Raw genomic sequence first — 57,671 nt, forward strand, 5'->3', positions numbered from 1 at the left:
TTCTGAGGTTTCCTATCCCCTCATTCCCCCCCCCCCCCCGGGGGCCCCCCCCCCCGGGCCCCCCCCCCCCTCTCCGTCTCCCGCGGCGTCAGGCCATGCTGACTTCCCAGCTGCTGCAGTTGCGGATCGTGTCCGTGCTGTTCTCCAGGCTGCCCTTCCAGTCGCCGACGCAGGCCCGGAAGTTGACGGTGGTGTGCTCGTACAGGTCCATGTTCACGTCGCGGGTGGTGCCTTCGCCGTCCCGGTTGAAGTACGTGAACGTGTGGTACCGGTCCTCCGACTGGTCCCACCACCGGAAGATCGCGACGGCCGAGTGACCGTCCGCCACGGTGTCCTTGACGAGCAGGTGCTCGCCGTCCGCGTGCCAGGTCACGCGCGAGCCCTCGGGGAAGGACTCGGTGCTCTTGTCCAGGTCGTTCGCGGAGGCGACCCCCGCCTGAGCGGTGGCCAGCGCGGCGACGCCGAGCAACGTCGCCAGGCCCCGCCTGATGGTCGTGCGCATGGGTGATACCCCGTTTCCTGCTGAAATCGCGCCCGTTATCGAACGCGTGGTCGAAACGGAGCCTAGGCTCGAACGGCCGGGCGGCGCACCCGATTTCGGCGATCAAGGAATGTGATCTCCGCCGCGCACACACGGGCGGGGCGCCCGGAGACCGGGCGCCCCCGACCTCGCCGCGCTCACGCCCTGTTCAGCTCGAACCAGACCACCTTGCCGGTGCTCAGCCGCGTCGCGCCCCAGCGCCGGGCCAGCTTGTTGACGAGGTACAGCCCGCGGCCGCCCTCGTCCGTGGCCCGCGCCTGGCACAGCCGCGGCAACTGGGGCACGTCGTCGCCGACCTCGCAGCGCAGCACGTCCGTACGCAGCAGACGCAGCGTCACCGGACGGGAGGCGTAGCGCACGGCGTTCGTGACCACCTCGCTGACCAGCAGCTCCACCGAGTCCGTCAGCTCCTCCAGGCCCCACCGGGCCAGCGCGCGCCGCGCCAGCCGGCGGGCCTGGCCGGGCGTCGCGTCCTCCGGCTCCAGCGTCCAGTACGCCACATCGCTCGGCGCGATCCCGTCGAAACGGGCCGCGAGCAGCGCGATGTCGTCGTCCCGGTCACCCGGGCCGAGCATGTCCAGCACCTCGTCGCACAGCGCCTCGAGCGGCGGCGGATGGTCCGGGCCGGTCAGCCGCGCGGTCGCGGCCAGCTTCTCGCGGAGCTGCTCTATCCCGGTCCACACGTCCCGCAGCCGGGACTCCACCAGACCGTCGGTGTACAGCAGCAGCGTGGCCCCGGCCGGCGCGTCCAGCTCCACCGCCTCGAAGTCCACCCCGCCCACACCGATCGGCGCGCCCGGCGGCACCCGCAGCACCTCCGCCCGGCCGCCCAGATGCAGCAGCACGGGCGGCGGATGGCCCGCGTTGGCGATCGTGATGCGATGCGTGACCGGGTCGTACACCGCGTACAGACAGGTCGCCATGCGGTCCGTGCCCAGCCGCTGCGCCTGCTCGTCCAGGTGGTGCAGCACCTCCTGCGGAGGCAGGTCGAGACCGGCCAGCGTCTGCGCCGTCGTGCGCAGCTGACCCATGATCGCCGCCGAGGTCATGGAGTGCCCCATGACATCACCGACCACGAGCGCCACCCGGCTGCCGGGCAGCGGGATCGCGTCGTACCAGTCGCCGCCCACCCGCGCCGTCTCCGCCGCCGGCAGGTAACGGGACGCCAGCCGCACCCCGGTCGGCCGGGGCAGCGTCTCCGGCAGCATGGTGCGCTGCAACTCGTCGGCGATGTAGGCCTCCCGGCCGTACAGCACCGCCTTGTCGATGCCCAGCGCGCTGTGCGTGGCGAGCTGCGCCGCCACCAGCAGATCGTCCGCCTCGAACGCCGGCCGCTCCGGACGCCGCAGGAACAGGGCGGCACCGATCACCCGGCGCCGGCCGCGCAGCGGCGCGAGGATCGCGTGCCGGCCGCCCGGCACCGCCGCCTCCCCGCCCTCGCCGAGCAGCTCGGGCAGCGCCGCCCGGGCCGCGGGCGCGTCGGCGAACACCGGCCGCACCCCGCGCAGCACCTCGTTCAGGGCACCGCCCGGCCGCACCTCGCACAGCTCGGTGGTCAGCGACGACAGCTCGGTGAGCGCCGAGGCCTCCGGCTCCGGCTCGGGGAACGGCGGCAGCGCCAGGCCCTCCGTGTCCCGCTCGTCCGGAATCCGGTCCGTGCGGCGCAGCCGCAGCACCACGGGCCCGGTCGGGCGCTCGTCACCCACCGGCAGCGGATCGCGCAGATAGACCAGGATCGCGTCGGAGAACGTCGGCACGGTGGCCCGGCACAGCCCCATCACGATCTCGTCCAGATCGAGGCCGCGCGCGATCCGCCGGGTCGCCGCGCCCACGAACCTGAGCCGGTCGCCGTCGCGTCGCATCGGCATCGGCCGCCCCGGTGGCAGTCCCCGCCCGGTACGGCGGTCCTGGCCGCCGGGCCCCCGCTCCTGCTCGGCGCCCGGCTGCGGCGGAATGGCCTCCGGCGCGGGACGCGGGCGACCCGTGTCCGTCGGCGCGGTGGCGGGCTGGGAGTGCTCGGGGCCGTTTACTGGGGGCTCCTTCCCCTTGTTCCCCTTGCCGCGGGGAGTGGTCGCCCCCGGTGCGGAGGGCGGTCCGTCGGCCCGGGCCTGTGCCGGTAAGGCCGGACTGCCGAGCTGCTCCGGGGTACGCAGGAGCGCCCCGCGAGGCTCCGCGGGGTCGGCGCCCGACTGCGGGCGCTCGTAGGACGTGGGGTGCTCCGTCACGCGCGTCGAATCCATCCGTCCGGGGCTGCGCGCCGTGCGCGCACGTGGTCCCGCCGAAAGTCCGATACCCGGAATACATGCCCCAGGAACGGAATTCCCGCGTGGTCAGAGGTCGTGCCTGTGCGGCCGGGGAACCCTGCCCGGCCCGCCGGGGTGTTGCCCTCGTACCCCTCGCTCACTCCTGCCGCCCCTCGGTGACGTCTGGTCAGACCCGGCTGGTGCCCCGGTAGTTGCCTTGCGGTTTCTTGCGGAGGACGATCCTACGGTTGTGGGCCGGGGGCGCATCAAGGGTCTCATGAGGACACGTGCGCGGGGGTACGGTCCCAGTCCTCGGGGAGTGACGGTACCGCCCAGGACGGATCCGGGCGCCAGTGCTGCCAGCCCTCGGAGAACGGCGGCCCCCAGGAGTCGATCACCTCCACCGCGGCCCGGCCGGCCGCCCGCACGCGCTCGGCGGTCACCTCGTCCATCAGCCCGTCCCGCTGCGCCTGCGCGAACTCGTCCTCGTCCCGCCAGTGCCAACTGCGGTCCGGATGAACGGAGATGTCCAGGAAGTGGTCCTCGGAGTCGACCCCGCCCGACCAGCGGGCCAGCGGCTGCTCGAGGTTGACGTACCAGTTCTTGAACCGCCAGCCCGGCTCCCAGAACAGCCACACCGACCAGGGCTCGGCGGGCCGGGCCAGCTTCAGCACACCCGTGCCGAACCACCGGTCCCGCTGCACCGAACGCGGCCTGGTGTAGCGGGTCTCCAGCGGCTCCACGTGCACCGGCGTCCCGTCGGCGAGCACCGGCTTCACGCACTCGGTACCGGGCGCCATCCACACGGCGAGCAGTTCCGCGTCGTCCCGGACGACGGTGACGGGCCGCGCGATGTGGAAGCGCGCGCCGGCGTTCTCCCGGTACCGCCACAGGATCTGACTCCCGGGGGTCCAGTAGGTCGCAGGCCCCGCCGCCACTCGTCTCACCGCTTTGCTGTCCGCCATGAACAGATATTAGGTGTCGTACACATACGACGCTGCGGTACGCGTCACGGTTCTGCGCGGCAGTGGCCGGTTGTCACGGGCGTGTCATCCGCAGGACATCCAGCGCCTCGTCGAGCTGCTCCACCGTGAGCTCGCCGCGCTCCACGTATCCGCCCTCCAGCACGACCTCGCGGATGGTCCTGCGCTCGGCCAGCGACCTCTTCGCGACCTTCGCGGCCTCCTCGTAGCCGATGTACCTGTTCAGCGGCGTCACCACCGAGGGCGAGGACTCGGCGTACTCGCGGGCGCGTTCGCGGTCGGCGGTGACGCCGTCCACGGTCCGGTCGGCCAGCAGCCGGGAGACGTTCGCGAGCAGCCGGACGGACTCCAGCACGTTCTTGGCGATGACCGGGAGCATCACGTTCAGCTCGAAGTTCCCGGCGGCGCCGGCGGTGGTGATGGTCGCGTCGTTGCCGATCACCTGGGCGGCGACCATGAGCACGGCCTCGGGGACGACCGGGTTGACCTTGCCCGGCATGATCGAGGAGCCCGGCTGCAGATCGGGCAGCCGGATCTCGGCCAGCCCGGTGCGCGGCCCGGACGCCATCCAGCGCAGATCGTTCGCGATCTTCGTCAGCCCGACCGCGATGGTCCGGAGCTGCCCGCTCGTCTCCACGACCCCGTCCCGGGCGCCCTGCGCCTCGAAGTGGTCGCGGGCCTCGGTGAGCGGCAGCCCGGTGGACCGCGCGACCTCCTCGATGACCGCGGCGGAGAAGCCCGGCGGGGTGTTGATCCCGGTGCCCACCGCGGTACCGCCCAGTGGCAGCTCCGCCAGCCGGGGCAGCGAGGCCCGCAGCCGCTCCACGCCGTACCGCACCTGCGCCGCGTACCCGCCGAACTCCTGTCCCAGGGTCACCGGCGTCGCGTCCATCAGATGCGTCCGCCCGGCCTTGACGACGTCCGCGAACTCCTCGGACTTGCGGCCGAGGGCGGCGGCGAGGTGTTCCAGCGCCGGGATCAGGTCGTGGGTGACCGCGGCGGTGGCGGCGATGTGCAGGGACGAGGGGAAGACGTCGTTCGAGGACTGCGAGGCGTTGACGTGGTCGTTCGGGTGCACGTCCCGGCCGAGCCGCTCACCGGCCAGGGTGGCGATGACTTCGTTGGCGTTCATGTTGGACGAGGTCCCGGACCCGGTCTGGAACACGTCCACCGGGAAGTGCTCGTCCCACTTCCCCTCGGCGACCTCCCGGGCCGCCTCCTGGATCGCCTCCGCGACGTCCTCGTCCAGCACGCCGAGCCCGGCGTTCACCTTCGCCGCGGCGCCCTTGATCCGGGCCAGCGCCTCGATGTGCGCCCGCTCGATCCGCTGCCCGGACACCGGGAAGTTCTCGACGGCGCGCTGCGTCTGCGCCCGCCACTTGGCGTGGGCGGGCACCCGGACCTCGCCCATGGAGTCGTGCTCGATGCGGTATTCGTCGCTCATACCGCTTACAGCGATCGACGGCGCCGCGATGTTCCGCGGCCCGCCGCCGGCGGGCGGGCGCGGCGGGGCGGACCCCGCCGCGCCCGGTCCCCTACGCCAGACCGGGCCCGCGCACCGGGATCGACGTGAACGTCGGCGCGGGAGCGGGGTTCTGGAAGAAGTCGTTCCCCTTGTCGTCGACCACGACGAACGCCGGGAAGTCCTCGACCTCGATCTTCCAGACGGCCTCCATCCCCAGCTCCTCGTACTCCAGCACCTCGACCTTCTTGATGCAGTCCTGGGCGAGGCGGGCGGCCGGGCCGCCGATGGAGCCGAGGTAGAAGCCGCCGTGCGCGTCGCACGCGTCGGTGACCTGCTTGCTGCGGTTGCCCTTGGCCAGCATCACCTTGGAGCCGCCCGCCGCCTGGAACTGCTCGACGTAGGAGTCCATGCGGCCGGCCGTCGTCGGGCCGAAGGAGCCGGAGGCGTAGCCCTCCGGAGTCTTCGCCGGGCCCGCGTAGTACACCGGGTGGTCCTTCAGGTACTGCGGCATGTCCTCGCCCGCGTCCAGCCGCTCCTTGATCTTGGCGTGCGCGATGTCGCGGGCGACGACCAGCGGGCCGGTGAGCGACAGCCGCGTCTTGACCGGGTACTTGGTCAGCTCGGCGAGGATCTCGTCCATCGGCTGGTTCAGGTCGATGTTGACGACGTCCCCGTCCTGCTCCAGGTGCTCGTCCGTGGTCTCCGGCAGGAACCGCGCCGGGTCCGTCTCGAGCTGCTCCAGGAAGACACCCTCGGCGGTGATCTTGGCGACCGCCTGGCGGTCCGCCGAGCAGGAGACGGCGATCGCGACCGGGCAGGACGCGCCGTGCCGCGGCAGCCGCACCACGCGCACGTCGTGGCAGAAGTACTTGCCGCCGAACTGCGCGCCGATGCCGATCCGCTGGGTCAGCTCGAAGACCTTGTCCTCCAGCTCCTTGTCCCGGAAGCCGTGGCCGAGCGGCGAGCCCTCGGCCGGCATGTTGTCCAGGTAGTGCGCGGAGGCGTACTTGGCGGTCTTCAGCGCGTACTCGGCGCTCGTGCCGCCGACGACGATCGCCAGGTGGTACGGCGGGCAGGCCGCCGTGCCGAGCGAGCGGATCTTCTCCTCCAGGAACTTCATCATGGAGGCCTCGTTCAGGACGGCCTTGGTCTCCTGGTAGAGGAAGGACTTGTTGGCCGAGCCGCCGCCCTTGGCCATGAAGAGGAACTTGTAGGCGCCGCCGTCCGTCGCGTACAGCTCGATCTGCGCGGGGAGGTTGGAGCCGGTGTTCTTCTCCTCCCACATGGTGAGCGGAGCCATCTGCGAGTAGCGCAGGTTCAGCCTGGTGTAGGCGTCGTAGATGCCGTGGGAGAGGGCCTTCTCGTCCTCGCCCTCGGTGAGGACGTTCTGGCCGCGCTTGCCCATCACGATCGCGGTGCCGGTGTCCTGGCACATCGGGAGCACGCCGGCCGCCGCGATGTTCGCGTTCTTCAGCAGGTCCAGGGCGACGAACTTGTCGTTGCTCGAGGCCTCGGGGTCGTCGATGATGCGGCGCAGCTGGGCGAGGTGGGCCGGGCGCAGGTAGTGCTGGATGTCGTGGATGGCCTCCTCGGCGAGCTTGCGCAGCGCCTGCGGCTCCACCTTGAGGAACGTCCGCCCGTCCGGCCCCTCGACGGTGGACACGCCTTCCGAGGTCACCAGCCGGTACGGGGTGGTGTCCTCGCCCTGGGGAAGCAGATCGGTGTACGCGAACTCAGGCATCTCAGCCCATTCCTCACTCTGACGGACGGCTGCCCGCCGTCGTTGGCGGGCCCCACCAGCGTAGAACCTGCCGTCGGCGCGGAACCTGTGAGGTGAGGCTCAGTTCGACACGCCCGTGCTCGTCCACACCCCTGGTCGCGATCTATCGCGTTTCGGTACGCTGCCGCCGTGGACCTTCAGAAGCACGCCCCAGCCCAGGACGGGGCCCCGGCCCCCGCCGACCTGCGCGCATCGGACGCCGACCGTGACCGCGTCGCCGACATCCTCCGTGAGGCCCTGGCCGAGGGCCGGCTGACGGCGGACGAGCACGCCGAGCGCGTCGAGGGGGTGCTGCACGCGAAGACGGTCGGTGAGCTGGAGGTCTTCATCCGGGACCTGCCCGCGGCGCATCACGGGCCCGCGGCGCCGGCCTACGCGTCCGTACCGCCCCGCCCGGCCCCGGGCGCGATACCGGCCGAGGCGGACGCCAACGTGGTGGCCGTGTTCAGCAGTGCCATGCGGCGGGGCCGCTGGCGGGCGGGACGCCGGCTGCACGCCTACGCGGTGTTCGGCAGCGTCGAGATCGATCTGAGCGAGGCGGTCTTCGAGTACCAGCAGGTCGTCGTCAAGGCCGTCTCGGTCTTCGGTGACGTGCAGATCCGCGTCCCGGAGAACGTCTCGCTGCGCGGCACGGGCGGGGGCGTGCTGGGCAACTTCGAGGTGGCCCCGCTGGATTCGGCCGAGTCGGAGGCGCCCGTGATCTACGTCGACGGCTGGGCCGTGCTGGGCAACGTGGAGGCGCGGCCCAAGCGGGGCAAGCTCGTGGCGGACATCCTCGACCGCGTCCAGGACAAGGTCGACCGCAAGCTGCGCAAGCACCTGGACCGCTGACGGCCGCGACGCTTCCGCCGGCGGCCGGAAGGGCGTCGGCGGGGGCGCGGGGGCGTGAACAGGACGACGTGCGACGGCGGTTGGGAACGCTGTGCATAGGCGCGCGCACAGCGGGTAGGCCTTGCTGCATCGTGCTCGCTCGCGAAGCCGTCGTCAGGAGTAGACCGTGCTGCAACCGCCGCATTCGTCCCTGCAGGTAGCCGCCGTTCCGGCCCAGCGGGTGCCAGTGCGAGACAGGGATCAAGACGCCCCCTGGCACACCGAGGCGGTGTGCCGGCGTGATGAGGCCGGCCTGTTCTTCGCCCCGTCCAAGGAGCCGACGGCCGCCCGGCTGTCCCGCGAGGAAGCGGCCAAGCGCGTCTGCGCGCGCTGCCCCGTCATGGTGGAGTGCCGCGAGCACGCCCTGCTCCAGCCCGAGCCGTACGGCGTCTGGGGCGGCCTGACGGCCGCCGAGCGCCGCGTCGTGCTGGCGCGCCGGCGGAGGCGTGAGCTGGAGCTGAAGAAGGCGGCCCGGGCGACGACGGACCGCATAGCCGGCTAGCTGTACGAACGGGCGCCCTCTCCGCACAGAGGGCGCCCGTCGTTTTCCGGGGAAGCGGGGCTCACCCCGGGCAGGTCACTTCGCCCGGTCGAAGTCGATCGCGCTGTAGGCCCGCAGCTTGCTCAGTCGGTGCTCGGAGTCGATCCGCCGCACGGTGCCGGACCTCGACCGCATCACGATCGAGTCGGTGGTGGCGGTCTCCGACCGGTACCGCACGCCGCGCATCAGCTCGCCGTCGGTGATGCCGGTGGCGACGAAGAACACGTTCTCGCCGGTGACCAGGTCCTCCGTGGTCAGGACGCGGTCCAGGTCGTGCCCGGCGTCGACGGCCCGCGCCCGCTCCTCGTCGTCCTTGGGCCACAGCTTGCCCTGGATGGTGCCGCCCAGGCACTTCACGGCGCAGGCCGAGATGATGCCCTCCGGGGTGCCGCCGATGCCGAGCAGCAGGTCGATGCCGGTGCCCTCGCGCAGGGCGAGGATGGAGCCGGCGACGTCACCGTCGGAGATCAGCTTGATGCGCGCGCCGGTGTCGCGGATCTCCTTGATGATGCCTTCGTGCCGGGGACGGTCCAGGATGACGACGGTGACGTCCTCGGGCGTGCGGCGCTTGGCCTTGGCGACCCGGCGGATGTTGACCGACACGGGCGCGTTGATGTCCACGAAGTCGGCGGCCTCGGGGCCGGTGACCAGCTTGTCCATGTAGAACACGGCGGACGGGTCGAACATGGCCCCGCGCTCGGCGGCGGCGAGGACCGCGATCGCGTTGGGCATGCCCTTGGCGGTCAGGGTGGTGCCGTCGATCGGGTCGACGGCGATGTCCACCTCGGGACCGGTTCCGTCGCCCACGTGCTCTCCGTTGAAGAGCATCGGGGCCTCGTCCTTCTCGCCCTCACCGATGACGACGACGCCGTTCATCGAGACGGTCGAGACGAGGGTCCGCATGGCGCGCACCGCGGCACCGTCGGCGCCGTTCTTGTCACCGCGCCCGACCCAGCGGCCGGCGGCCATGGCGGCGGCTTCGGTGACCCGGACGAGCTCCAGGGCGAGGTTGCGGTCGGGTGCCTCGGAGGGCACATCGAGCTCGGACGGCAGATGATGATTCTCGGTCATCGGAGCGCACCTTTCTGATACGACGACGGCCGGATGAGGGTGTTGGTCCCGACTCTATCGTTGAGCAGACAAAATGAGCAGGGGACCCCACGTATGAGCGCTCCGGGCACCTGCGACGATAGAGGGCGTGGCAGGTTCCAACGGCAAGCAGAAGACGGTCCGGGACATGATCCTCTCCCTGGGCCTCATCGGGATCGCGGCGGCGGTCATCTACGTCTTCGTCCCGCACGACGATCACGCTCCCGACATCAGGCGGGTCGACTACCAGGTCGAGCTGGACACGGCCCGTCGTGCCGCGAGCTACCCGGTGGCCGCCCCCGAGGGCCTGCCCGGGTCCTGGAAGGCGACCTCGGTGCGCTTCCAGGGCGAGAACTCCGACCGGTGGCACCTCGGCTTCCAGGATCCCGAGGGTCAGTACGTGCAGGTCGAGCAGTCCACTCAGAAACGGTCCGACTTCATCGAGCAGGCAGGCCAGGGTTCGAAGGCGACGAAGCGGACCGAGCGGATCGGCGGCCGCACCTGGACCCGGTACACCGGCGGCCGCTACGACGCCCTGGTCCTGGAGGACACCCCCGGCTCCACCACGGTGGTGTCCGGCACGGCGCCCTTCGACCGGCTGACGAGGATGGCGGCCGCCCTGAAGATGGCCTGAGCGCCCTGCCGCGCACGTGAAGGGGCCCCCGGCGCGACGCCGGGGGCCCCTTCACGTGCTCGTGGGGGTCAGACGGTCGTGATGACGTCCTCGTACGCCAGGCGCGGCGAGCGCGGGTACCAGGCGTCCGGACCCGGACGGCCGATGTTGACGACCATCAGCGGGGTGTGGTCGTCGTCCAGGAACTCCTTGCGGACGCCCTCGAAGTCGAAGCCGGTCATCGGGCCCGCGGCGAGCCCCGCGGCGCGGACGCCGACGATGAAGTAGCCGGCCTGGAGGGCGGCGTTCATCGCGGCGGAGCCTTCGCGGACCGGGCGCTCGGCGAAGAAGACGTCCTTGGCCTGCGGGAAGGCCGGGAAGAGGGCCGGCAGCTCCTCGTGGAACTCGTTGTCCGCGGAGAGGATCGCGACCAGCGGGGCGGCGGCGGTCTTGGCCCGGTTGCCCTCGGACATGTGCTTCAGCAGGCGCTCACGGGCCTCGGGGGAGCGGACCAGGGTGACGCGCAGCGGGGTCTGGTTGAAGGCGGTCGGACCGTACTTGACCAGGTCGTAGATCGCCTGGACCTGCTCCTCGGTCACCGGCTCGTCGGTGAAGGTGTTCGCGGTGCGGGCCTCGCGGAACAGCAGGTCCTGGGCGGCGGGGTCAAGAACGAGAGACATGCGTGCCTTCCTCGGGTGCGCGTGCGGCCCGTGGTGCCGGACCGGCTGACGCTCACGAGACTACGGCAAAGTTCAACCTTCAACCAAATGGACGGAGCGGTGAGCCCCGGCACAGCGCCGGGCGCCGCCCCGCGCCCTATTCGGCGTCCTCCTCCTCGGCCTCCTCGGCCAGCGCCGCGTCCAGCCGGGCCCGCGCGCCCTCCAGCCAGCGCCGGCACACCTTGGCCAGCTCCTCGCCCCGCTCCCACAGCGCCAGGGACTCCTCGAGCGACGTACCGCCCGTCTCCAGACGCCGCACGACGTCGATCAACTCGTCCCGGGCCTGCTCGTACGACAGCGCCTCGTCCACCTTGCTGGTCATCCACCCACCCTAGACATCGACATCGGCATCGACACGGACACCGAACTCGCCCTCGGCGACCCGCGCCCGCAGCGTCTCGCCCCCGGTCACTTCCTGCGGGTCGCGCACCACATGGCCGTCCGCCCGCTGCAGCACCGCGTAGCCGCGCTTGAGGGTGGCGGCCGGGGAGAGGGCCACCACGCGCGCGTGCGTGTGCGTCAGCTCGGAGTCGGCACGGTCCAGGAGGTGGCCGAGGGTGCGCCGGCCGCGGTCCAGCAGCGACGCCACATGGTCGGCTCGCTCGTCGACCATCCGGTGCGGATCCTCCATAGAGGGCCGCGCCAGCGCGTGGGCCAGCCCCCGCTCCTCCCGCTCCACGGACGCCGACACGCACCGCCGGGCCCGGTCCCGCAGCATCCGCACCCGCTCGAACTCCTCGCCCACGTCCGGCACGACCTTCTTGGCGGCGTCGGTCGGGGTCGAGGCGCGCAGGTCGGCCACATGGTCCAGCAGCGGATTGTCCGGCTCGTGCCCGATGGCGGACACCACCGGCGTACGGCACTGGGCCACCGCGCGCACGAGCTGCTCGTCGGAGAAGGGCAGCAGGTCCTCCACGCTGCCGCCGCCCCGGGCCACGACGATGACGTCCACGCCGTCCAGCGCGTCCAGCTCCTTGACCGCCTGCACGACCTGCGGAACGGCGTGCACCCCCTGCACGGCCACGTTCCGCACTTCGAAGCGGACGGCCGGCCAGCGGTGGCGGGCGTTCTCCAGCACGTCCCGCTCCGCGGCGGAGGCCCGCCCGCAGACCAGCCCGATGAGCTGCGGCAGGAACGGCAGCGGTTTCTTCCGCTCGGGCGCGAACAGCCCCTCGGCCGCCAGCGCCTTCTTGAGCTGCTCCAGCCGGGCCAGCAGCTCACCGACGCCCACCGGCCGTATCTCGGCGGCCCGCAGCGAGAGCTGCCCACGCGGCGCGTACCACTCCGGCTTCGCCAGGACGACGACCCGGGCGCCCTCACCCACCACGTCGGCCACCGCGTCGAACACCTGCCGGTAGCACGTCACGCTGACGGAGACGTCGTGCGAGGGGTCCCGCAGGGTCAGGAAGACCACCCCGGCGCCCGGCCGCCGCGAGAGCTGCGTGATCTGCCCCTCGACCCACACCGCGCCCAGCCGGTCGATCCACCTGCCGATGAGCCGCGAGACCTCACCCACGGGCAGGGGCGTCTCGGGCGACGTGTTCACAGCCATGCGGCGAGCGTAACGGCGGGCACCGACAGAAGGCCCCGCCCGCGCGGCCGCCCGCGACGGAGCCGTGCGGGCGGCCGCGCGGGGACGCGATCCCGGAGCCCGTGAACACACCCTTACGATGGGTCCCATGACCGCTTCGTCTGGCCGCCGTGTCCTGCTCGCCGCCCCCCGGGGCTACTGCGCCGGTGTCGACCGCGCCGTGATCGCCGTCGAGAAGGCCCTGGAGCAGTACGGGGCCCCGATCTACGTCCGGCACGAGATCGTCCACAACAAGTACGTCGTGCAGACCCTGGAGAAGAAGGGCGCCGTCTTCGTCGAGCGGACGGAGGAGGTGCCGCCGGGCAACATCGTGATGTTCTCCGCGCACGGCGTCGCCCCGGTCGTGCACGAGGAGGCCGAGCGCGGCCGGCTGGCCACGATCGACGCGACCTGCCCGCTGGTCACCAAGGTCCACAAGGAGGCCGTGCGGTACGCCAACGAGGACTACGACATCCTCCTGATCGGGCACGAGGGCCACGAGGAGGTCATCGGCACCTCCGGCGAGGCCCCCGACCACATCCAGCTCGTCGACGGCCCCGAGGACGTCGCCAAGGTCGAGGTCCGCGACCCCTCGAAGGTCGTCTGGCTGTCCCAGACCACCCTCTCCGTGGACGAGACCATGGAGACCGTCGACGCCCTGAAGACGAAGTTCCCGGGCCTCGTCTCCCCGCCGAGCGACGACATCTGCTACGCCACGCAGAACCGCCAGCTCGCCGTGAAGCAGATGGGCGCGGAGGCCGAACTGGTCATCGTGGTCGGCTCGCGCAACTCCTCGAACTCCAAGCGGCTGGTCGAGGTCGCCAAGCTGGCCGGTGCCCGCGCCGCCTACCTGGTGGACTTCGCGGACGAGATCGACGAGGCCTGGCTGGAGGGCGTGACGACCGTCGGCGTCACCTCCGGCGCCTCGGTCCCCGAGGTGCTGGTCGAGCAGGTCCTGGAGTGGCTCGGCGGGCGCGGTTACGAAGACGTGGAGATCGTCAAGGCCGCCGAGGAGTCCATCACCTTCTCGCTGCCCAAGGAGCTGCGCCGCGACCTGCGCGACGAGGCGGCCACCCTGGTCGCCGAGCGCGGCGGGAGCGGCACCGCCGGGGCGTGACGTCCGCGCCCGGGCCTGACCGGCATCTGCGTGGCGTGACCGCCGGTCGCACGTCGTAACGTGGTGCCATGCAGATCTTCGGCGTGGACATCGGTGGATCCGGGATCAAGGGCGCCCCTGTGGACCTGGACAAGGGGGACCTGGCCCAGGAGCGCTGCAAGGTGCTCACCCCGCACCCGGCGACGCCCGACGGCGTCGCCGACGGGGTGAAGCAGGTCATCGACCACTTCGGCTGGACCGGCCCGGTGGGCCTCACCTTCCCCGGAGTGGTCACGGGCGGCGCCACGGTCCGGACGGCGGCCAACGTCGACAAGAGCTGGGTCGACACGGACGCGCGCGCGTTGTTCGGCGGCCGGCTGGGCGGCCTCCCGGTGACCGTGGTCAACGACGCGGACGCGGCGGGCGTCGCCGAGATGCAGTTCGGCGCCGGCCGGGACCGGCGGGGCACGGTCATCCTGCTCACCTTCGGCACCGGCATCGGCAGCGCCGTCTTCGTCGACGGCGTGCTGGTTCCCAACACCGAGCTGGGCCACCTCGAGCTGAACGGCCACGAGGCCGAGAAGCGGGCCTCCAGCAAGGCCAAGGAGGACCACGACCTGAGCTGGGAGCACTGGGCGCGCCGGGTCGGGAAGTACCTCGCCCACGTCGAGATGCTCTTCTCGCCCGAGCTGTTCATCGTCGGCGGCGGGGTCAGCCGCAAGGCGGACAAGTTCCTGCACCTCATCGAGGGCGTGCGGGCCGAGATCGTGCCGGCCCAGCTCCAGAACAACGCCGGCATCGTCGGGGCGGCGATGCACGCCGCGCAGGCCCAGGAGCGGCTCGGGGACTGACCCGGCGACGGAAACGGCGCCACGGGCCGGGGCCCGGGAGGAACGGCGCGGGACCCGCCGGTCAGCCCCGGCTCCGGCGGGCCCGTACCCACAGCACCCGCCGTACCAGCACGATCACCCCCGCGAGCAGCGTCCCCCCGTACAGCCAGCCCGCCTGCGTGGCGAGCCCGGTGACGAGCCCCATCAGCCGCCCGAGCAGGCCGCCGCTGCCGTCCGCGACGGGGAACAGGCCCGCCGCGAAGGCGATCGGCACGACGACCGGGGCGGTGAGCACGTCACCGCCGCGGACCCACAGCGCGGTCAGCACGCACACCGGCAGGAACAGCACGCCGTAAAGCGTCAGGGACGCACCGAACAGGAGCTGGTCCAGCAGACCGAGCAGCAGCATCACCGCCGCGCAGAACAGCCCCCCGCCGAGCCCGGTGAGCCGCAGCCCCGCCGGCTGCCCGTCCGACGGCCCGGTACCCGCCGGCCGTCCGTCCGCGGGCCGCGCCCCGCGCGGCACCGGCCGACGTGCCTGCGGCGGTAGCGCCGCGGGCGGTGTGCCGCGGCGCCGTCCGTTGTTCGGGGGTCGGCTTCTGCGTTGCTCCATTGGACCAACCTAGGTCTGCTTATGTGCTCAATCGGCCCTCAGACACGCCGGTGGGCGCAGCCCGGCCGGACGCCCCGCGCTCCCGCGAACCCGCCATCGCGGACGCCGTAGACTGGTGGATCGGCCAGTGTCTCTGGCCCCTGGCAGCCCCTGGCCCCTCTCATCTACGGGAAGTCGCAACGTGTCGCTCACGATCGGAATCGTCGGTCTGCCCAATGTCGGCAAGTCGACCCTGTTCAACGCCCTGACCAAGAACGACGTGCTGGCGGCCAACTACCCGTTCGCCACGATCGAGCCGAACGTCGGCGTCGTCGGTGTGCCCGACGGCCGTCTCGCCAAGCTGGCGTCGATCTTCAAGTCGGAGCGTATCCTCCCGGCCACGGTCGACTTCGTCGACATCGCCGGCATCGTGCGCGGCGCCTCCGAGGGCGAGGGCCTGGGCAACAAGTTCCTCGCGAACATCCGCGAGTCCGACGCGATCTGCCAGGTCATCCGCGCCTTCAAGGACGAGAACGTCGTCCACGTCGACGGCAAGGTCTCGCCGAAGGACGACATCGAGACGATCAACACCGAGCTGATCCTCGCCGACCTCCAGACCATCGAGAAGGTCCTGCCCCGGCTCCAGAAGGAGTCGCGGATCAAGAAGGACATCGCTCCCAAGGTCAAGGCCGTCGAGGAGGCCAAGGAGATCCTGGAGAAGGGCGACACGCTCTTCGCGCACGGCATCGTCCAGGGCACCGAGCGCAACGAGCTCCTGCACGACCTGCACCTGCTCACCACCAAGCCGTTCCTCTACGTCTTCAACGTCGACGAGGACGAGCTGGTCGACGAGGACTTCAAGAACGAGCAGCGCGCCCTGGTCGCACCCGCCGAGGCGATCTTCCTCAACGCCAAGCTGGAGCAGGACCTCGCCGAGCTGGACGAGGAGGACGCGCTGGAGCTCCTGGAGTCGGTCGGCGCCGAGGAGCCCGGCCTCGCCACCCTCGCGCGCGTCGGCTTCAACACGCTCGGTCTGCAGACCTACCTCACGGCCGGCCCCAAGGAGTCCCGCGCCTGGACGATCAAGAAGGGCGCCACGGCCCCCGAGGCGGCCGGTGTGATCCACACCGACTTCCAGAAGGGCTTCATCAAGGCCGAGGTCATCTCCTTCGGCGACCTGGTCGAGACGGGCTCGGTCGCCGAGGCCCGCGCCAAGGGCAAGGCCCGCATGGAGGGCAAGGACTACGTGATGCAGGACGGCGACGTGGTGGAGTTCCGCTTCAACGTCTGATTCCACGGGGACAAACGGCCTGACCTGCGAGAGAGCAGGTCAGGCCGTTGTGCGGTCCGCAGTTTTCCGCAGCCCCCCGTCGTCGATCGTGCGGACGACGCGGTGGTCGCCGACCCGAGGGCGGCGGCGCTCAGGCTGGGATACCGGGCACGAAGCGGTCCCGATGCGATGGTTCATGGAGCGGCACCATGGTGAGGCCTCGGCCTTTACGCGCATAGACCGCCTTCGGTCAGCCGGTGCGACCGGTCACGAAGTGCCGGGAAAGTCCGCCGACTCGGGTGTGCGAGGATCCTGGCGCGTCACTTCGGCGAAAGCTCCGGCCGCACCGGCGCCGCCCGCCGAGTTGAACATCACCGGAAACGACGTAGATTCGTAGGTGGACCGCCCGCGGACCGACCGGCGACCGGCTCGATCGGGAGTCCGCCTGGAAGAGATTCCCGTGGGGTCCGGTCCGTCCCACAAGATTCCGGTCGTTCCTCCCCGCTCGTCCGAGTCGCCGACGGGACGAGCGGCGTTCGTCGCCGTGGTGGGAGGAAGCCGCACCGAGGTACGTGGGCCGCGCCGTGGCAGCGGCAGGTGACGGTGCGCTCATGTCCGCGAGGATGATCATGAAGACGCAGAAACCACAACGTCATGCGCCCGCCTGATGGTCACGGCGGTGCGGCGCGGCGGGCTCAACTCCGCCACGCCCGAGCCGACTTCCGTACCGGCTGGCGTTTCCGGACGGGTCGGCCACGCGTCACGAGCGGCCCACTCGAACGGGGTCGCGTGGCCGTCGCCCGGCTCCGGTTCCCGCTCGTCCTGCTCCGGTTCCCGCTCGTCCTGCCGGCCGCGCTGCTGGGGGAGTGGGTGGTCCACCGCGACTTGGGCCAGGCCCGGCGCCAGGACGCCCGGGGCTCGCCCGCCGATCGACGAACCGGACCGGTCGCCGTGGGGATCGTCCCTGACGCGTTTCTCGGTGCAGCGCTCGGCACGACCACCGCACTTGGCGAACCCCACCCGAACCGGGCTTTACGCTCATGGCGCTTCGCCCACGTGCCGCCGCTGTGAGCGGTGGCTCTCGCCGGGGGCGCCCGCCGTCACCTCAAGGCCTGTCCCATCGTGCGCCGCGTCGGGGCCTGAACCCGGTCGTACCGCCAGGCGAGCGCCGTCAGTTTGTCCTCGGTACCGGTGCCGGGCTGGGGAGTCTCCAGGATCACCCGCCGGCCGGACCGGTCGTCGACGACGAGCGCGGTCTCCTCCAGCATCATGCGTCCGACCAACGGGTGGCCGACCTCGCGGCTGGTGACGCGCTGCTTTCCTATTTCGTGCTCCCGCCACAAGGCGCGGAATTCAGGGCTGCTTTTGCTCAGTTCCCGGACAAGTGCGGTGAACCACGGCTCGTGCACGTAAAGTCCGGTCGCCGAGCGGAAATCGGCGAGTATCGAGCGGGCGCTCGGTTCCCAGTTCTGTATCAATTCGCGCATGTGGTCACTGAAGAAGAGCCACAGCAAATGGCGGTGTGCCGGGATTGCCGCGGCCGGATCGCCGTACACGTCGGTGCGGGCCCGGTTCCAGGCGAGAATGTCGAACCGGGGGCCGAGGGCGAATGCGGGGTGGGGGAGTTGGCTGTCCAGGATGCGCTGGAGCGTCGGCGGCACCCCGTTCGCGGGGGCGGTCGCGCTGGAACGGGGGTCCCCGCTCCCCAGAGTCAGGAGGTAGTCGTGTTCTTCGCCGTTGAGGCGAAGGGCGTCGGCGAGAGAGTTGAGTACCTGGTCGGAGACCCGGATCTTGCGGGCCTGTTCGAGCTGGGAGTACCAGCACGAGCTGATGCCCGCCAAGTCCGCGACATCTTCCCTTCGCAGGCCGGGTGTTCGTCGCGAGGGGCGTCGGGGAAGGCCGACTTCTTCCGGCTGGAGGGCCAGCCGTCGTGTTCTGAGGAAGTCCGCGAGCTCCGCTCGCCGTGGGTCGTCGTTCATCCGGCGTTCCCCCTGCTGGACGACTGGTGCGGGTGCTTTTCTAGCCAAATACCCCTGCTCCTAGGATAGTCGGTTTCCGTGTTCCGCGCGTCCGAAGTGCCTGCCGGTGGCGGTTTCCGGGAGTCCGGCCGGGGTGCCTCGGTGTCCATGCGGGTGACCCCCCTCAAGCGCTCTGTTCGCAGGCGTTGTTGGGTCCATTCGCATCGCCGTACCGCTGGTCGGGGCTTTTGCGGACGGCTGTTGCCGATAACCCCGAGTCCTAGGATGAGCGGTTTCTTGTTGGGTGCTGTGGTGCGTGTGATCCTGCTGTCGAAGGCGGCGTTCGTCCGTCGCGTGGTGCTGATCGCAGCGCCTGCCACGAGAGACGCCTGTCTTTCGTTCCGCGGGTCGAAGGGAGAAAGGTCATGCGTGGCAAGCGGTACCTCACCCGGCTCAGCCCGGCGCTCATCGCTGCTGCTCTCGCGTTCCCGGCGGGCTTCGCCGGAGAAGCGGTCGGCGCCACACCTCCAGCCGCTGTGGTGGCATCGGCGCACCAGAAGGCGCCAACGACCACGGACCGCTCCCCGGATCGCCCGTGCAAGCAGCGTTCGTGCAAGCAGGTAGTGCGGCCGGCGAGGGTGCAGAAGCAGCAGCAGCAACAGCAGCAACAGCAGCAGCAACAGCAGCAGCAACAGCAGCAGCAGCAGCAGCAGCAACAGCAACAACAGCAGCAACAACAGCAGCAGCAACAGCAGCAGCAGCCGGGCCAACAGCAGCAGCAGCAGCAACAGCAGCAACAGCAGCAGCAGCAACAACAGCAGCAGCAGCAGCAACAGCAGCAGCAACAGCAGCAGCAACAGCAACAGCAGCAGCAACAGCAGCAACAGCAGCAACAGCAACAGCAGCAGCAACAGCAGCAGCAACAGCAGCAGCAGCCGGGCCAACAGCAGCAGCAGCAACAGCAACAACAGCAGCAACAGCAGCAGCAGCAACAGCAGCAGCAACAGCAGCAGCAGCAGCAGCAGCAGCAACAGCAGCAACAGCAGCAGCAGCAGCAACAACAGCAGCAGGCCGCCTGAGTCGCCAGGCCGAGCCGTCCCACGGACACTCCGTGTCCACCCGGTGGCGCGCAACCCGCAAGGCCCGCGGATTGCGCGCCATCGGCGTATACCTGGGAGCGTCGGTCGACCTGGCTTAACATGCAGCGGTGTCCATACCCCCGCCCCCCGGCCCCCAGCAGCCGCACGGGCCGTACCAGCCGTCGCAGCAGCAGCCTCCGCAGGGGCCTTACGGGCCGCCGGCGTATCCGCAGGGGCCGGAGTACCAGCCCTGGGCGCAGGGCTACAGCCCCTACAACCGGCCCGCCCCCGTCAACGGCTTCGCCATCACCTCCCTGGTGCTCGGCGTCCTGTGCTGTCTGCCGGGCGTGGGGCTGGTGTTCGGGCTCATCGCGCTGCGGCAGATACGGCGGCGCGGTGAGCGCGGGGCGGGGTTCGCGGTGGGTGGTGCGGTGCTGTCCGGGATCGGGCTCGCGCTGTGGGCGCTGATGCTCGCCACGGGGGGCGCCTCCAGCTTCTGGGAGGGAGTGAAGGAGGGGGCGCGTGACGGCGCGAACTCCTCGATGGTGAAGGGGGAGTGCTTCGACGCCCCCGGCGGGACGCTGAGCGGCGAGGGCGGCGTGGTGACCGGGGTGCCCTGCTCGGGGGAGCACGACGGGGAGGTGTTCGCCTCTTTCCGGCTGCGGGACGGCGGCTACCCCGGTGACGAGTCGGTGAGCCGTACCGCCGACAAGCGCTGCTACGGACTGCGGGACACCTACGCGATGGACGCCTGGGCCGTCCCCGACGACGTGGACGTCTACTACCTCACGCCCACCGAACGCGGTTGGCGGGCCGGGGACCGCGAGGTCACCTGCGTCTTCGGCAATGTGACCGAGGGCGCGAACCTCACCGGCGCGCTGCGCAACGACGCGACCGTCCTCGACGCCGACCAGGTCGCCTACCTGAGAGCCGCTCACATCCTCAACGCCGCCGTGGAGTCGGCCCCGGAGGCGGACCGAGTCGAGGACGACCTGCCGGGGCACAAGGCGTGGGCCGGGCGGATCTCCGCGGCCCTGGACGGACAGGCCCGGTCGCTGCGCGGACATCAGTGGCCCGGTGCGGCCCGGAAGCCCGTCACCCTCCTGGCCGCCGATCTGGACCGGGCGCGTGCCGAGTGGGCGAAGGCCGCGAAAGCTGACGGCGCCGACGCGTTCTACCGGCACTACGACACCGGCCTGCGCCTGCTCGACCCGAGGAAAGGCGTTCCCGCGCGCAGGGCCCTGGGTCTGGAGGTCACCCCGCCCGCGGGCGACGGTGGCGCCCGGGACGACGCTCGGGACGGCGGTTCCGACGGCGGCAGCGGCATGGCGGTATGAGCCGCGTTCCGGCCGTGGTGATCGCCGGGAGGTGTGGCTTCGGTTGTAGCGGGGAGAAAGTGCCTGGGTAAAGCGCTCCCCAACCCCTTGTCATCACATCGAGTGATTCTCTGGCCTTTGCTTGCACGGGACAACCCACGGTTGCCAGGCTGTTGCTGTCTGTACAACCTGATGGGAGTGGCCAGTGACATTCGGTGAGCAGCCGGCGTACTTGCGTGTCGCGGGTGATCTCCGCAAGAAGATCGTCGACGGTTCACTGCCTCCCCATACCCGGCTTCCCTCCCAGGCCCGCATCCGCGAGGAGTACGGCGTCTCGGACACCGTCGCCCTGGAGGCCCGCAAGGTCCTGATGGCCGAGGGTCTGGTGGAGGGGCGCTCCGGCTCGGGGACGTATGTGCGCGAGCGGCCGGTGCCCAGGAGCGTGGCCCGCTCCGGCTTCCGGCCTTCGGCGGGGGCGACGCCCTTCCGGCAGGAGCAGGCCGACGCCGCGGTGCGCGGCACCTGGGAGTCCAGCAGCGCGCAGGCGACGGCCGGGGCCGTCATCGCCGAGCGGCTCGGCGTCGAGCCCGGCTCGCGGGTCATGCGCACGAAGTACCTGTTCAGGGAGGCGGGGGAGGCCATGATGCTCTCGACCTCCTGGGAGCCCCTCGCGGTCACCGGCCGCACCCCGGTGATGCTGCCGGAGGAGGGGCCGCTCGGCGGCATGGGTGTGGTCGAGCGGATGCGGGCCATCGACGTCATCGTGGACAACGTCACCGAGGAGGTCGGCGCCCGCCCCGGCCTGGCCGAGGAACTGCACGTCCTCGGCGGCGTCCCCGGTCATGTGGTCCTCGTCATCCAGCGCACCTACTTCGCCTCCGGCCGCCCCGTGGAGACCGCCGACGTCGTGATCCCGGCCGACCGGTACCGGGCCGCGTACCACCTGCCCGTGAAGTAGCGCACACCCCGGCACGCGCCGTGGGTCGCCGCGCCGTCGCACGCCCTGGCACCCCGTGCCGTATCCGCCGCTGCAATCCGGCCGTTCTCCCAGGTGATCGCGGGTGCGGCCGGATCGCCCCCGACCCCCGACAACAGCGCGGGGGGCGGCGCGTTCACGGCCGCGCGCCCCCTGCGTTCTGGCTGGTTGCGTACCTCTTTGTGAAAAGACGTATTCGCTCCGTGAAGGTTGGGCGTACGCTCGGGCATATGCGGACTGCGGTTTCCTTAGGCGGGGCTCGGCGGGCGCCCGGGAGTGAGGGAGGGCGGGGCGGTGCGAGAAGGAACGGTGGGGGCCATGAGTGAGGGCACGGACGTCACCCTGCCCTGGATCGTGATACGGCAGGACGACAACGGCAATCGCTACCGCGTGGGACGGTACGCGAGCCGGGCCGAGGCCCAGAAGATCGCCGACAGCCTCGACGACCACGGACACAAGCAGCTCTACTGGGTCGAGCGCATCGGCCAGAACGGCAACGGCGTCCGCAACTGACCTTCCCCGCCTTCCCGTAGGCTCCGTCTCATGACGGATCGCCCCATGACGGACCGGATCGTGGTGGTGGGGGCCGCCCTGCTCGACGCCGGGCGACTGCTCGCCGCGCGCCGCAGCGCACCCCCCGAGCTGGCCGGACGCTGGGAACTGCCCGGCGGCAAGGTCGAGCCGGGTGAACGGCCCGAGGACGCCCTGACGCGTGAACTGGCCGAGGAACTCGGCATCGACGCCGAGCCCGTCGAACGCGTACCGGGGGAGTGGCCGCTGAAGTCCCCCTACGTACTGCGGGTGTGGACCGCCCGGCTGCGTGCCGGCTCCGCCGCCCCCCGGCCCCTCCAGGACCACGACGAACTGCGCTGGCTCACCCCCGACCGGCTCTGGGAGGTGCCCTGGCTCGACCAGGACGTGCCCGCGGTCCGTGAGGTCGCCGCCCGTCTCGGCGCGGGAGCGCGCTGAGCGGCGCCGCGGCCGCGGCGGGGGCGCGGAACCCCTACGCCGTTCGCACCACAGCGCGCCCTCCCGCGCGGTACTGCCCCCTGGATACCGGGTATGTGCCCATTAACCCCATGAAAACGGACATGGGTGGGCTCGCTGGCCTGGGAAGTGATCGGCGTGATCGACACCGATGGCGACTGCGCCGAGTGGATTTTCCCCGCGGAGCCGGGTGTCGTGCGCACCGCCCGGGGCGCGGTCCGCGGCCAACTGCGCGGCTGGGACCTCGACTGCGTCGCCGACCTCGCCGCGCTGCTGGTGAGCGAGCTGGTCACCAACTCCCTGCGGCACGCCACCGGACCCATCGGCGTACGGCTGGTGCGCCCCGCGCGGCTCGGCGCCACCCTGCTGGTCGAGGTCTCCGACCCGCTCCCCGATCCGCCGCGCGAGCGGGTCGCCCAGCCCGAGGACGAGAGCGGCCGCGGCCTGCAACTGGTGGCGGGCGCCGCGCGCCGCTGGGGAACCCGGCCCGGCGGTGGCGGGAAGACCGTCTGGTTCGAGCTGGCGGTGCCCGGCTGAGTGCGGTGTACATCCCGGTGCGCGCCGTCCATCCCGCGAGGCTGCCCGGTGACCGGTGCGGGGGGACGTGATTCGAGGCCGTGTTACCTGGTTAGAAGACTGGAAGTGTTGTCGCGGCCCGGTCCGAAAAGCACCTCGACCGAGCTGTGATCGTGAACACCGTGTTGTGCGGCGCCGTAGTGCTGGATACTGCGGGCAGCCGCCCCCGGTGACCGGTACCGGGTGCGGTGAGCTGGAGGGGACGGTTCGCGTGAGCGAGATACCAGCGAAGGCCACGGAGTCCGAGGACCCGTCGGACGGCGCGAGTGACCGGGCCGCACGCAGTGCGGGCGGCCCGGGTGACGCCATGTGGCAGAGCAGTCCGCCCGGCTCCATCTACGACTACATCAGGGTCGCGTCCTTCTCCATCGGCGCCGATGGACTGGTCGACCAGTGGAGCCTGCGCGCCGAGCAGCTCTTCGGCATCCCCGCCGAACGCGCCGTCGGGATGGACCCGATCGAGGCCTTCGTCGACTCCGACCTGCGCGAGCGCAGCCAGCGCAAGATGGCCGAGATCCTCGACGGGCGGGAGTGGACCGGGGTGGTGCCCTTCCGGATGCCGGACGGCCCGGACGGCGCCCCGGGCGAGGAAGGTCTAGCCGAGGTCTACGTCATGCCCACCCGGACGGCCGAGAGCGAGCGGGCCGCCGTGTGCATCGTGGTGGACGTCCGCACCCTGCGCAGCATCGAGACGGACCTCGCCGCCTCGCAGGCGATTTTCGGTCAGTCTCCGTTCGGATTCCTGCTGATCGACACCGATCTGAGGGTCCGTCGGGCCAACATGCGTTTCGCCTCCATCTTCGGCGGAACCCCGGACGACCACCGTGGCAAGGGGGTCCACGACTACCTGCCGCGCGCCGAGGCGGATCGGGTTTCGGCCACGCTGCGGCGTGTGCTGGAGACCGGTGACTCCATCACCGACATGCATGTGACCGGGTTCGTGCCCGGCTCCGAGGAGCGCCGGCACTGGTCCGTCAACCTCTACCGGGTGCACAGCGGCAGCGGCCGGCCCATCGGCATCGCCTGGCTCGGCACCGACATCACCGCCCGCCGCGCGGCCGCCCGGGAGGCGGCCGCGGCCCGGCGCAACCTCGCGCTGCTCAACGAGGCCGGCGCCCGCATAGGCAACTCCCTCGACCTGGAGACCACGGCCCGCGAACTCCTCGACGTCGTCGTCCCCGGCTTCTGCGACCTCGCCACCGTCGACCTCTACCAGGGGCTGCTCATCGGCGACGAGACCCCGCCCGGCCTCGCCGACGGCAGCGCCGAACTGCGGCGCGTCGCCTTCGCGAGCGCCGTCTCCGACGTGCCGCTCAGCGGCTCCGGAGACGCGGTCGCGGTCGGCGCGGTCCACCACTTCCCCTTCAACTCGCCTTGTGCGGACGCCCTGCGCACCGCCCGGCCGCAGCACGTGCCGCCGGAGGACGGGGAACTCGTGCAGTCGACGCTGGCCGTGCCGATGGTCGCCCACGACACCGTCGTCGGACTCGCGCGGTTCGCCCGCACCAAGGGCAGCGAGCCGTTCGGCGACCGGGACCGGGACCTCGCGGTGGAGCTGGCCGCGCGCGCCGCCGTCTGCATCGACAACGCCCGCCTGTACCGCCGTGAGCACGAGCGGGCGCTGATACTCCAGCGGTCCCTGCTCCCGCCCGGCGACCCCGAGGCCTCCGGTCTCGACATCGCGTGCCGCTACCTGCCGGGCAACGCGGCCACCGAGGTCGGCGGCGACTGGTTCGACGTCATAGAACTCCCCGGTCACCGCACCGCGCTGGTCGTCGGCGACGTCATGGGGCGCGGGCTGCGCGCGGCGGTCGCGATGGGCGAACTGCGCACGGCCGTAAGGACCCTGGCGCTGCTGGACCTCGAACCGGCCGAGGTGCTCTCCGCGCTGGACGAGATCGCCCGCGGCCTCGGCACTCCCGGCGGCGTCCAGCAGGCCACCCGCGCGGCGCGCCAGCCCCGCGACGCCGACCTCTCCGAGGTGTACCTCGCGACCTGTGTGTACGCCGTCTACGACTCCGTCACCAGGCGCTGTACGTTCGCCAACGCCGGCCACCTGCCGCCGGTGCTGGTGGAGCCCGGCGAGGCGGCGCTGATGCTCGACGTGCCGCCCGGCATGCCGCTCGGTGTAGGCGGCGAGCCGTTCGAGGAGGTAGAGGTCGAACTGCCGGAGGGCGCGCTGCTGGCCCTCTACACGGACGGCCTGGTCGAGTCCCGCGACCACCCCCTCGACGAGGGGCTCCAGGCCTTCGTGGGCGCGCTCACCGACCCCTCCCGGCCCCTGGAGGACGTCTGCGACCACGTCCTGAGCACCCTCGACACCCACCACGGCGAGGACGACATCGCGCTGCTGATGGCCCGGGTCCAGGGGCTGCCCGCCGAGTCCGTCGGCGACTGGACGCTGCCGCGTGAGCCGCGCAGCGTGGGGCGGGCCCGTGAGTACGCCCGGGCGCAGTTGGTCGGCTGGGGCCTCGAGCCCCTGGTCGACACGACGGAGCTGCTGGTCAGCGAACTGGTGACGAACGCGCTGCGTTACGGGGAGGGCGAGATCAGGCTGCGGCTGCTGCTGGACCGGACCCTGGTGTGCGAGGTGTGGGACTCCGGTCTCGTGCAGCCGCGGCGACGCCGGGCCCGGGACACGGACGAGGGCGGCCGCGGCCTGCAACTCGTCGGGCTGCTCAGCGCGGCCTGGGGCTCGCGGCGCACGCCGCGCGGCAAGACGGTGTGGTTCGAACTCCCGCTGCCCGGCGGCGAGACCGGCCTGACCGACCCGGCGGAGGCCCTGCTCAGCCTGTTCTGAGAACCGGACCCGGCACGGCGGGGCGGTGCGGCCGCGGCGACGGGCTCCCTGGGTGACCGGTGTCTCCGGCAATTCCCGGTCCGTGCGGCGAGCTGTCCGACTCGGCGCCCCGTACCGTGCGCCCCACGGCCGGGCCCGGCGGGAGGTGCCGGGCGAGCCGCCGCCCCGCCGGGGCCGCTCGGCGGATGGCCGAGGGTGTCCTTCGCACGGGCGGCCCTTCGAGTTGCCGGCCCGAGCGGGGCCCAGCCTCTGACGGACGGCCGGGGCAGGCGGGTCACGGCAGGTGGCGGCGGGAGCGGGTCCCGGGGCCGCCGAAGCTCGCCGGGGGGCCGCCGTCCGGGTCCTCGGCCAGGAGGATGCCGCCGAGGACGGCGCCGGTGAGGCCGGTGGCGTGGCCGTCGGCGAACGGGTTCCCGTGGGTACGCACGTCCCGCTCGGCCAGCTCCCGGGCCTGCCCGGCGAGCACGTCCGCCTCCGTGCCCGAGCCCAGGGCCCGTACCGCCTGCGCCAGCCGGGCCCGCGCCGAGGCGCCCACCGCCGCCCGGTGCACGGCGACGAACTCCTCCGTGGCGTCGACCGAGGCACGTGACACGAGCAGCGCGGCGGCCTCCAGTACCCCGGACCGCCCCGCCTCCAGGCGTTCCACGGCCCGCGTGATCCGGCGCAGCGCGTCCAGCGGGTCGTGGGGACCGCCGGTCAGCTCGGCGCGCACGGCGGCCGACGCGGCGTCCGCGTGCGCGAGCCGGGCCCGCAGTTCACCACCGGTGAGGGAGGTGCGCCCGCCCTCCTTGCGCGCCCCGGCGATCTCCGCCTCCGCGCCGGTCAGCGCGGCCGGCACCAGTGCGGCCGCCTCCCGCAGCCGGGCCGCCAGCCGCTCCACCCCGTCCACCAGGACACCGGCCTGCGTGACACCGCCCTCGGCGGCGCGCAGCTGCCGCGCCGCCCGCGACAGCTCACCCGAATCGGCGCACTGCCGAGCCTCGTTGAGCCGCTCGGTGGTGAACACCAGCCGGTCCTTGGCCTGTTCCACGTATCCGGTGACGGGTGCGCTCGCCGAGGGCGCGTGGCGCTCCCGCAGCCCGGCGGCCGTCGCCTGCGCCGCCGCCGTCCGCGCGGCCAGCTCACGGAACCGCGCCTCCGCGACCTCCAGGGCCGCGGTCACCCCCTGCTCCAGCCCGCGCAGCCGGTCCAGCTCCGCCGCCTCGGCGTCCAGCCGCCGTCCCGCCTCCGCGCACCGCCCGACCACCCCGACCAGTGCCTGCCGGCGGGCCGCCGCGTCCCCCGGAACGCCCTCCTCGTACCGCCGCCACATCGCGAACGCGGCCGACAGCTCGGTCTCCGCCGCCCGCAGGGCGTGGGTGAACGGCTCGACCGCCTCCGCCCCGAACAGCTCCTCGACGAAGGCGAGTTCCTCCCGGCTGCCGCGCACGCAGTCGTCGGCCAGTACCAGCGCGGCACGGGCCTGCCGCTCGTTCTCGGCCGCGGTGGGCACCGGCGGCGCCGCCGGCACCACGCCCGGTGTGGTGCGGGTCCGGGCCCGCCGGGTGCGCCGCAGATACCCGTAACCGGCCAGCGCCCCGGCCGCGCCGAGGGCGGCGAGCGGCAGCACGAGGTCGGTCGCGGAGGTCTCGTCCTGCCCCGGTGCGGCGGCGCCGGCGACCGGCCCGGCCGGGGCGGCGGGAACCGGATCACCTCCCCCCGCCGTCATCATCGGCAACATCAGCCACCCGGTTCCCACGAGCGCGCCGGCCGCCGCGAGCGCCACGCGCACCCGTAGGGGAGCGCGGGAGCGCCGGGGCCGGTCGCGGATCGGGGAGGGCGTCACATTTCGGAGCGTATGGGCAGGTAGGCGCCCGCGCGAGTGGGGCGGACGCGGCTGGGGGAAGACTGTGACAGGGGGTCGGGATGGACAGGGAACGGCACGACCGGAAGACGGAACCGAACGAGGAGACACCGCGGAGCCGACCCCCCGAGCCCCGGCCCGCACCCGCCGACGAGCACCTCGCTCCACCCGATGATCGGCCCGCTCCCACGAACACCCCGAACGCCCCGTCCGACCAGCGGCCGGATCCCGCGAACGGCTCGCTCACGCCCGCCGACGGAAGGCCGGATCCCGCGAACGGCTCGCTCACGCCCCCCGACCAGCGGCCGGATCCCGCGGACAACTCGCCCGCACCCGCCGACGAGCAGGGCGCACTCGCCGAGCGGCGCCCCGATCCCGCGGACGGCGCGCTCACACCCGCCCACGGGCGACCCGATGCAGCCGACGGCCCCCTCGTCCCCGCCGAGCACCGCCCCGGCCCCGCGAACGGCCCGCTCGCACCCGCCGACGACCAGCCCGCGCCCCCCATCGACCAACCCGCCCCCGCCGCCGACCAGCCCCCGCCCGCCAACAGCGGAAAACCCAGGCGCCGCCGCCTTCGCCGTGTTCTGCTCGCGTTGCTCCTGGCTCTGACGCTGCCCCTGCTCACCGCCGAGACGGGCCTCCGTCTCAACTACAACGGCACCCCGGCCCCTGGCACCCTCACCCGGCACAAGGACGCCCTCTGGCTGGGGCACGCCTGGGTGGACGGCCGCAAGAGCGACGCGGACGTCGAGGCTCTCGCCGCCCGCCTCCGGGGCACCGGCATCCGCGACCTCTACGTCCACTCCGGGCCCCTGGAGCACGACGGCACGCTCCCGAAGTCGGCGTACAGGAGGGCGGGTTGGCTCACGGAGGCCGTGCACCGGGAACTCCCCGGCGTCCGGGTCCAGGCCTGGCTCGGCGACGTGCTGGCCAGTGAGGGCCCCGACGGGCTGCGCCTGGAGCGCGCCGCCACCCGCGAGGCGATCGTCGCGTCGACCCGTGGCGTCCTCGACGCCGGCTTCGAGGGCGCCCACTTCGACCTGGAGCCCCTCCACTCCGGCGACCGGGACTACCTCTCCCTCCTCGACGACCTGCGCGCCCTCACCCGGGACCGTCACGCCCTGCTCTCCGTCGCCGCCCACCAGATCGACCCGCTGCCCGGCTTCCACTCCTTCTGGGGCACGACCACCGGCCACCCCAAGTGGTGGTCGCAGGCCTACTTCGGGCAGGTGGCGCGCCGCGTGGACCAGATCGCCGTGATGTCGTACGACACCATGCAGCCGCTGCAGAGCCTGTACGGCGGCTATGTGGCCCAGCAGACCAGCCTCGCGCTGGAGGTCACGCCCAGGAGCACCGACCTGCTCATGGGCCTGCCCTTCTACCACGAGAACCGCTTCGGCCACTGGGCCCACGCGGAGACCGTTCCGGCCGCCGTCCGCGGCGTCCGCCTCGGCCTGTCCCGCACCGACGCCGCCCGCACCCGCTTCGGTGTCGCCCTGTACGTCGACTTCGCGGCCACCGAGGACGACTGGGCCGCGTACCGGCGGGACTGGGTGCGGGGGTAGTACCGCCCGCTACGAGGAGCGTCTCCTGATCTTCGAGCCCAGCCACACCAGCGGGTCGTACTTGCGGTCGACGGCGCGTTCCTTCAACGGGATCAGGGCGTTGTCCGTGATCCGGATGCCCTCCGGGCACACCTCCGTACAGCACTTGGTGATGTTGCAGTAGCCGAGGCCGTGCTCGTCCTGGGCCGTGCGGCCGCGGTCCAGGCCCTGCTCGGCGGCCGCGTCCAGCGGGTGCATGTCCAGCTCGGCGATGCGCATGAGGAAGCGCGGCCCGGCGTACGCCTCCTTGTTCTCCTCGTGGTCGCGCACCACGTGACAGACGTCCTGGCACAGGAAGCACTCGATGCACTTGCGGAACTCCTGCGAGCGCTCCACGTCCTCCTGCGACATGCGGTACTCGCCGGGGCCCAGCCCGGCCGGCGGCACGAACGCCGGGACCTCCCTGGCCTTGCGGTAGTTGTAGCCGACGTCCGTCACCAGGTCCCGGACCACCGGAAAGGCCCGCAGCGGGGTGATGGTGATCGTCTCGTCCCGGCCGAACACCGACATGCGGGTCATGCACAGCAGCCGGGGCCGCCCGTTGATCTCCGCCGAGCAGGAACCGCACTTGCCCGCCTTGCAGTTCCAGCGCACCGCGAGATCGGGTGCCTGGGTGGCCTGGAGGCGGTGCACGATGTCGAGCACCACCTCGCCGTCGTTGACCTCGACCGTGAAGTCCGCCAGGCCACCGCCGCTCACATCGCCCCGCCACACCTTGAAGCGGGCCTCGTAGCTGCTCACTCGTACAGCTCCTCTTCGGCGAGGTACTTGACCAGCTCCTCCTTCTCGAAGAGGGCGAGCAGGTCCGGGCGGACGGGTTCGGTGGTCTCCCGGGTGAGCCGGATCTGGCCCCGGCCGGGATCGGTGCCGGCGAGGGTGCCGCCGGGGTCGGCGAGCGCGCACAGCAGGTTCACGTTGCGCCAGCCGCGGTCCATCGCGGGGTGGTCCTCGCGGGTGTGCCCGCCGCGGGACTCCGTGCGCTCCAGCGCGGCCCGCGCCACGCACTCGCTGACCAGCAGCATGTTCCGCAGGTCGAGGGCCAGGTGCCAGCCCGGGTTGAACTGGCGGTGCCCCTCGACGCCGGCCCGCCGCGCCCGCACCCGCAGCTCGGCCAGCTTGCGCAGGGCCTGCTCCATCTCGCCCTCGCGGCGGATGATGCCGACCAGGTCGTTCATCGTCTGCTGGAGCTCCTGGTGCAGGGTGTACGGGTTCTCCGGCGGGCCCGCCTCGCCCTCCGTCTGGGCGGAGAACGGGCGCAGGGCCTCCGCGGACGCCGTGTTGACCTGCGCGTCGTCGACCCGCGGACGCCGGTCCGCCAGGCCCCGCGCGTACTCCGCCGCGTGCCAGCCGGCCCGCCGCCCGAACACCAGCAGGTCGGAGAGCGAGTTGCCGCCGAGCCGGTTGGAGCCGTGCATGCCGCCGGCGACCTCACCGGCCGCGAACAGCCCCGGCACGCCGCGCGCCGCCGCCGTGTCGGACTCGACGGCGATGCCGCCCATCACGTAGTGGCAGGTCGGCCCGACCTCCATCGCCTCCGCCGTGATGTCGACGTCCGCGAGCTCCTTGAACTGGTGGTACATCGACGGCAGCCGGCGCCGGACGACCTCGGCGGGCATCCGTGTGGACACGTCCAGGAAGACCCCGCCGTGCGGCGAGCCGCGGCCCTCCTTCACCTCGGAGTTGATCGCCCGGGCCACCTCGTCGCGGGGCAGCAGCTCGGGAGGCCGGCGGTTGTGCTCGGGGTCGTCGTACCACCGGTCGGCCTCCTCCTCCGACTCGGCGTACTTCTCCTTGAACACGTCCGGGACGTAGTCGAACATGAACCGCTTGTTCTCGGAGTTGCGCAGCACGCCGCCGTCCCCGCGCACCGACTCGGTGACGAGGATGCCCTTGACCGACGGCGGCCAGACCATGCCCGTCGGATGGAACTGCACGAACTCCATGTTCAGCAGCGGCGCGCCGGCCAGCAGCGCGAGGGCGTGCCCGTCGCCGGTGTACTCCCACGAGTTCGAGGTGACCTTGAACGACTTGCCGATCCCGCCGGTCGCGACGACCACGGCGGGGGCCTCCAGGACGAAGAACCGTCCGGTCTCGCGCTCGTAGCCGAAGACGCCGCCGACCTGATCGCCGTCCTTGAGGATCCGCGTGACCGTGCACTCCTGGAACACCTTCAGCCGCGACTCGTGGTCCCCGGTCTTTCTGGCGTCCTCCTGCTGGAGCGAGACGATCTTCTGCTGGAGGGTGCGGATCAGCTCCAGGCCCGTGCGGTCCCCGACGTGTGCGAGCCGCGGGTACTCGTGGCCGCCGAAGTTGCGCTGGGAGATGCGGCCGTCCCTGGTCCGGTCGAACAGCGCGCCCCAGGTCTCCAGCTCCCACACCCGGTCCGGGGCCTCCCGGGCGTGCAGCTCGGCCATCCGCCACTGGTTGAGGAACTTCCCGCCGCGCATGGTGTCGCGGAAGTGGACCTGCCAGGTGTCGTGCTCGTTGGCGTTCGCCATCGCCGCCGCGATGCCGCCCTCGGCCATCACCGTGTGCGCCTTGCCGAACAGCGACTTGCAGATCACCGCCGTACGGGCGCCCCGCTCGCGTGCCTCGATCGCGGCGCGCAGCCCGGCGCCTCCGGCACCGACCACGACGACGTCCCACTCCTGCCGGTCGACCACGGACATCAATCAGTCCCTCACTGGAGTCACTAGAAGAAGCGCGGATCGTCGAAGACGCCGGACGCGACGAGATAGACGTAGAAGTCGGCGAGCGCCACGCTCACCAGGGACGACCAGGCCAGCAGCATGTGATGGGCGTTCAGCCGCCCGACGAACCGCCATGCGCGGTAGCGCACGGGGTGCCGGGAGAAGTGCTTGAGCTTGCCGCCGACGATGTGCCGGCAGGAGTGGCAGGAGATCGTGTACGCCCAGATCAGCACGATGTTGGCCAGGAAGACCAGGGTGCCGAGGCCCATGTGGCCCCAGCGGTAGTGCGTGTCCCGGAAGGACAGCACGGTGTCGTAGGTCAGCACGCCCGCGACCAGCAGGGCGGCGTAGAAGAAGTAGCGGTGGACGTTCTGCAGGATCAGCGGGAAGCGGGTCTCGCCGGTGTATCCGCGGTGCGGCTCGGCCACCGCGCAGGCGGGCGGGGACGCCCAGAAGCTGCGGTAGTACGCCTTGCGGTAGTAGTAGCAGGTGAGGCGGAAGCCGAGCGGGAAGATCAGGATGATGATCGCGGGGGAGACGCCCCACCAGCTCCCGAAGAGATCCGCGTTCGGCCCGGCGCGCATGGTGCGGCAGTTCTCCGCCAGGCAGGGCGAGTAGAACGGGGAGACGTACGGCGCCGCGTAGTAGTGCGTGTTCGCGAACGCCCGCCAGGTCGAGTAGACGACGAAGGCGAGCAGACCGGCCGCGGTGACGGCGGGCGCCAGCCACCAGCGGTCGGTCCGCAGGTGCGGTGCGGCGATCGCGGCGCGCGTGGCGCCGCGTACGCCGCCGCTGTCCGGTTGGGATTCCGTACCAGTAGCCAAGACGGGACTCCGGTCGGTTCGGGGTTCAGGGAGCGTGCCGGTCGCGGGCGCCCAGACCCTCGTCGTCCGAGTCCGTCCACAGGCTGATGTCGTACGGCGTGTCGGAGATGGTGACGAGATCGGGCCGGTTCGGGGCGGCCGCGTGGTTCGCCGCCTCGCGCAGCAGCCGCAGGCTGTCGCGCAGATGGTCGGCGTCCATCCGGACCCGGCGCATCTCCAGGCCACCGCTGCCGAGCTGCTGCTCCAGGCGTCCGATCGACCGGTGCAGGTCGTCCAGGCAGCGCTGGACGGATGTCAGTTCGTCGTGCACGGACATGACTTGCCCTCACTTCCGCGGGTCTGCGGGCCTTGAGCGGCGACGTTCATGCGCCTTGGAGTGTTGCGCGTCACACCTGGTGCTGTGAAGAGATGTGCACCGATTGGCCGAGGCGTACGGATGCACTTTCGGTGTGTTGCGCCGCACGGGTGGGGTTCGTGTCCGTTGCCGCCGTGTCGCTCGCTGTTGCCGGATCCTTTCCTCTTCAGTGGGTGCATAGATCTGATCAGCTCCATATACCGCCAAAAGTGATCATAACGCCCGCGGCTTCCCGGAGGTAGCAGAGATGTCCCACCACGGCGTCGGCCTGCGCGCGGTCCTGCGCCCGGCCGCCATCCTCACCGCGGGCGCCCTAGCGGTGCCGCTCCTGGCCGGCTGTGGCTCCGACGAGGAGGCGAGCCGCCCCCTGGCCGGGCAGGACATCGGCCTCGTCGCCCGCGACAAGGTCACCGAGGGCGGCACGCTGAAGTGGGCCGTGGACGCCGTTCCGGAGACCCTGAACACCTACCAGGCCGACGCCGACGCGGGCACCACCCGCGTCGCGCAGGCGGTGCTGCCGTCGATGTTCCGTTCCGACGCGAACGGCCGGCCGGTGGTGAACCCGGCCTATGTGGAGTCCGCCAAGGTCATCGAGACCGAGCCGCGCCAGGTCGTGCTGTACAAGCTGAACCAGCAGGCGGTGTGGAGCGACGGCCGGGAGATCGGTGCCGCGGACTTCGCCGCCCAGTGGCGCGCGCTGTCCGGCAAGGACAGCGCCTACTGGACCGCCCGCAACGCCGGCTACGACCGCATCGAGAAGATCGAGCGCGGCTCCGGCGACCTCCAGGTCCGGGTCACCTTCTCCCGCCCCTACGCCGACTGGAAGTCGCTGTTCTCCCCGCTGTACCCGAAGGACGTCATGGGCACCCCGGACGCCTTCAACGACGGCGCCCGCCGGAAGCTGAACGTCACCGCGGGCCCCTTCAAGGTGGAGAAGGTCGACACCGCCAAGAAGGACGTCGTCCTGACCCGCAACGCGCGCTGGTGGGGCAGCCCCGCCAAGCTGAACGAGATCGTGCTGCACGCGGTGGACCGCGACAAGCGGGTGTCGGCGCTCGCCGACGGAACCGTGCAGATCGCCGACATCGACTCCGCCGACGCCGAGCGGATCAAGGCGGCCTCCGGCTCGGGCGGCTCCCCGCTGCGGGGCGGCGGCAAGACCTCCGCGGGCAAGCTGCGGTCGTGGGCGCTCGCGCACGGCTTCGAAGCCGAGCAGGTGAAGGTCGGCAGGAAGAAGCTGCGCAAGGCGATCACCCGGTACCTGGAGCAGCAGGAGGAACTGCGCGCCTTCGGCGTCCGCAAGTCGCTGGAGCCCGCCTACACCCAGCTCGCCCTCAACGGCGCCGGGGGCATGCTCGCCGACGAGCGGGTCCGCCGGGCCGTCGCGCGGGCCCTCGACCGCGAGGAGCTGGCCAAGGTCGTGCTGACCCCGCTCGGCCTGCCCGCCGTGCCGGTCGGCAGTCACCTGGCCCTGTCCGGGCAGGACGCGTACGCCGACGGCAGCGGCGCCCTGGGCGGCCCGGACGTCAAGGAGGCGCAGGCGCTGCTCACGGACGCGGGCTGGGTGGCCGGCGGACCGGTGAAGGAGCGGAAGCCGGCCGAGAAGGCGGCCGGCGCCGAGAGCGGCAAGGGCGACAAGGAGAAGAAGTCCGACGGCGGCAAGGACGGCGAGTACATCGTCGGCGAGGACGACAAGGCCAAGGGGCACGAGTCGGCCGAGGAGCGCAGGGAGAAGGGCGACGAGGGCGGCAAGCACCTCGCGCAGGACGGCAGGCAGTACTCCGGCAAGGACCTGAAGCAGGGCGGCGCGCCGGGCGCCTACGCCCCGCGGGGCACCGCCGCCCCGGCCGGCGCCGTGACCGCGCCGCTGGCCAAGGACGGCAAGGCGCTCGACCTGCGCTTCGTGCTCCCCTCGGGGCCGGGGTCCGAGACGCTGGACACCGTCGCCGCCCGGATCTCGGCGATGCTGACGAAGGTCGGCATCCGCACGACGATCACCAAGGTCTCGGACGAGAGCTACTTCAAGGACCACATCGCCTCCGGCGACTACGACCTCGCCCTGTACTCGTGGCCGTCCTCCGCCTTCCCCGCCACCGACGCCCGGCCGATCTACGGCAAGCCGATCCCGGCCGCCGACGGTTCGGTGAACATCGAGCAGAACTACACCCGGGTCGGCACCGACCAGGTCGACCAGCTCTTCGACCAGGCCGCGGCGACGCTGGACGAGGACGAGGCGCGCGACCTGATCCGCAAGGCGGACTCCCGTATCTGGGCCGCGGCCGCCTCCATCCCGCTCTACCAGCGGCCCGAGCTGGTCGGCGTGCGCAAGGACGTGGTCAACGCGGGCGCGTTCGGCTTCCGGACGCCGGTCTACGAGGACATGGGCTTCCTGAAGAAGGGCGCGAAGATCGCGCCCGGCCCGACCGCCACGAAGTGAGACCCGGCCCGTCCGGCCGGTGAACCGGAACCCGTCCGGAAAGTGGACCTGAGCACGTCCGGAGCGTGAACACGGGCCGTCCGGCACCCGACCCCGTGGCCCTGCGGAGGCCTTCACCCGCAGGGCCACGTACCATGGGGTGAGGCCGTGGCGTGTCCAGCCCGGCAGGGCCCGCGCATCAGAAGACGTCCGCGCAGGGCAATCCTCATACTCCGGGAGTACGCCGCAATATGGCCACGCGCCACGACATCCGTAACGTCGCCATCGTCGCCCACGTCGACCACGGCAAGACCACCATCGTCGACGGCATGCTGAAGCAGGCCGGCGCGTTCGCCGCCCACCAGCTCGACCAGGTGGACGACCGGGTCATGGACTCGAACGACCTGGAGCGTGAGAAGGGCATCACGATCCTCGCCAAGAACACGGCGGTGAAGTACCACCCGAAGGACGGTGGGGAACCGATCACGATCAACATCATCGACACCCCCGGCCACGCCGACTTCGGTGGTGAGGTCGAGCGCGGTCTGTCGATGGTGGACGGCGTGGTGCTGCTGGTGGACGCCTCCGAGGGCCCGCTTCCGCAGACCCGCTTCGTGCTGCGCAAGGCCCTCCAGCAGCGCCTGCCCGTCATCCTGTGCATCAACAAGACGGACCGCCCCGACTCCCGGATCGACGAGGTCGTCAACGAGACGTACGACCTCTTCCTGGACCTCGACGCGGACGAGGACCAGATCGAGTTCCCGATCGTCTACGCCTGCGGCCGTGACGGCGTCGCCTCGCTGACCAAGCCGGACGACGGCACGGTCCCGTCCGACAGCGACAGCCTGGAGCCGTTCTTCTCCACCATCCTGGAGCACATCCCGGCCCCCACCTTCGACGAGGAGGCCCCGCTCCAGGCCCACGTCACCAACCTCGACGCCGACAACTTCCTCGGCCGTATCGCGCTGCTCCGCGTTGAGCAGGGCGAGCTGCGCAAGGGCCAGACGGTCGCCTGGATCAAGCGCGACGGTTCCATCAGCAACGTCCGCATCACCGAGCTGATGATGACCGAGGCGCTCACCCGCAAGCCCGCCGAGAAGGCCGGCCCGGGTGACATCTGCGCGGTCGCCGGTATCCCGGAGATCATGATCGGCGAGACCCTCGCCGACACGGAGAACCCGATCCCGCTTCCGCTGATCACGGTCGACGAGCCGGCCATCTCCATGGTCATCGGCACCAACACCTCCCCGCTGGTCGGCCGCGGCGGCACCGGCAAGGGCGCCGACGCGAAGGCGGCGGTCAAGGACCGCAAGGTCACCGCCCGCCAGGTCAAGGACCGCCTCGACCGCGAGCTGATCGGCAACGTCTCGCTGCGCGTCCTGGACACCGAGCGTCCGGACGCCTGGGAGGTCCAGGGCCGTGGTGAGCTGGCGCTCGCCATCCTGGTCGAGCAGATGCGCCGCGAGGGCTTCGAGCTGACCATCGGCAAGCCGCAGGTCGTCACCAAGGACGTCGACGGCAAGACCTACGAGCCGGTCGAGCGCATGACGATCGACGTGCCCGAGGAGCACATGGGTGCCGTCACCCAGCTCATGGGCGTCCGCAAGGGCCGGATGGACAACATGTCCAACCACGGCTCGGGCTGGGTCCGCATGGAGTTCGTGGTGCCCTCCCGCGGCCTCATCGGCTTCCGGACCGAGTTCCTGACCCAGACCCGCGGTACGGGTATCGGACACTCCATCCACGAGGGCTTCGAGCCCTGGTTCGGCCCCCTGCAGACCCGTAACAACGGCTCGCTGGTCGCCGACCGCTCCGGTGCCGTCACCGCCTTCGCGATGACGAACCTCCAGGAGCGCGGCGTGCTGTTCACGGAGCCGGGCACCGAGGTGTACGAGGGCATGATCGTCGGTGAGAACTCGCGCTCCGACGACATGGACGTGAACATCACCAAGGAGAAGAAGCTCACGAACATGCGGTCCTCGTCGGCCGACTCGTTCGAGGCGATCGTGCCGCCGCGCAAGCTGTCGCTGGAGCAGTCCCTGGAGTTCTGCCGCGACGACGAGTGCGTCGAGGTGACCCCGGAGGCGGTTCGCATCCGCAAGGTGAACCTGGACGCCCGCGAGCGCGCCCGCGCCGCGAGCCGCGCCAAGCACGGCTGACGCCGGCGCCCCAGCCCGCAGAACCCGGCCCTCCGCCGTCAGGAGGGCCGGGCTTTCGGCATGTATGTCCTGACCCCGCACGGGTAGCGACTCCCTGAGCGGTTCGCCCGGACAGCCGCCGGTACCGAGTGTTCGGATAGCGGGGACAAGCGCGTCAAGTTTCGGACATGTAACGAAAAAAAAGTCACAACCTGTCCGATTTGCCGAGAACCCTTTGGGCATGTCAAGCGCGCACAGGTGTCGATCTCTGCAATTTTTGCTCAAAATAATGACGGTAGGGAGATCCCTATGTCTTCCGCCCTTGACGCGCGTTGAACGCATTGGCGAAAGTTCCCCCAAACCGCAGAACTCTCCGGTATCTGCGCTGCGCTCAGCTCTCCAACCCCCCGGGGGAAGAACTCACATGTCCAGTCCTGCCAAGGCTGAAGGCTCCGGGCCGTCGGTTGCCCTGGAGCCCGAACTCGAGCCGGCTCCTGCGCCCGCCAAGGGCGAGACCAAGCTCGAGGGTCGCTCTCCCGGCCAGTTGATGTGGCAGCGCTTCAAGCGTGACCGTACCGGTGTCATCTGTGCGGTGATAGTGATTTTGTACTTCGTCATCGCTCTGGCGGCGCCGCTGCTGACGAAGCTCAGCGGGACGGACCCGTACACGCTGTACGGCCAGGACCCGACCTACCAGGACTCCCCGGTCCTCGACGAGTTCGGTCTGCCGCTCGGCTACTTCGGCGGTCTGTCCGGGTCGCACTGGTTCGGCGTCGAGCCGCAGTACGGCCGCGACGTGTTCGCGATGCTGGTCTACGGCATGCGCACCTCGCTGTACATGGCGGTGGGCATCACGGTCCTGATGATGGTGACGGGTATCGTCCTCGGTCTGATCGGCGGCTACTTCGGCGGCAGGACCGACTACTGGATCGGCCGCGTCACCGACTTCTTCCTCGCCTTCCCGCAGCAGCTGTTCTTCATCGCCTTCATGCCCGTGGTGACCGCGTTCTTCGTGGACCCGCGCGAGGCGACCCCCACGTACCTCCGTGCCGTGGCGATGCTGATCGTGCTCTGGCTGCTCGGCTGGATGGGCATGGCGCGCCTGGTGCGCTCGACCGTGCTGTCCCTGCGTGAGCGGGAGTTCGTGGAGGCCGCCAAGGTCTCCGGCGCCTCGCCCTGGCGGATCGTCCGCAAGGAGATCCTCCCGAACGTGGTGACGCCCATCCTGGTGCAGTTCACGTACACGCTGCCCAGCACCATCCTCACCATCGCGTTCCTGTCCTTCGCCGGAGTCGGCTTCGTCGAGCCGACCCCGGACTGGGGAAAGCTGTTCGCCAACGGTGCCAAGTACACCGAGCAGGACCCGGCGTTCCTCTTCTTCCCCGGTCTCGCCCTGGTGATCTTCGTCCTGGCCTTCAACCTCCTCGGAGACTCGGTGCGGGACGCGTTCGACCCCAAGTCCGGACGGTAGTTCGTCCAACCGGTGGGGGATGACTGCCACCCCCGAGTCGGCCTACCAGCCGCTTCAGGCAGTACTCAGGAAATATCAACCGACAGGTAGGTGCATTCGCCTCATGAAGTCGTTCAGCTCGCGCAGAGCGCAGGCCATCGTCGTCGCCTTCGCGGCCGGCTCCCTCGTGCTCACCGGGTGCTCCGAGAACAAGGGGGGCAACGGCGGTCAGGACTCCAAGAAGGACCAGCAGCAGGCCTCCGTCCAGTCGAAGGCGGTCACCTACGCCGACGCCGCCGGCTCCACCGGTCCGGCCGAGGACGTCCCCGGTGCCCAGAGCGGCGGCACCATCACGGTCTACCAGGAGGCGGGCCTCTCGCACCTGGACCCGGGCCAGACCTACGTCTCCGACGCCGGCCAGGTCGCCAACCTGCTGTTCCGTCGCCTGACCCAGTTCAAGGAGGACGGCAAGGGCGGCGTCTCGGTCGTGGGTGACCTCGCGACCGACGCGGGCAAGATGTCCGACGGCGGCAAGACCTGGACGTTCACCCTCAAGGACGGCATCAAGGACGCCAAGGGCAACGCCATCACGTCCGGCGACGTCCGCCACACCGTCGAGCGCCAGTTCGCCAAGTTCATCTTCGACGGCCCGCCCTACCTGCACGACTGGCTGGCCGGCAAGAAGTACACGGGCAAGTACCGCGAGCTGCTGCCCGGCGGCGGCTTCGACGGCAAGCACCTGCCGAAGTCCATCCTGGACACCCCGGACGACAAGACCGTCGTCTTCCACTTCGACCAGGCCCGCCCGGACCTGCCGCAGACGCTGGCCATGGCCGGCTACGGCATCGTCCCCAAGAAGGACGACACGAAGGAGAAGTACGACACGGCCCCGGTCGCCACCGGCCCGTACAAGATCCAGTCGTACAAGAACGGCAAGTCCCTGGTGCTCGTCAAGAACACCAACTGGGACCCGAAGACCGACTCCGTGCGCCACCAGTACGTGGACGGCTGGAACTTCCAGTTCGGTGTGACCGAGTCGACCCAGACCAAGCGTCTGATCGCCGACCAGGGCAACGACAAGAACGCCATCCAGCTCACCGGCGGTGTCGAGGCCACGCAGATCCAGGACGTCATCAAGAACCCGGCCGTCAGCAAGCGCACGGTCAAGGGCTACCAGCCCTACGTGATGCAGCTGTCGTTCAACCTGGACCACGTGAAGAACCTGAAGGTCCGCCAGGCCATCACCTACGCCGTCAACTCCAAGTCGCTCATCGCCGGTGAGGGCGGTGTCTACGGCGGCGACGTGGCGCCGAACTACTTCGCCCCGACCCTGCCGGGCTACGAGGCCAAGTACGACCCCTACGGCCGTCTGAAGACGCCGCAGGGCAACATCGAGAAGGCCAAGGAGCTCCTCAAGGGCGTCCCGGCGGCCGAGAAGAAGGTCGTCTTCGCCTACGGCAACAGCGAGAACGGTCAGAAGCGCAAGGTCGCCATCGAGGACGCCCTCTCCAAGGTCGGCTTCAACGTCGTCTCCAAGGAGGTCGACGCGGCGAGCTACTACGAGCAGATCGGCAAGCTCGACAACCCGTACGACATGTACGTCACGGGCTGGGGCCAGGACTGGCCGAGCGCCTCGACCGTCGTCACCCCGGTCTACGACGGCACGCAGGTCGCCGACGGCTCGCCGAACTACTCGCACGTGAAGGACGCGAAGCTCGACGGCCTCATCCAGAAGGCTCTGTCCCAGAAGCCGACCGAGGCCGCGGCCACGTGGAAGGAAGCCCAGCACTACATGCTGGAGAAGGTCGTCCCGGCCGCTCCGCTGTGGTACACGAAGCAGTTCCAGCTCTCGGGCTCCAACGTGGGCGGCGCCCGCTACGGCTCGGTGTCGAGCCTCATCGACATCAACCAGCTGTACCTGAAGAAGTCGTAACTCTCTACGGCTGAACGCGGGGACGCGCACCAGGCGGAGCGCGTCCCCGCACCTCCGTGAAACCTCCCTTTCGTCTCCGCAGAGAGCAGCCCTCCCGCCATGCTTCAGTTCATCCTCCGGCGCACGGTCGGTGCCGTCGTCACTCTGTTCCTCATCGGTGCCGTCACCTTCTTCCTGTTCGTGGCCGCGCCCTCCGACTACGCCTCCCTGGCCTGTGGCAAGGACTGCTCTCCTCAGCGGCTGGAGGACATCCGCCAGGCCCTCGGTCTCAACCTCCCCATCACCCAGCAGTTCTGGGACTTCATGTCCGGCATCTTCGTCGGCCGTGACTTCCCGACCGGTCACTGCAGCGCTCCGTGCCTCGGCCAGTCGTTCTACTCGGGCGAGATGGTCTGGTCGACGATCATGGACCGCTTCCCGACCACGCTGACGCTCACCGCCGGCGGTGCGGTCGTCTTCCTCGTGGTCGGTGTGGGAGCCGGCATGATCGCCGCTTACAAGCGCGGCTCCTTCGTCGACAAGGCCGCCACCGGCGCCTCGATGGTGCTCAGCTCGTTCCAGATCTACCTCCTCGGCCCGATCGTCCTGTGGATCTTCGTCTACAGCACCGGCTGGATGGAGAACCCCGCCTACGTCCCCATCACCCAGGACCCCTGGGGCTGGTTCGTCGGCATGCTGCTGCCGACCCTGGTGATGGCCTCGATCTTCACCGCGCAGTACACCCGTATGGCGCGCTCCTCGATGATCGAGCAGCTCGCCGAGGAGCACGTGCGCACCGCCCGCGCCAAGGGCATGTCGCGCAAGTACGTCTTCTTCCGCTACGCCTGGCGTGGCGCGCTCATCCCGATCGTCACCGTCCTCGGTATCGACCTGAGCAGCATGCTCGGCGGTGCCGTCGTCACCGAGCTGACCTTCTCCCTGCAGGGCATCGGTCGCCTCGCCGTGGACGGCGCGATCCACAAGGACCTCCCCCAGACCATGGGCGTCATGCTGTTCGGTGCCTTCTTCATCCTGATCTTCAACATCCTCACCGACATCGCGTACGCCTGGATCGACCCGCGCGTCCGGCTCTCCTAGGAAGAACGAACCACCGTGACCACACTGACCAAGACCGAGGACGCGTCGGCCCCGACCGGTCCGGAGAGCTTCCTCTCGGTGCGCGATCTGAAGGTGCAGTTCTCCACCGAGGACGGCATCGTCAAGGCGGTCGACGGCCTCTCCTTCGACGTCGAGCGCGGCAAGACCCTGGGCATCGTCGGCGAGTCCGGCTCCGGCAAGTCCGTCACCAACCTGACGGTCCTGGGCCTGCACAACCCGCAGACCTCCACCATCGACGGCGAGATCCTCCTCGACGGCAAGGAACTCGTCACCGCCGGCGAGCGGGAGCTCGAGCGGCTCCGCGGCAACAAGATGGCGATGATCTTCCAGGACCCGCTGACCGCGCTGTCGCCGTTCTACACGGTGGGCCGCCAGCTGTCCGAGCCGTTCATGAAGCACCGCGGCGCCTCCAAGAAGGAGGCCAAGGACCGGGCCATCCAGATGCTGGAGAAGGTCGGCATCCCGCAGCCCAAGGTCCGCTTCGACGACTACCCGCACCAGTTCTCCGGCGGCATGCGCCAGCGCGCGATGATCGCCATGGCGCTGATGTGCGACCCCGAGCTGCTGATCGCCGACGAGCCGACCACCGCGCTGGACGTGACGGTGCAGGCGCAGATCCTCGACCTGCTCAAGGACCTCCAGCAGGAGTTCGGCTCCGCGATCATCTTCATCACCCACGACCTCGGCGTCATCTCCCACATGGCGGACGACCTGCTGGTGATGTACGCGGGCCGGGCCGTGGAGCGCGGCAGCGTCCGCGAGGTGCTGCACGAGCCGAAGCACCCCTACACCTGGGGCCTGCTCAGCTCGATGCCGCGTCTGGACAGCGACCTCGACCAGCACCTGACGCCGATCCCCGGCAGCCCGCCCTCGCTGCTCAACCCGCCCGCCGGGTGCCGCTTCCACCCGCGCTGCGCGTTCAAGGAAGAGGTGCAGGGCAACCTCTGCTCGGAGGTGCGCCCGCCGCTCGCCGACGGTCGCTCGGCCGCGTGCCACCTCACGGCCGAGCAGAAGCAGACCATCTTCATCGACAAGATCCAGCCCCGGCTGCGCTAGGGAGAACTGAGACATGAGCGACAACCTCACCCTCCCCGCACAGCAGGACACCTCCGGCGCGCCGGCGGAGACGCTGCTCGAGGTCAAGGGCCTCACGAAGCACTTCCCGATCTACGGCGGCTTCCCGATCAAGCGTCGGGTCGGCGCGGTGCAGGCCGTCGACGGCATCGACCTCACGGTCGGCGTCGGCGAGAGCGTCGGCCTGGTCGGCGAGTCCGGCTGCGGCAAGTCGACCACGGGCCGGCTCATCACCCGGCTGCTGGAGCCGACCGCCGGCTCGATCACCTACGCGGGGCAGGACATCACCCACGCCTCGCGCCGGCAGATCGCGCCCGTGCGGTCCGAGATCCAGATGATCTTCCAGGACCCGTACTCCTCGCTGAACCCGCGCCAGACCGTCGGCTCGATCATCAAGTCGCCGATGGAGGTCAACGGGATCGAGCCGGATGGCGGCCGGGAGAAGAAGGTCCGAGAGCTGCTCGAGCTCGTCGGCCTGAACCCGGAGCACTACAACCGCTTCCCGCACGAGTTCTCCGGCGGTCAGCGTCAGCGCATCGGGGTCGCCCGCGCGCTGGCCCTGAACCCGAAGCTGATCGTGGCGGACGAGCCGGTCTCCGCGCTGGACGTCTCCATCCAGGCGCAGGTGGTGAACCTGCTCCAGGAGGTCCAGCGGGAACTGGGCATCGCCTTCCTGTTCATCGCCCACGACCTCGCCGTGGTCCGGCACTTCTCGCAGCGCGTCGCGGTGATGTACCTCGGCAAGATCGTCGAGGTCGGCGACCGCGAGTCGATCTACAACCGGCCGCGCCACCCCTACACGCACGCCCTGCTGTCGGCCGTGCCGGAGGTCGGCGTCGACACGGAGACCGCGGACCGGGAGCGCATCCGGCTCTCCGGCGACGTCCCGTCGCCGATCCACCCGCCGTCCGGCTGCCGCTTCCGCACCCGCTGCTGGAAGGCGCAGGACAAGTGCGCGACGGAGGAGCCGCCGCTGGTGCAGATCTCCGGCAACCGCGGCGGTCACCTGACGGCCTGCCACTTCCCGGAGGACCCGACGACCGAGGCCCGTGACGAGGACATCGTCATGGACCCGGCGCTGGTGGCGCTGGAGGAGAGCGAGACCCCGGAGGCCTAGGTCGCGTCCGCGAAGTCACGCCTGCGTCGCGACGTCCGGCACGCACTCTCGCCGCACCGGCCGGAAGCCCGAGTACACCCGGTACGAGGACATCCGGCCGGCACGCCGAGAGCACGCACCGGACGCCGCAACGCCCGCCCTGCGGGCGAACGACGCGACATTGCGGACACGGCCTAGGAAGCCGCCCGGGCCACGGTGATGATCTCGGGGCCGGCGGGGGTCAGTGGTCCCCGCCGCCAGTCCCCGTAGCGCTCGGCGACGGCCAGTCCGGCCTCGCCGAGGAAGCCGTCCAGGGCGTCGGTGCCGAGGAACCGCAGGGTGCTGCGGCACACCAGCGGCCGGTCCCACCGGGCGCCCGCATAGGTCTCAGTGAATCCGAGCCGGTCCCCGACGGGGGCCGGCTCGGCGTCGTGCCACACCTTCACGAGGCCGCCGTCCCCGTCGGGGATCTCGTACACCTTCTCCGGCGTCCAGCGCTCCCAGGCGCGGGCCGCCGGATTGCGCGTCTCGAAGACGAACCGGCCGCCCTCGGCGAGGGCCCGCCGGACCCCGCGCAGACAACCGCGCACGTCCTCGTCGCCGAGCAGTTCCTGGAAGGCGTGACCGGTCATCACAACCAGGTCGAACGCCCCCTCCCAGCGGTGCGTCGCGAAGTCCCCGAGCACCCATTCGACCGCCGGCTCGGCCCGACGCGCCTGTACGAGCATGGCGGCGGCCGGATCCATGCCGGTGAGCCGGCCCCGGTGCCCCGCGTCCCGGGCGCCGCGCAGCAGCCGGCCGGTCCCGCATCCGACGTCCAGGACCGTCTCCGCCTCCATGACGAGCCCCAGGTAGAAGTCGTCGGAGGGGCCCCAGGTGTTCAACCTGTCGTACAGCGAGGCGAGTTCCATGTCGGCGAATACGCGATCGACCATGCCGTGAGTCTGCCTGCTGATCCGCCGATCAGTAAGGGGATCGCGGAATCCACCGCGCGGCGTGAGTTTTATATGCCTTTTCATGTGATATGTCTGATTGCGTATCAGGAGGAGGTGCCGATGCGCGGAGCCGGGCACGCCCGACGGGCCGCGGGCGCGGTGGTGCTGGCCCTCGTCGCGACGGCCTGCGGGGGCGGCGCCGGCGGCGCGGGCGGCGCCGGGGTGCTGACCTCCTCCTGGGGCGACCCGCAGAACCCGCTGGAGCCCGCCAACACCAACGAGGTGCAGGGCGGCAAGGTGCTCGACATGATCTTCCGCGGCCTGAAGCGGTACGACCCGAGGACCGGCCAGGCGAAGGACATGCTCGCCGAGAGCATCGAAACCACGGACTCCACGAACTTCCGTGTCAGGGTCAGGGACGGCTGGACCTTCTCCAACGGTGAGAAGGTGACCGCCAGGTCCTTCGTGGACGCCTGGAACTACGGGGCGAGCCTGCGGAACAACCAGAAGAACGCGTACTTCTTCGGCTACATCCAGGGCTACGACAAGGTCCACCCCGACAGCGGCGGACAGACCGCGGACACCCTGTCGGGGCTCCGGGTCACCGGCCCCCTGACCTTCACCGTCCGGCTCAACCAGAAGTTCTCCAGCTTCCCCGACACCCTCGGCTACGTCGCCTTCGCCCCGCTGCCGAGGACGTTCTTCACCGACCACGCGGCCTGGGTGGGCAAGCCGGTCGGCAACGGGCCGTACCGGGTCCGGTCGTACACCAAGGGCGCCGCGATGGCCCTGGAGAAGTGGGACGCCTATCCGGGCCGGGACCGCGCGCTCAACGAGGGCGTGAGCCTGCTGGTCTACACGGACAACAACACCGCCTACACCGACGTGCTGGCCGGCAACCTCGACCTGGTCGACGACGTGCCCGCGACCCAGCTCAAGAACGTGCGGACCGACCTCGACGGCCGCTACATCAACACCCCGGCCGGCATCCTGCAGACCCTCGCCTTCCCGTTCTACGACCCCAGGTGGAACACCGACGGAGCCCGGAAGGTGCGCACCGGCCTGTCCATGGCGATCAACCGCGCGCAGATCACCCGGACCCTCTTCCGCGGCACCCGCACCCCGGCCACCGACTGGACCTCCCCGGTCCTCGGCGCGAAGGGCGGCTACCAGTCCGGCCTGTGCGGCCACGCCTGCGACTACGACCCCGGCGGCGCCAGGAAGCTGGTCCAGGAGGGCGGCGGGATCCCCGGCGGGCAGCTGAAGATCACCTACAACGCGGACTCGGGCTCGCACAAGCAGTGGGTGGACGCCGTGTGCAACTCCATCAACAACGCCCTCGGCAACGACCGGGCCTGCGTCGGCAACCCGATCGGTACCTTCGCCGACTTCCGCAACCAGATCTCCCGGCACAAGATGCCCGGTCCCTTCCGGGCCGGCTGGCAGATGGACTACCCGTTGATCCAGAACTTCCTGCAGCCGCTGTACTACACGGGAGCCTCGTCCAACGACGGCACGTGGTCGAACAAGCAGTTCGACCGCCTCGTCGACCAGGCCAACGCCGAGACCGACACCGCCCGCTCGGTCGCGCTCTTCCAGCAGGCCGAGGGCGTGGTGCGGGACAACATGGCCGCCATCCCGCTGTGGTACCAGAACGGCAGCGCCGGCTACTCCGCGCGCCTGTCCCGCGTCGCGCTCAACCCCTTCAGCGTCCCGGTCTACAACGAGATCAAGGTCGGCTGAGCCGTCGTGGGGCGCTATGTGGTCAGGCGGCTGCTGCAGATGGTCCCGGTGTTCATCGGGGCCACCCTGCTGATCTTCCTGATGGTGAACGTCATGGGCGACCCCGTCGCCGGCCTGTGCGGCGAGCGGACCTGCGACCCGGCGACGGCGGCCCAGCTCAAGAAGGAGTTCGGCCTCGACAAGCCCCTGTGGCAGCAGTACGTGACCTACATGGGGAACGTCTTCACCGGGGACTTCGGGACGGCGTTCAACGGCCAGCCGGTCACCGAGCTGATGGCGACGGCGTTCCCGGTCACCGTCCGGCTGACGATCGTCGCGATCCTCTTCGAGATCGTCGTCGGCATCACCCTGGGCGTGGTCACGGGGCTACGGCGCGGCCGGCCCGTCGACACCTCGGTGCTCGTCGTCACCCTCGTGGTCATCGCCGTGCCCACCTTCGTCACCGGTCTGCTGCTCCAGCTCCTGCTGGGCGTCGAGTGGGGCTGGATCAAACCCTCCGTCTCCCCGGCCGCGGCCTTCGACGAGCTGATCGTGCCCGGCCTGGTCCTCGCCTTCGTCTCCCTCGCCTACGTCACCCGGCTGACCCGCACCTCCATCGCCGAGAACAAGCGGGCCGACTACGTGCGCACCGCCGTAGCCAAGGGCCTGCCCCGGCACCGGGTGATCACCCGGCACCTGCTGCGCAACTCCCTCATCCCCGTGGTCACCTTCATCGGCACCGACATCGGCGCGCTGATGGGCGGCGCCATCGTCACCGAGCGGATCTTCAACATCCACGGCGTCGGCTACCAGCTCTACCAGGGCATCCTGCGGCAGAACACCCAGACGGTCGTCGGCTTCGTGACCGTGCTCGTGCTGGTCTTCCTGGTCGCCAACCTGCTCGTGGACCTGCTGTACGCCGTACTCGACCCGAGGATCCGCTATGCCTGAACGGCGACCGGAGCAGGACGGCGCGATCGCCGGAACCGGCATGGGAGGCGCCATGGATCTCGCCACCAGCGAGGCGACCACGCTCGAGGAGCCCCCGGGCGGCCGCGGCGGCGCGTCGGACACCGGCAGGCCGCGCTCGCTGTGGTCCGACGCCTGGCGGGACCTGCGCCGCAACCCGGTCTTCCTGGTCTCCGCCCTCGTCATCGTCTTCCTGGTCTTCATCTCCCTGTGGCCCTCGGCGATCGCCCCCGGCAGCCCCCTGAGCTGCGACCTGGCCAAGGCCCAGGACGGCCCCGCACCCGGCGCCCCCTTCGGGTACGACGGCCAGGGCTGCAACGTCTACACCCGGACCGTGTACGGCGCCCGCACGTCCGTCACGGTCGGCGTCTGCGCCACACTCGGGGTCGCGCTGCTCGGGTCGGTGCTGGGCGCCCTGGCCGGGTTCTTCGGCGGGGTGTGGGACTCGGTGCTCTCCCGGGGCACCGACATCTTCTTCGCCATCCCGGTCGTCCTCGGCGGTCTCGTCCTGCTCTCCGTGGTCACCAGCAACACGGTCTGGCCGGTCATCGGGTTCATGGTGCTGCTCGGCTGGCCGCAGATCTCCCGGATCGCGCGCGGCTCGGTCATCACCGTCCAGCAGAACGACTACGTCCAGGCGGCCCGCGCCCTCGGCGCCTCCCACTCCCGGATCCTGCTGCGGCACATCGCCCCGAACGCCGTCGCCCCGGTGATCGTCGTCGCGACCATCGCGCTCGGCACGTACATCGCGCTGGAGGCGACCCTGTCCTACCTCGGCGTCGGCCTCAAGCCGCCCGCCGTCTCCTGGGGCATCGACATCTCCGCCGCCTCGCCCTACGTCCGCAACGCCCCCTACGCGCTGCTGTGGCCCGCGGGTGCCCTCGCCGTCACGGTCCTGGCCTTCATCATGCTCGGCGACGCGGTGCGCGACGCCCTCGACCCGAAGCTGAGGTGACGGCGGGCATGCTGCTCGAAGTGCGCGACCTGCACGTGGAGTTCCGGACCCGGGAAGGGGTCGCCAAGGCCGTCAACGGAGTGTCGTACGCCGTCGACGCGGGAGAGACCCTGGCGGTGCTCGGCGAGTCCGGCTCGGGCAAGTCGGTGACCGCGCAGGCCGTGATGGGCATCCTCGACACGCCCCCGGGCCGGATCACGGGCGGGGAGATCCTCTTCCAGGGCCGGGACCTGCTGCGGCTGAAGGAGGAGGAGCGGCGCGGGGTCCGGGGCTCCGGGATGGCGATGATCTTCCAGGACGCGCTGTCCGCCCTCAACCCCGTGCTGTGCGTCGGCGACCAGCTCGGCGAGATGTTCGTGGTGCACCGGGGCATGTCGAAGAAGGACGCCCGGGCCAGAGCGGTCGAGCTGATGGACCGGGTGCGCATCCCGGCCGCGGCGCAGCGGGTACGGGACTACCCGCACCAGTTCTCCGGCGGTATGCGCCAGCGCATCATGATCGCCATGGCGCTGGCCCTCGAGCCCGCGCTCATCATCGCCGACGAGCCCACCACCGCCCTGGACGTCACCGTGCAGGCCCAGGTCATGGAGCTGCTGGCCGAGCTGCGGCGCGAGTACCGGATGGGCCTGATCCTCATCACCCACGACCTCGGGGTGGTCGCGGACGTGGCCGACCGCATCGCGGTGATGTACGCGGGGCGGATCGTGGAGTCGGCCCCCGTGCGCGACATCTACAAGGCGCCCGCGCACCCCTACACCCGGGGCCTGCTGGACTCCATCCCGCGCCTGGACCTGAAGGGCCGGGAGCTGTACGCCATCAAGGGCCTGCCGCCGAGCCTGACCCACATCCCGTCCGGCTGCGCCTTCCATCCCCGCTGCCCGATGGCCCGGGACGTCTGCCGGACCGACGTACCCCCGTTGTACCCGGTCTCCGGTGAGCGCGGCAGCGCCTGCCACTTCTGGAGGGAGTGCCTGGATGACCGCGACCACTGAGCCCGTCCTGGAGGTCGACGGCCTCGTCAAGCACTACCCGCTGACCCGGGGCATCGTCTTCCGGAAGCAGATCGGCGCGGTGAAGGCGGTCGACGGCGTCGACTTCCACCTGGGCCGGGGCGAGACCCTGGGCATCGTCGGGGAGTCGGGCTGCGGCAAGTCGACGGTCGCGAAGATGCTGTGCAACCTGGAACGGCCGACGGCGGGCTCGATCCGGTTCAAGGGCGAGGACATCACCGCGCTGTCGGGCCGGGCCCTGAAGGCCGTCCGCCGCAACATCCAGATGGTCTTCCAGGACCCGTACACCTCGCTCAACCCCCGTATGACGGTGGGGGACATCATCGGGGAGCCGTACGAGATCCACCCGGAGGCGGCCCCCAAGGGCGACCGCCGGCGCAGGGTCCGGGAACTGCTGGACGTCGTGGGTCTCAACCCGGAGCACATCAACCGCTACCCGCACCAGTTCTCCGGCGGGCAGCGCCAGCGCATCGGCATCGCGCGGGGCCTGGCGCTGCGTCCGGAGGTGATCGTCGCCGACGAACCGGTCTCCGCCCTGGACGTCTCCGTGCAGGCCCAGGTGATCAACCTCCTGGACCGCCTCCAGTCCGAGTTCGACCTCTCCTACGTGTTCATCGCGCACGACCTGTCGATCGTCCGGCACATCTCGGACCGGGTCGGGGTGATGTACCTCGGGCGCATCGTGGAGACCGGCACGGACACCGAGATCTACGACCACCCCACCCACCCGTACACCCAGGCGCTGCTCTCGGCGGTCCCGGTGCCCGACCCGGAGACCAGGGAGCACCGCGAACGGATCATCCTGTCCGGCGACGTGCCGTCGCCCACGGACATCCCCTCCGGCTGCCGCTTCCGCACCCGCTGCTGGAAGGCCCGGGAGCGGTGCGCCCGGGAGGTCCCGGCGCTGGCCGTGCCGGAGGCGTTCCGCCCGGGCACCGGCCCGGCCGCGCACGACTCGGCCTGCCACTTCGCCGAGACGCTGCCCGTGAAGGGCTCCGGCACCGGCGGGGCGCGGGAGGCCGGGCAGCCCGCCGGCAACGGCAGCGGGCCGGGATGACATGGCGCATCCCGGCCCGCACACGGCACCCGCACGGCCGTACGCTGTCCAGCCTCACGCGTTCAGATATCGGTACCGCTTCCGTGAAGTTGCCTGTTCGTTAAGGCGGTTCACGCGGATTCGCCCGGCTGGGGCAGCGAACGGCGCAGGAAGTCGAGCTGCAGGCGGAGCAGGTTCTCCGCGACGGTCTCCTGCGGGGTCATGTGGGTCACCCCGGACAGCGGCAGGACCTCGTGCGGACGGCCCGCGGCCAGCAGGGCGGAGGACAGGCGCAGCGAGTGGGCGACGACCACGTTGTCGTCGGCCAGGCCGTGGATCACCATCATCGGCCGGTGCGGCTCGGCCGCGTCGACCAGGCCGGCGTCGTCGATCAGCGAGTTGCGGCGGTAGACGTCCGGCTGCTCGTCGGGCAGGCCGAGGTAGCGCTCCTGGTAGTGGGTGTCGTACAGCCGCAGATCGGTGACGGGAGCGCCCACCACCGCGGCGTGGAAGACGTCGGGGCGGCGCAGGACCGCCAGCGCCGCCAGATAGCCGCCGAAGGACCAGCCCCGGACGGCCACCCGGCCGAGGTCGAGCGGGAAGTCCCCGGCGAGAGCGTGCAGCGCGTCGACCTGGTCCTGCAGCACGACGGCCGCGAGGTCGTCCCGGATCTCCTTCTCCCACGCCGGCGAGCGGCCCGGGGTGCCCCGACCGTCGGCCACGATCACCGCGAACCCCTGATCGGCGAACCACTGCGAGGTCAGGTACGCGTTGTGCGCGGCGACCACCCGCTGGCCGTGCGGGCCACCGTAGGGGTCCATGAGTACGGGGAGGGGCGTGTCACCGGGGTAGTCCGTAGGCATAAGCACGGCGCACGGAATTCGGCGTGCGCCCCCCTGGACGAGCGTCACGCGGGGGGACAAACCAGGATCTTCGGCGTAAGAGGTGACAGTCGCCGTCCGTTTTCCGTCACGCAGCACCTGGACACGGGTGCCCGGACTGTCCAGCGTCGCGGAGACCAGCACCGTCACGTCCCCGGCCCGCACCGCCGTGTGCACGCCGGGCTCCTGCGACACGCGCTCCACGCCCAGCTCGTTCACCCGGTACACATGGATCTCGCCGATCTCCGGCGACGCGGCCTCCTCGCCCGCCGAGGCCGTGACCAGCACGTCGTCGGCCGTCACATCGAGGACCGAACGGACGTGCAACTGCGGTCCGGTCAGTGGCCGTTCGCCCACGGTCAGCACCCGCGCGCCGCCCTCGTCCGCGATCCGGACAAGCTGACCGGACGGGCTCCAGCAGGGCACTCCGGGGAACAGTTCCAGCCATGTTGGATCTTCGTCGGCGTGCACCATCCGGGTCGAACCGGTGTCCGGGTCCACCGCCAGGAAGAGCTGGCTGCGCTGGTCCCGGGCCTGCACCAGGATCAGGGGCGCCCCCGCCTCCGACCAGTGCACCCGTGCCAGGTACGGATAGCGCGCCCGGTCCCACGCGACCTCCGTGCGCCCCCCGTCGAGGCCGAGGACGAACAGCCGTACGTCCGCGTTGGGAGTTCCCGCAGCCGGGTACGCGACGTGGTTCGGGTCACGCTCCGGGTGGGCCGGGTCGGCGATCCACCAGCGCCGCACCGGCGTGTCGTCCACCCGCGCCACCAGCAGCCGGTCCGAGCCCGGAGCCCACCAGAAGCCCCGGTCACGGCTCATCTCCTCGGCCGCGATGAACTCCGCGAGCCCGTAGGTCACCTGCTCGGTCTCCGGCTCCGCCAGCGCCCGGTCACCCTCACCCTCGGCGCCCGTCACCCGCAGCGCGCCCCGCGCCACGTACGCGACGTGCCGTCCGTCCGGCGACGGACGCGGGTCGATCACGGGTCCCGGGACCCGGAGTTCGCGTGCCGTGCCGGCCCGCAGCTCGGCCGTGAAAAGCCGCCCTGACAAGGCGAAAGCCGCCAACTCCACGGCCGCGTCGGTGGCGTGGCCGACGATGCCGGCCCCGCCCTCCCGGCTGCGCTCCCGGCGCGCCCGCTCCTCGGGCGGGAGCTCCTCCGAGGCGCCCTGCAGCAGGGCGGCCGGATCGGCCGCGAGGCGTTCCGAGCCGTCCGCCGGGTCCAGGACCCAGAGCGAGTTGGCCCGGTCGGTACCGGAGTTGGAACGCAGGAACGCGACACGCGAACCGTCGGGTGCCACCGCGAACGCACGCGGCGCGCCGAGCGTGAACCGCTGCGTGCGGGCGTGCCGACGGGGGAAGGAGTGAGCCTCGGTCGTCATACCCCGACCATATTGGCCATGCGCCCCCTTGTGCGGCCGTGCGCCGAGCGATGCGCGAGCACGGATAGTTATGATCACTACCGCTGAGTGGGTATGAACCCGCTGGCGTTCGCATGGACTTGCCGTACGGATCGACGCCCGGCATACGACCGGGTCACAACCCCCATAGTCCGACCCCCCCGCGTCCCTGGGATTTTTGGAGGTGAGCCGCCGTGGCACTCTCGATTTCGGCGGTGGTGCTGCTGGCGATCATCGTCTTCTTGCTGATCAAGAAGTCGGGGCTGAAGGGCGGTCATGCGGTCATCTGCATGCTGCTCGGGTTCTATCTCGCCTCCTCCACCGTGGCCCCCACGATCAGCGAGCTGACGACCAACGTCGCCAGCATGATCGGCAGCATCAAGTTCTGACGGCGCCCGCGACCGGGCGGCGGCGGCAGTCCGTCCCTGCCGCTCGCCGGATCCCGCACCCTCTTCGGTACCGGAGCCTCTTCGCGGCCCGCTTCACCGCCGCGACGAGGCCCCGGGTGCGTGAACCGGGGAGATCAGGAGACCGCAGGCGGGGGAGCGGGCTTCCGGACGCCGCCGCGCGTGGCCTCGTAGGGTGGTCCCATGACGGAACTGCCCGACCGGCGTCTGCTGCTGGTGCACGCGCACCCGGACGACGAGTCGATCAACAACGGCGCGACCATGGCCCGCTACGCGGCCGAGGGCGCCCATGTGACCCTGGTCACCTGCACCCTCGGTGAGCGGGGCGAGGTCATCCCGCCCGAGCTGCGGCATCTGACCGGTGCGGCACTGGGCGCGCACCGCCGCGGCGAGCTGGCCGCGGCCCTGCGCGAGCTGGGCGTGACGGACTTCCGGCTGCTCGGCGGTGCCGGCCGCTACGGGGACTCCGGGATGATGGGCATCCCCGACAACGAGGACCCCGGCTGCTTCTGGCAGGCCGACCTGGACACCGCCGCCGGGTCGCTCGTGGAGGTGATCCTGGAGGTCCGCCCGCAGGTCCTCGTCACCTACGACGACGACGGCGGCTACGGCCACCCGGACCACATCCAGGCCCACCGGGTCGCCATGCGTGCCGTCGAACTGGCGGACGAACAGGGGCACCGGATCGAGAAGGTCTACTGGAACCGCGTGCCGCGCTCCGTCGCCGAGGCCGCCTTCGCCCGCCTCCAGGACGAACTGGCCGCGCTGCCGTTCGCCAAGGGCGCCTCCCTCGCCGACGTGCCCGGAGTGGTCGACGACGAGCGGATCACCACCGCTGTCGACGGCTCCGCCCACGCTCCGGCCAAGGCGGCGGCGATGCGTGCCCACGCCACCCAGATCGAGGTGGCCGAGCCCTACTTCGCGCTCTCCAACGAGCTGGCGCAGCCGCTGTTCACCACCGAGTACTACGAGTTGGTGCGCGGTACCGCCGGGCCCGGGGAGACCGACCTGTTCGCCGGAGTCGCCGGCGGCGCCGAGGAGGCGTCATGAGCACCGCCGGACGCGGGTCGGCGCTGGCCCAGCCGTTGCGGCGCCCCTCGGCCGGGCGGATCGCCGCCTACGCGGGGCTGTTCGTGCTCGGCGCTGTCGTCGCCCTCGCCGGGGCCCTGGTCCAGGGTGCCTGGTTCCCCGGGGGGCTGCTGCTCGCCCTCGCGGGCGCGGCCGGGCTCTTCCTCGGCGGCGCCTACGCGCTGCGCGGCCGGGGCGGGGCGGTGGCGCCGGTGGCCGGCTGGATCATCACCGTCATCCTGCTCACCGCCAGCCGTCCGGAAGGCGACTTCCTGTTCAGCGCCGGACTGGGCTCCTATCTGTTCCTGTTCGGCGGCATGGCGGTGGCTGTGATCTGCGCCACCCTTGGTCCGGGACGGCAACCCGGCGGCGGCGCCGCCCGACTTGGCAAGTGACGTACCACTTCGCCGTACGTTGCGCGTGCGAGTCCGGTGTGCATTTCCTCAGCGGTCATGGGATACGCGCCAGAAGTGGCCAGTATGGTGGTGCGCGCCGCCGAACTGCCCGCTGAGGTCGTAACGGGCGGTGGAGCCAACCGGGAGAACCTGCCTTGAGTCGTGAAACTGACACTCCGTCCTCCGGGCCCAACGGGCGCGGCGGAGCCGCATATCCCTCCGGGACGCCTCCGTACGGAACCCCCGTCGCCTCCGAAGCCGGTGCGGACGCGGGCCGTTCGGCCGCGCAGCCGGAGGAACGCAAGACCGAGACCACGCTGACCACCCGGATCCGGATCAACATCCCCGGGTCGCGGCCCATCCCGCCGGTCGTGGTGCGCAAGCCCGTCGCGGACGCCGAGGGCGCCAAGGGCGACGCGGGTTCCGACCCGCGGCCGGCCCCGGCCGCCCCGGCACCCGCGGCCGCCGAGACGCCCGCCGAGCCCGCGCCGCAGGCCGAGGAGAAGACCAGCGACTGGTTCGCGCCCCGGAAGTCGTCCGCCCCCAAGGGCGGTCCGGGCGGCGGCGGAACGAACGGCGCCGGGCAGCCCGGCGGTTCGGCGGCGGCACCGTCCGCACCCGCCGCACCCTCCCCGCGGCCGGGTGCCGCCGGCGCCCGTCCCGCCGGCGGCCGCCCCGGCGGCGTGGTCGGCGCCATGGGCGCACCGGGCGGCTCCCGCCCCGGCGGCACCAACGGCTCCGGCCTGCCCGGCGCCACCGGTGGCCCCGTGGCCCCGGGCCACGGCGGCGGCACCGGCTCCTTCGACGTGACCGAGGCGCTGGCCGCGGGCCCGCGCGGCGGCGCCCGTGCCGGCGGCGACGAGCCGAGCCGCGACGACCTGCCGTTCTTCTCCGAGGGCGGACCGAGCGGGTTCGACGGCCCCGGCGGACCCGGCGGCGGTACCGGCGGACTCGGCGGCCCGGGCGGACCCAGCGGCTTCAACGGGCCGAACGGCCCGGGCGGCCGCGGCCCCAAGGGCCCCGCGGGCCCGACGAGCGGACCGGTCACCGGCGACGGGCCGAGGATCCCGCCCGCCGCCCCCAGGAGCTCGCTCAGCGACCTGGACCGGGATCTGGGCGGTGAGTCCTTCGGCGGCTACGGCGACACCGGCAGCCACCCGCGCCCCGGCGACACCGGCAGCCACTCGCTGCCCGGCGGCACGAACGGCCAGGGCCGCCAGGGCGGCCCGCTGGCCCCCGGTGCCTTCGCCGGCCCCGGCGGCGGCCTCAGCGACGACACCGCGATCCTCACCCCGCAGAAGCCGGCCCCCGAACCGGGCACGCCCGGATACCGCGCCGGCAACGTCTCCGGGCAGACCGTCACCAGCGGCATCCCGGTCGTCCCGTCCGCCGGGAACTCCCCGTTCGGCCCCGGCGCCCCCGCCGACGGACCGGTGCCGCATCAGGCGCCGAAGCTGCCCGACCCGGCCCCGCAGCCCAAGGCGGCGGCCCGGCCGAAGAAGAAGGGCCGCAGCAAGCTGGTGCTGCTCGCCGTCGGCGTGGTCGTCGTCGCGGCCGGCGCCTACGGCGCCGGGCTGCTGATGAACCACACCGACGTGCCCAAGGGCACCACGGTGCTCGGCGTCGACATCGGCGGCGGCACCCGCGACGAGGCCGTCAAGAAGCTCGACGACGCCTTCGGCGGGCGGGTGAACAAGCCGCTGAAGCTGGCCGTGGGCGGCAAGACCGTCTCCGTCGAGCCGGACAACGCGGGCCTGCAGTTCGACTTCGCGGCCACGGTGAGCGGCGCCGCGCAGAGCGACTACAACCCGGTCTCCGTGATCGGCTCCCTCTTCGGGCAGAAGCGCGAGGTCGAGCCGGTCATGCCGGTGGACGAGGAGAAGCTGCAGGCGGCCCTCCAGCAGGCCGGCGGCGGCTCGGGCTCCGGCTCCGTGGTCGAGGGCGGTGTCGAGTTCCGCGCCGGCAAGGCCGTCGCCGTCTACGGCAAGGAGGGCAAGGCCATCGACGCGGCCGGCTCCACCCGGGCCGTCGAGCAGGCCTACCGCACGCTCGTGGAGACCGACTCCGCCACCGCCGTCGCGGTCCCGACCGCCACCAGGCAGCCGACGGTGTCCAAGGCCGAGGTCGACCGCGAGATGAAGGAGTTCGCGGAGCCGGCGATGTCGGCCAACGTGACGGTGCGGACCGACGCCGCGCACTCGATCGAGATGAGCCCGCAGAAATCGCTGTGGAAGTTCCTGCGGGTCGCGGCCACGCCCGACGGCAAGCTCACCGACAAGCCGGACCTGGACGCCCTGAAGCAGCTCTACGGCCAGACCTTCGACGGCGTGCTCATCACCCGGGGCAACGGCAAGAAGACGGCGGTCACGCCCCAGGACGTGTACGTCGCCCTGCGCCAGGCCCTGACGAGCGGAACGAACCGGGTCGCGGTCATCGACACGAACCCGAGCTAGCGCGGCCGGGAAGGGGGGCGT

The 57,671-nt window shown here is 71.2% G+C and carries 48 protein-coding genes; 29 read left to right on the forward strand and 19 right to left on the reverse strand.

Translation table 11 applies throughout. The features are described from left to right. Positions 1-88: 88 nt before the first annotated feature. The 5 genes from ACWCPN_RS13960 to ACWCPN_RS13980 all read right to left on the reverse strand — a co-directional run bounded on the left by ACWCPN_RS13960 (position 89) and on the right by ACWCPN_RS13980 (position 6,973). The gene (locus tag ACWCPN_RS13960; RefSeq protein WP_392403738.1) at positions 89-502 is read right to left on the reverse strand and encodes a hypothetical protein; all 414 of its coding nucleotides are present in this window, start codon (positions 500-502) and stop codon (positions 89-91) included. Positions 503-678: 176 nt separating this feature from the next. Beyond that, complete coding sequence (locus ACWCPN_RS13965) at positions 679-2,781, reverse strand: SpoIIE family protein phosphatase (protein ID WP_451205311.1); 2,103 nt, start codon at positions 2,779-2,781, stop codon at positions 679-681. Positions 2,782-3,059: 278 nt separating this feature from the next. Further along, complete coding sequence (fomD, locus tag ACWCPN_RS13970) at positions 3,060-3,749, reverse strand: cytidylyl-2-hydroxypropylphosphonate hydrolase (RefSeq protein WP_451205314.1); 690 nt, start codon at positions 3,747-3,749, stop codon at positions 3,060-3,062. A gap of 73 nt (positions 3,750-3,822) precedes the next feature. Continuing rightward, complete coding sequence (locus tag ACWCPN_RS13975; protein WP_451205317.1) at positions 3,823-5,211, reverse strand: class II fumarate hydratase; 1,389 nt, start codon at positions 5,209-5,211, stop codon at positions 3,823-3,825. A 91-nt stretch (positions 5,212-5,302) separates the two neighbouring features. Next, the gene (locus ACWCPN_RS13980; protein ID WP_451205319.1) at positions 5,303-6,973 is read right to left on the reverse strand and encodes a fumarate hydratase; all 1,671 of its coding nucleotides are present in this window, start codon (positions 6,971-6,973) and stop codon (positions 5,303-5,305) included. A 168-nt stretch (positions 6,974-7,141) separates the two neighbouring features. On the opposite strand from ACWCPN_RS13980, the gene ACWCPN_RS13985 reads away from it, so the two are divergent. Beyond that, positions 7,142-7,843 carry a DUF1707 SHOCT-like domain-containing protein gene (locus ACWCPN_RS13985; protein ID WP_365120228.1) on the forward strand — a complete coding sequence of 234 codons (702 nt, stop codon included), beginning with the start codon at positions 7,142-7,144 and terminating at the stop codon, positions 7,841-7,843. A 166-nt stretch (positions 7,844-8,009) separates the two neighbouring features. Then, positions 8,010-8,384, forward strand: coding sequence for a WhiB family transcriptional regulator (locus ACWCPN_RS13990; RefSeq protein ID WP_199211837.1), 375 nt, complete (start codon positions 8,010-8,012; stop codon positions 8,382-8,384). Between the two features lie 75 nt (positions 8,385-8,459). Here ACWCPN_RS13990 and glpX read toward each other — a convergent pair whose 3' ends face one another. Next, entirely contained in the window at positions 8,460-9,494 is a 1,035-nt protein-coding gene (gene glpX / locus ACWCPN_RS13995; RefSeq protein WP_199211838.1) for a class II fructose-bisphosphatase, read from the reverse strand. A 127-nt stretch (positions 9,495-9,621) separates the two neighbouring features. Between glpX and ACWCPN_RS14000 the strand changes: the two genes are divergently transcribed. Beyond that, positions 9,622-10,146 carry a DUF4245 domain-containing protein gene (locus ACWCPN_RS14000; protein ID WP_451205324.1) on the forward strand — a complete coding sequence of 175 codons (525 nt, stop codon included), beginning with the start codon at positions 9,622-9,624 and terminating at the stop codon, positions 10,144-10,146. A gap of 68 nt (positions 10,147-10,214) precedes the next feature. Here ACWCPN_RS14000 and ACWCPN_RS14005 read toward each other — a convergent pair whose 3' ends face one another. The 3 genes from ACWCPN_RS14005 to xseA all read right to left on the reverse strand — a co-directional run bounded on the left by ACWCPN_RS14005 (position 10,215) and on the right by xseA (position 12,396). After that, on the reverse strand, positions 10,215-10,805 hold the full coding sequence (locus tag ACWCPN_RS14005) for a malonic semialdehyde reductase (RefSeq protein WP_451205327.1): 591 nt from the start codon (positions 10,803-10,805) through the stop codon (positions 10,215-10,217). A 136-nt stretch (positions 10,806-10,941) separates the two neighbouring features. Next, the gene (locus ACWCPN_RS14010; RefSeq protein WP_451205329.1) at positions 10,942-11,166 is read right to left on the reverse strand and encodes an exodeoxyribonuclease VII small subunit; all 225 of its coding nucleotides are present in this window, start codon (positions 11,164-11,166) and stop codon (positions 10,942-10,944) included. Positions 11,167-11,175: 9 nt separating this feature from the next. Then, positions 11,176-12,396 carry an exodeoxyribonuclease VII large subunit gene (gene xseA / locus ACWCPN_RS14015; protein ID WP_199211841.1) on the reverse strand — a complete coding sequence of 407 codons (1,221 nt, stop codon included), beginning with the start codon at positions 12,394-12,396 and terminating at the stop codon, positions 11,176-11,178. A 118-nt stretch (positions 12,397-12,514) separates the two neighbouring features. On the opposite strand from xseA, the gene ACWCPN_RS14020 reads away from it, so the two are divergent. Then, on the forward strand, positions 12,515-13,531 hold the full coding sequence (locus ACWCPN_RS14020) for a 4-hydroxy-3-methylbut-2-enyl diphosphate reductase (protein ID WP_365120213.1): 1,017 nt from the start codon (positions 12,515-12,517) through the stop codon (positions 13,529-13,531). Positions 13,532-13,599: 68 nt separating this feature from the next. Continuing rightward, the gene (ppgK, locus tag ACWCPN_RS14025; RefSeq protein ID WP_451205333.1) at positions 13,600-14,361 is read left to right on the forward strand and encodes a polyphosphate--glucose phosphotransferase; all 762 of its coding nucleotides are present in this window, start codon (positions 13,600-13,602) and stop codon (positions 14,359-14,361) included. 61 nt (positions 14,362-14,422) lie between these two features. Here ppgK and ACWCPN_RS14030 read toward each other — a convergent pair whose 3' ends face one another. Beyond that, a complete protein-coding gene (locus tag ACWCPN_RS14030) occupies positions 14,423-14,953 on the reverse strand; it encodes a DUF6542 domain-containing protein (protein ID WP_451205336.1) in 531 nt (176 codons plus the stop codon). Between the two features lie 181 nt (positions 14,954-15,134). Here ACWCPN_RS14030 and ychF point away from each other — a divergent pair, with 181 nt between their 5' ends. Then, positions 15,135-16,223: a redox-regulated ATPase YchF gene (gene ychF, locus ACWCPN_RS14035; RefSeq protein WP_184968237.1), complete on the forward strand. Its 1,089-nt coding sequence runs from the start codon at positions 15,135-15,137 to the stop codon at positions 16,221-16,223. A gap of 1,079 nt (positions 16,224-17,302) precedes the next feature. Here ychF and ACWCPN_RS14040 read toward each other — a convergent pair. Together ACWCPN_RS14040 and ACWCPN_RS14045 are read right to left on the reverse strand one after the other, a co-directional pair. Further along, positions 17,303-18,181: a helix-turn-helix transcriptional regulator gene (locus ACWCPN_RS14040; protein WP_451205339.1), complete on the reverse strand. Its 879-nt coding sequence runs from the start codon at positions 18,179-18,181 to the stop codon at positions 17,303-17,305. Then, positions 18,178-19,218 carry a hypothetical protein gene (locus ACWCPN_RS14045; RefSeq protein ID WP_451205342.1) on the reverse strand — a complete coding sequence of 347 codons (1,041 nt, stop codon included), beginning with the start codon at positions 19,216-19,218 and terminating at the stop codon, positions 18,178-18,180. Before ACWCPN_RS14045 ends, ACWCPN_RS14040 begins: the two co-directional genes overlap by 4 nt. Before the next feature lie 149 nt (positions 19,219-19,367). Here ACWCPN_RS14045 and ACWCPN_RS14050 point away from each other — a divergent pair, with 149 nt between their 5' ends. The 6 genes from ACWCPN_RS14050 to ACWCPN_RS14075 all read left to right on the forward strand — a co-directional run bounded on the left by ACWCPN_RS14050 (position 19,368) and on the right by ACWCPN_RS14075 (position 25,894). Continuing rightward, a complete protein-coding gene (locus ACWCPN_RS14050) occupies positions 19,368-20,576 on the forward strand; it encodes a DUF4190 domain-containing protein (RefSeq protein WP_451205345.1) in 1,209 nt (402 codons plus the stop codon). A 184-nt stretch (positions 20,577-20,760) separates the two neighbouring features. After that, a complete protein-coding gene (locus ACWCPN_RS14055; protein ID WP_451205348.1) occupies positions 20,761-21,513 on the forward strand; it encodes a GntR family transcriptional regulator in 753 nt (250 codons plus the stop codon). A gap of 336 nt (positions 21,514-21,849) precedes the next feature. Further along, complete coding sequence (locus tag ACWCPN_RS14060; RefSeq protein ID WP_199211866.1) at positions 21,850-22,044, forward strand: SPOR domain-containing protein; 195 nt, start codon at positions 21,850-21,852, stop codon at positions 22,042-22,044. Positions 22,045-22,089: 45 nt separating this feature from the next. Beyond that, the gene (locus tag ACWCPN_RS14065) at positions 22,090-22,500 is read left to right on the forward strand and encodes a (deoxy)nucleoside triphosphate pyrophosphohydrolase (protein ID WP_451206021.1); all 411 of its coding nucleotides are present in this window, start codon (positions 22,090-22,092) and stop codon (positions 22,498-22,500) included. Positions 22,501-22,626: 126 nt separating this feature from the next. Then, positions 22,627-23,055: an ATP-binding protein gene (locus ACWCPN_RS14070; RefSeq protein WP_451205351.1), complete on the forward strand. Its 429-nt coding sequence runs from the start codon at positions 22,627-22,629 to the stop codon at positions 23,053-23,055. Positions 23,056-23,305: 250 nt separating this feature from the next. After that, positions 23,306-25,894 carry a SpoIIE family protein phosphatase gene (locus ACWCPN_RS14075; protein WP_451205354.1) on the forward strand — a complete coding sequence of 863 codons (2,589 nt, stop codon included), beginning with the start codon at positions 23,306-23,308 and terminating at the stop codon, positions 25,892-25,894. A gap of 274 nt (positions 25,895-26,168) precedes the next feature. Here ACWCPN_RS14075 and ACWCPN_RS14080 read toward each other — a convergent pair whose 3' ends face one another. Then, on the reverse strand, positions 26,169-27,719 hold the full coding sequence (locus tag ACWCPN_RS14080) for a hypothetical protein (protein WP_451205356.1): 1,551 nt from the start codon (positions 27,717-27,719) through the stop codon (positions 26,169-26,171). Positions 27,720-28,243: 524 nt separating this feature from the next. Between ACWCPN_RS14080 and ACWCPN_RS14085 the strand changes: the two genes are divergently transcribed. Next, complete coding sequence (locus ACWCPN_RS14085; RefSeq protein ID WP_451206024.1) at positions 28,244-29,305, forward strand: hypothetical protein; 1,062 nt, start codon at positions 28,244-28,246, stop codon at positions 29,303-29,305. A 9-nt stretch (positions 29,306-29,314) separates the two neighbouring features. Here ACWCPN_RS14085 and ACWCPN_RS14090 read toward each other — a convergent pair whose 3' ends face one another. Genes ACWCPN_RS14090 through ACWCPN_RS14105 form a run of 4 tightly spaced genes read right to left on the reverse strand, consistent with a single transcriptional unit; the run spans position 29,315 to position 33,174 of the window. Continuing rightward, positions 29,315-30,085 (reverse strand): succinate dehydrogenase/fumarate reductase iron-sulfur subunit, encoded by a 771-nt coding sequence (locus ACWCPN_RS14090; RefSeq protein ID WP_451205359.1) that lies wholly within the window; start codon positions 30,083-30,085, stop codon positions 29,315-29,317. Then, positions 30,082-32,013 carry a fumarate reductase/succinate dehydrogenase flavoprotein subunit gene (locus tag ACWCPN_RS14095; protein ID WP_451205362.1) on the reverse strand — a complete coding sequence of 644 codons (1,932 nt, stop codon included), beginning with the start codon at positions 32,011-32,013 and terminating at the stop codon, positions 30,082-30,084. Before ACWCPN_RS14095 ends, ACWCPN_RS14090 begins: the two co-directional genes overlap by 4 nt. Before the next feature lie 23 nt (positions 32,014-32,036). Further along, positions 32,037-32,858, reverse strand: coding sequence for a hypothetical protein (locus ACWCPN_RS14100; protein ID WP_451205365.1), 822 nt, complete (start codon positions 32,856-32,858; stop codon positions 32,037-32,039). Positions 32,859-32,883: 25 nt separating this feature from the next. After that, positions 32,884-33,174, reverse strand: a complete 291-nt coding sequence (locus tag ACWCPN_RS14105) for a hypothetical protein (RefSeq protein ID WP_199211871.1) — start codon at positions 33,172-33,174, stop codon at positions 32,884-32,886. Between the two features lie 286 nt (positions 33,175-33,460). On the opposite strand from ACWCPN_RS14105, the gene ACWCPN_RS14110 reads away from it, so the two are divergent. From ACWCPN_RS14110 to ACWCPN_RS14140, 7 genes are all read left to right on the forward strand, one after another. Then, the gene (locus ACWCPN_RS14110; RefSeq protein ID WP_451205368.1) at positions 33,461-35,650 is read left to right on the forward strand and encodes an ABC transporter family substrate-binding protein; all 2,190 of its coding nucleotides are present in this window, start codon (positions 33,461-33,463) and stop codon (positions 35,648-35,650) included. A 230-nt stretch (positions 35,651-35,880) separates the two neighbouring features. Further along, positions 35,881-37,788, forward strand: coding sequence for a translational GTPase TypA (typA, locus tag ACWCPN_RS14115; RefSeq protein WP_451205371.1), 1,908 nt, complete (start codon positions 35,881-35,883; stop codon positions 37,786-37,788). 403 nt (positions 37,789-38,191) lie between these two features. After that, complete coding sequence (locus ACWCPN_RS14120; protein WP_451205374.1) at positions 38,192-39,238, forward strand: ABC transporter permease; 1,047 nt, start codon at positions 38,192-38,194, stop codon at positions 39,236-39,238. Between the two features lie 103 nt (positions 39,239-39,341). Further along, positions 39,342-41,150: an ABC transporter substrate-binding protein gene (locus tag ACWCPN_RS14125; RefSeq protein WP_451205377.1), complete on the forward strand. Its 1,809-nt coding sequence runs from the start codon at positions 39,342-39,344 to the stop codon at positions 41,148-41,150. A gap of 99 nt (positions 41,151-41,249) precedes the next feature. After that, positions 41,250-42,227, forward strand: coding sequence for an ABC transporter permease (locus ACWCPN_RS14130; RefSeq protein ID WP_451205380.1), 978 nt, complete (start codon positions 41,250-41,252; stop codon positions 42,225-42,227). A 15-nt stretch (positions 42,228-42,242) separates the two neighbouring features. Beyond that, positions 42,243-43,304 (forward strand): ABC transporter ATP-binding protein, encoded by a 1,062-nt coding sequence (locus tag ACWCPN_RS14135; RefSeq protein ID WP_451205383.1) that lies wholly within the window; start codon positions 42,243-42,245, stop codon positions 43,302-43,304. A gap of 13 nt (positions 43,305-43,317) precedes the next feature. Next, positions 43,318-44,439 carry an ABC transporter ATP-binding protein gene (locus ACWCPN_RS14140; RefSeq protein WP_451205385.1) on the forward strand — a complete coding sequence of 374 codons (1,122 nt, stop codon included), beginning with the start codon at positions 43,318-43,320 and terminating at the stop codon, positions 44,437-44,439. A 173-nt stretch (positions 44,440-44,612) separates the two neighbouring features. Here ACWCPN_RS14140 and ACWCPN_RS14145 read toward each other — a convergent pair whose 3' ends face one another. Beyond that, positions 44,613-45,353, reverse strand: a complete 741-nt coding sequence (locus tag ACWCPN_RS14145; protein ID WP_451205388.1) for a class I SAM-dependent methyltransferase — start codon at positions 45,351-45,353, stop codon at positions 44,613-44,615. Between the two features lie 120 nt (positions 45,354-45,473). On the opposite strand from ACWCPN_RS14145, the gene ACWCPN_RS14150 reads away from it, so the two are divergent. The 5 genes from ACWCPN_RS14150 to ACWCPN_RS14170 are packed head-to-tail and all read left to right on the forward strand — an operon-like array spanning position 45,474 to position 51,066. Then, the gene (locus ACWCPN_RS14150) at positions 45,474-47,096 is read left to right on the forward strand and encodes a peptide ABC transporter substrate-binding protein (RefSeq protein WP_451205391.1); all 1,623 of its coding nucleotides are present in this window, start codon (positions 45,474-45,476) and stop codon (positions 47,094-47,096) included. Between the two features lie 6 nt (positions 47,097-47,102). After that, complete coding sequence (locus tag ACWCPN_RS14155) at positions 47,103-48,026, forward strand: ABC transporter permease (RefSeq protein WP_451205394.1); 924 nt, start codon at positions 47,103-47,105, stop codon at positions 48,024-48,026. Further along, positions 48,019-48,999, forward strand: coding sequence for an ABC transporter permease (locus ACWCPN_RS14160; RefSeq protein ID WP_365120103.1), 981 nt, complete (start codon positions 48,019-48,021; stop codon positions 48,997-48,999). The genes ACWCPN_RS14155 and ACWCPN_RS14160 overlap by 8 nt, the downstream gene beginning before the upstream one ends. Positions 49,000-49,007: 8 nt before the next feature. Beyond that, positions 49,008-49,991 (forward strand): ABC transporter ATP-binding protein, encoded by a 984-nt coding sequence (locus ACWCPN_RS14165; protein WP_451205398.1) that lies wholly within the window; start codon positions 49,008-49,010, stop codon positions 49,989-49,991. Further along, the gene (locus ACWCPN_RS14170) at positions 49,975-51,066 is read left to right on the forward strand and encodes an ABC transporter ATP-binding protein (RefSeq protein ID WP_451205401.1); all 1,092 of its coding nucleotides are present in this window, start codon (positions 49,975-49,977) and stop codon (positions 51,064-51,066) included. Before ACWCPN_RS14165 ends, ACWCPN_RS14170 begins: the two co-directional genes overlap by 17 nt. A gap of 110 nt (positions 51,067-51,176) precedes the next feature. Here the strand turns inward: ACWCPN_RS14170 and ACWCPN_RS14175 are convergent, their stop codons facing one another. Continuing rightward, positions 51,177-53,309, reverse strand: a complete 2,133-nt coding sequence (locus ACWCPN_RS14175) for a prolyl oligopeptidase family serine peptidase (protein ID WP_451205404.1) — start codon at positions 53,307-53,309, stop codon at positions 51,177-51,179. Positions 53,310-53,521: 212 nt separating this feature from the next. On the opposite strand from ACWCPN_RS14175, the gene ACWCPN_RS14180 reads away from it, so the two are divergent. The 4 genes from ACWCPN_RS14180 (at position 53,522) to ACWCPN_RS14195 (ending at position 57,650) form a co-directional block, all read left to right on the forward strand. Next, the gene (locus ACWCPN_RS14180) at positions 53,522-53,716 is read left to right on the forward strand and encodes a hypothetical protein (protein ID WP_020942059.1); all 195 of its coding nucleotides are present in this window, start codon (positions 53,522-53,524) and stop codon (positions 53,714-53,716) included. Positions 53,717-53,917: 201 nt separating this feature from the next. Then, on the forward strand, positions 53,918-54,784 hold the full coding sequence (mshB, locus tag ACWCPN_RS14185) for an N-acetyl-1-D-myo-inositol-2-amino-2-deoxy-alpha-D-glucopyranoside deacetylase (protein WP_199211879.1): 867 nt from the start codon (positions 53,918-53,920) through the stop codon (positions 54,782-54,784). Further along, a complete protein-coding gene (locus tag ACWCPN_RS14190) occupies positions 54,781-55,197 on the forward strand; it encodes a DUF6113 family protein (RefSeq protein ID WP_451205408.1) in 417 nt (138 codons plus the stop codon). Before mshB ends, ACWCPN_RS14190 begins: the two co-directional genes overlap by 4 nt. Positions 55,198-55,352: 155 nt before the next feature. Beyond that, positions 55,353-57,650: a hypothetical protein gene (locus ACWCPN_RS14195; protein WP_451205411.1), complete on the forward strand. Its 2,298-nt coding sequence runs from the start codon at positions 55,353-55,355 to the stop codon at positions 57,648-57,650. The last annotated feature ends 21 nt before the right edge of the window (positions 57,651-57,671 follow it).

The organism is Streptomyces sp. NPDC002386 (assembly GCF_053593175.1).

Excerpts from the sequence above, each read along its gene's own strand:
- ACWCPN_RS13960 (WP_392403738.1), bottom strand. The coding sequence starts at position 502 with ATGCGCACGACCATCAGGCGGGGCCTGGCGACGTTGCTCGGCGTCGCC.
- ACWCPN_RS13965 (WP_451205311.1), bottom strand. The coding sequence starts at position 2,781 with ATGGATTCGACGCGCGTGACGGAGCACCCCACGTCCTACGAGCGCCCG.
- fomD (WP_451205314.1), bottom strand. The coding sequence starts at position 3,749 with ATGGCGGACAGCAAAGCGGTGAGACGAGTGGCGGCGGGGCCTGCGACC.
- ACWCPN_RS13975 (WP_451205317.1), bottom strand. The coding sequence starts at position 5,211 with ATGAGCGACGAATACCGCATCGAGCACGACTCCATGGGCGAGGTCCGG.
- ACWCPN_RS13980 (WP_451205319.1), bottom strand. The coding sequence starts at position 6,973 with ATGCCTGAGTTCGCGTACACCGATCTGCTTCCCCAGGGCGAGGACACC.
- glpX (WP_199211838.1), bottom strand. The coding sequence starts at position 9,494 with ATGACCGAGAATCATCATCTGCCGTCCGAGCTCGATGTGCCCTCCGAG.
- ACWCPN_RS14005 (WP_451205327.1), bottom strand. The coding sequence starts at position 10,805 with ATGTCTCTCGTTCTTGACCCCGCCGCCCAGGACCTGCTGTTCCGCGAG.
- ACWCPN_RS14010 (WP_451205329.1), bottom strand. The coding sequence starts at position 11,166 with ATGACCAGCAAGGTGGACGAGGCGCTGTCGTACGAGCAGGCCCGGGAC.
- xseA (WP_199211841.1), bottom strand. The coding sequence starts at position 12,396 with ATGGCTGTGAACACGTCGCCCGAGACGCCCCTGCCCGTGGGTGAGGTC.
- ACWCPN_RS14020 (WP_365120213.1), top strand. The coding sequence starts at position 12,515 with ATGGGTCCCATGACCGCTTCGTCTGGCCGCCGTGTCCTGCTCGCCGCC.
- ppgK (WP_451205333.1), top strand. The coding sequence starts at position 13,600 with ATGCAGATCTTCGGCGTGGACATCGGTGGATCCGGGATCAAGGGCGCC.
- ACWCPN_RS14030 (WP_451205336.1), bottom strand. The coding sequence starts at position 14,953 with ATGGAGCAACGCAGAAGCCGACCCCCGAACAACGGACGGCGCCGCGGC.
- ACWCPN_RS14040 (WP_451205339.1), bottom strand. The coding sequence starts at position 18,181 with ATGAACGACGACCCACGGCGAGCGGAGCTCGCGGACTTCCTCAGAACA.
- ACWCPN_RS14060 (WP_199211866.1), top strand. The coding sequence starts at position 21,850 with ATGAGTGAGGGCACGGACGTCACCCTGCCCTGGATCGTGATACGGCAG.
- ACWCPN_RS14065 (WP_451206021.1), top strand. The coding sequence starts at position 22,090 with ATGACGGACCGGATCGTGGTGGTGGGGGCCGCCCTGCTCGACGCCGGG.
- ACWCPN_RS14095 (WP_451205362.1), bottom strand. The coding sequence starts at position 32,013 with ATGTCCGTGGTCGACCGGCAGGAGTGGGACGTCGTCGTGGTCGGTGCC.
- ACWCPN_RS14105 (WP_199211871.1), bottom strand. The coding sequence starts at position 33,174 with ATGTCCGTGCACGACGAACTGACATCCGTCCAGCGCTGCCTGGACGAC.
- ACWCPN_RS14110 (WP_451205368.1), top strand. The coding sequence starts at position 33,461 with ATGTCCCACCACGGCGTCGGCCTGCGCGCGGTCCTGCGCCCGGCCGCC.
- typA (WP_451205371.1), top strand. The coding sequence starts at position 35,881 with ATGGCCACGCGCCACGACATCCGTAACGTCGCCATCGTCGCCCACGTC.
- ACWCPN_RS14120 (WP_451205374.1), top strand. The coding sequence starts at position 38,192 with ATGTCCAGTCCTGCCAAGGCTGAAGGCTCCGGGCCGTCGGTTGCCCTG.
- ACWCPN_RS14125 (WP_451205377.1), top strand. The coding sequence starts at position 39,342 with ATGAAGTCGTTCAGCTCGCGCAGAGCGCAGGCCATCGTCGTCGCCTTC.
- ACWCPN_RS14130 (WP_451205380.1), top strand. The coding sequence starts at position 41,250 with ATGCTTCAGTTCATCCTCCGGCGCACGGTCGGTGCCGTCGTCACTCTG.
- ACWCPN_RS14140 (WP_451205385.1), top strand. The coding sequence starts at position 43,318 with ATGAGCGACAACCTCACCCTCCCCGCACAGCAGGACACCTCCGGCGCG.
- ACWCPN_RS14145 (WP_451205388.1), bottom strand. The coding sequence starts at position 45,353 with ATGGTCGATCGCGTATTCGCCGACATGGAACTCGCCTCGCTGTACGAC.
- ACWCPN_RS14150 (WP_451205391.1), top strand. The coding sequence starts at position 45,474 with ATGCGCGGAGCCGGGCACGCCCGACGGGCCGCGGGCGCGGTGGTGCTG.
- ACWCPN_RS14160 (WP_365120103.1), top strand. The coding sequence starts at position 48,019 with ATGCCTGAACGGCGACCGGAGCAGGACGGCGCGATCGCCGGAACCGGC.
- ACWCPN_RS14165 (WP_451205398.1), top strand. The coding sequence starts at position 49,008 with ATGCTGCTCGAAGTGCGCGACCTGCACGTGGAGTTCCGGACCCGGGAA.
- ACWCPN_RS14170 (WP_451205401.1), top strand. The coding sequence starts at position 49,975 with ATGACCGCGACCACTGAGCCCGTCCTGGAGGTCGACGGCCTCGTCAAG.
- ACWCPN_RS14175 (WP_451205404.1), bottom strand. The coding sequence starts at position 53,309 with ATGACGACCGAGGCTCACTCCTTCCCCCGTCGGCACGCCCGCACGCAG.
- mshB (WP_199211879.1), top strand. The coding sequence starts at position 53,918 with ATGACGGAACTGCCCGACCGGCGTCTGCTGCTGGTGCACGCGCACCCG.
- ACWCPN_RS14190 (WP_451205408.1), top strand. The coding sequence starts at position 54,781 with ATGAGCACCGCCGGACGCGGGTCGGCGCTGGCCCAGCCGTTGCGGCGC.